The sequence below is a fragment of the uncultured Roseobacter sp. genome, from assembly GCF_947499265.1.
Taxonomy (GTDB): Bacteria; Pseudomonadota; Alphaproteobacteria; order Rhodobacterales; family Rhodobacteraceae; genus Roseobacter.
In genome coordinates this window covers 1-46153 of sequence record NZ_CANMNK010000015.1, presented here as the reverse complement: position 1 = coordinate 46153, position 46153 = coordinate 1, and the positions used below count along the sequence as shown (strand labels likewise).

Below are 46153 nucleotides of genomic sequence, written 5' to 3'. Positions count from 1 at the left end.
GCTGACACTGGACGAGATCAACCACGGGTTCGAGCTGATGCATGAGGGCAAGTCGATCAGGGCTGTGGTGGAGTTTTGAGCTGATATGGAGCTGGTCTCGGAAAACAGAAGTTTCGGCGGGAGCCAGAAGGTTTTCAAACACCCCTCCAATACCTGCGGGTGCGAGATGACATTTGCGGCCTACCTGCCCCCCCAGGCCGAGGTCGGTCCGGTGCCGGTGTTGTGGTATCTGAGTGGTCTGACCTGCACCCATGAAAACGCGATGACCAAGGGCGGGTTTCAGGAACACGCGGCCGAACACGGGCTGGCGGTGATCTTTCCCGACACCTCGCCGCGCGGCACCGGCGTGAGTGATGATGAGGCCTATGATCTGGGGCAGGGGGCGGGGTTCTATGTGAATGCCACGCGGAACCCGTGGAAAACCCACTATCGCATGTACGACTATATCGTCAGCGAATTGCGGTCGATTGTCATGGACAATCTGCCGGTGCAGGACCGTCACGGCATCACCGGCCATTCGATGGGCGGGCACGGGGCGATCACCATCGCCATCCGTAACGCCGGGCTCTTTGACTCGCTGTCGGCCTTTGCGCCGATTGCCAACCCCACCAAATCCGACTGGGGCCGCAAACAGCTGAGCGCCTATCTGGGCGATGATGAAAGCAGCTGGGCGGAACACGATGCGACGCTGCTGCTGCAGGAACATGGCTGGAAAGGCGATCTGCTGGTCGATCAGGGCTCGGGGGATCAATTCCTCGATCTGCTGAAGCCCGAGGCGCTGGCGGATATGATGGCACGCCGTCGGCAGCCCGGGCAGGTGCGGATGCAGGAGGGATATGACCACTCATATTTCTTCGTGAACAGCTTTGCGCGGGATCACGTCAGATGGCACGCCGCCCGATTGCATTGATGGCACACGACCCAGGTTCAACCCAAGGAAGGTAGAAAATGTTGAAGAAGTTTTTGGTAGCAACCCCATTGATGATGCTTCCCGCGGCGCTGTTCGCGGATGGTCATGTCACCGGAGATGCTGCGGCGGGCGAAAAGGTGTTCCGCAAGTGCAAGGCCTGCCATGCGGTGGGCGAAGGCGCTGAAAACAAGGTGGGTCCGGCGCTGAACGGTGTGGTCGACCGCGCCGTGGCCTCGGTTGAAGGGTTTTCCTATTCGGACGTTCTGGTGGGCCTGCGCGACGCGGGCACGACCTGGACGCCGGAGGAACTGGCGGCCTTTCTCGAAAAGCCACGGAACTACGCCAAGGGCACCAAGATGTCCTTTGCCGGTCTGCGCAAGGAGGACGACCGGGCAAACGTAATCGCATATCTTGCGACCTTCGCTGCTGAAGGCTCGTAAGACCAAGAATTTCCTGCTCAGCCGAGGGAGAGACCGGCCGCGCAGGGAAAACCTGATGCCAAGCCCGACCCGGGCCTGCGTGTCATTCTCGCGGCAATTCCGCCGCATACCAGGGAGGTACTTTGATGAAAAAGCTCAAGCTTTTCACGTCTGGGATCGCTCTTTGCGCCGCCAGTATGGCCTTTGCAAACGACGATCTCATAGCCCAGATGGACAACGCCAGCCAATGGGCGATCCAGACCGGCGACTACAAGAACCAGCGCTATTCCGCGCTTGACCAGATCAATGCGGAAAACGTCGGTGATCTGCAGGTTGCCTGGACGTTCTCGACCGGCGTTCTGCGCGGCCATGAAGGCTCGCCACTGGTGATCGGCGACACGATGTACGTGCACACGCCGTTCCCGAACATCGTCTACGCGCTCGATCTGGCCAATGAAGGCAAGATCATCTGGAAGTATGAGCCCAAGCAGGATCCGGACGTCATTCCGGTGATGTGCTGTGACACCGTCAACCGCGGTGTGGCTTATGCGGATGGCAAGATCTTCCTGCATCAGGCCGATACCAAGGTTGTCGCGTTGAACGCGGAAACCGGCGCGGTCGAATGGGAAGCGCAAAACGGCGATCCGGCCATCGGAGAGACCAACACGGCCACCGTGCTGCCGGTCAAGGACAAGATCATTGTCGGCATCTCGGGCGGTGAGTTTGGTGTGCGCGGTCACACGACGGCCTATGACATGGCCACCGGCGAGCAAGTCTGGCGCGCCTATTCCATGGGCCCTGACAGCGACATCCTCGTTGATCCCGAAAACACCACGCATCTGGGCAAACCAGTGGGGACGGACTCAGGCACCAATACCTGGGAAGGCGACCAGTGGATGATCGGGGGCGGCACCACCTGGGGCTGGTATTCGGCCGATATGGACGAAAACCTGTTCTACTATGGCACCGGTAACCCATCGACCTGGAACCCGGCACAGCGCCCGGGCGACAACCGTTGGTCCATGACGCTGATGGCGCGTGACATCGACACCGGTGTGGCCAAATGGTTCTACCAGATGACCCCGCATGACGAGTGGGATTATGACGGTGTGAACGAAAACATCCTGACCGAGCAGATGATCGACGGGGAAGAGCGCAAGCTGCTGACCCACTTTGATCGGAACGGTCTGGGGTACACACTGGACCGCGTGACCGGCGAACTGCTGGTTGCTGAAAAGTTCGATCCGGTTGTGAACTGGACCACGGGTGTGGACATGGACCCAGCCTCTGACACCTACGGGCGTCCGGCGGTTGTGGCGCAATACTCCACAGCGCAAAACGGTGAAGACGTCAACTCCACCGGCATCTGCCCGGCGGCTCTGGGTACGAAAGACCAGCAGCCAGCGGCCTATTCACCCAAAACGGAAATGTTCTATGTGCCGACAAACCACGTCTGCATGGACTATGAACCCTTCCGGGTGAGCTACACCGCAGGTCAGCCTTACGTGGGTGCGACCCTGTCGATGTATCCGGCGCCTGACAGCCATGGTGGCATGGGCAACTTCATCGCCTGGGATAACATCAATGGCGAAATCAAATGGTCCATCCCCGAGAAGTTCTCGGTCTGGTCCGGTGCTCTGGCCACGGCGGGCGATGTGGTGTTCTACGGCACGCTCGAAGGTCACCTGAAAGCGGTGAGCGCGGAAACCGGGGAGGAGCTCTATCGCTTCAAAACACCCTCGGGCATCATCGGTAACGTGATGACCTACGAATCCGCGGGCAAGCAATATGTCGGCATCCTGTCGGGTGTTGGCGGCTGGGCCGGGATCGGTCTTGCGGCTGGTCTGACAAATCCAAACGACGGCCTCGGGGCTGTTGGCGGATATGCAGCGCTCAGCGACTATACCGCGCTGGGGGGTCAGCTGACCGTCTTCGCTCTGCCGAACTGATCACGCTTTCGGTGATCTGAAAAAAGCTGGCGCGGCCCCGCGGGTCGCGCCAGCATCTGGACACAAGGGAGTGAACATGAGAACAGCAGCACGTCTTTTCGCAATTGGCCTGATGGCAGGATTTCCAATCGCAGCATCAGCCGACAATCTTGCGGTGTCCTACACAGAAGATGGGCGCTATTTTACAGATGACGATATTCCGACATTCAATGTGGCTGAAGATGGCACCGTAGACTGGCTGACGTTCAATGGTTTCCGGCGCTACCATGCCGAATGCCATGTGTGTCATGGTCCCGAGGGCGAAGGATCGACCTATGCGCCCGCGCTCAAGGCATCCGCCATCGACATGGATTACTATGAATTCGTCGATGTCGTCGTGAACGGCCGCAAACGTGTGGGTGCATCCGAGAATTCGGTCATGCCCGGCTTTGGCGACAACCGCAATGTCATGTGCTATCTCGACGATATCTATGTCTACCTCAAGGCACGGGGTGCCGAGGTGGTTCCCCGCGGACGCCCGGCCAAGAAAGAGGCCAAATCCGACGTAATCCGAGAGGATGAAGATGCCTGCATGGGCTGAGAATTTACGACACCTGGCTGTAACCCTCTTCCTGGGTTTCTCCCTCGCGGGATCTGCAGGTGCACAGACATCTGACCTGGTATCCAACAATGCCTTGCGTGTCTGTGCGGATCCCGCGAACTATCCAATGTCCGCCAAGGACGAGACCGGTTTTGAAAACAAGCTCGCGGAGCTTGTGGGCGCCAAACTGGAACTGCCGGTGCAATATACCTGGTATCCGATGGCCACTGGGTTCATCCGCAACACGCTGCGCGCCAAGCAATGCGATGTGGTGATGGGCTATGCGCAGGGCCATGAGCTGGTGTTGAACACCAATCACTATTTCACCTCCGTCTATACCCTGATCGTGCCGAAAGATAGCGATCTGGCGGCGGTGCAGTCGCTTGCGGACCCGGCGCTGGAAGGACAGCGGATTGGCATTATCGCGGGCACACCACCTGCGGCCCATCTGGCGCGCCACGGTCTGATTGGCAAATCCAAAGGGTATAATCTGGTGGTGGACCGCCGACATGAAAGCCCCGCAATCGACATGCTGAACGATCTGGGGTCGGGTGAGATCGACGCGGCGGTGCTCTGGGGGCCATTGGGGGGGCCGCTGGTGAAAACCGAATATGCCGATTTCAAGGTGATCCCCCTGATCAAGGAGGAATTGCCGCCGCGTCTGTTTTACCGCATCACCATGGGGGTGCGCATTGGCGAGAAGGTCTGGCAACGCAAGCTGAATTCGCTGATCCGGCGCAATCAGGATGAGATCAACGCCTTGCTGGCTGACGCGGGGGTGCCGCTGGTCACCGATCTTGGCACCGAGGTGATGGAGATTTCCAATTGATCCGAGGCCTGCTCGCGGCGGCGCTCATCGTGCTGCCGCTGGCGAGCTGGGGGCAAACGGTTCCTGAACCTGCCGATTATCGCATGGATCACTACCGAAACCCGGTGCCCGCGACGCTGGCCGGGGCGACAGTGGTTGGGCCTGAGGGCGCGCATGCGCTGTGGACTGAGGGCAAGGCGGGTTTCATCGACGTGCTGCCCCAACCGCCGAAACCCGCCAACCTGCCCGAGGGCACAATCTGGCGCGACAAGCCGCGCAACTCCATCCCCGGTGCGATCTGGCTGCCGAATGTGGGCTATGGCGCCATCGCGGACGTGACCGCTGAGTACTTTCGCGTGGGCCTTGAGAAGGTCACGCAGGGCGATGCGTCCCATCCGATTGTCATCTTCTGTCTGGAAGACTGCTGGATGAGTTGGAACGCCGCCAAACGCGCCCTCGAATGGGGCTATACGAATGTCTATTGGCTGCCCGAAGGCACCGATGGCTGGCAGCTGTGGGACTACCCGCTGGAACGCGTCACGCCCGAGGACGGCCAGCCCCAGACCAACTGACACCGCAGTTCAGAACCCGGCAAGGTCCTTGTGCACATGGCTGACTGCGCCACTGGTGTCTGTCATGGTGACATCGACCGAGCGTGTGCTCTGCGGCACGGCCAACCCGAGGCGGGGGTTTTCAGAGAGCGAAATCGACCCGGTCAGATCGACAAAGCCCGCGCCATCGAGATCAATCTCGACGTTCTCCACATAGCGCATCGGGATGAACAGCAGCGAGATCTGGTCCATTTGCATGCCCGAGTGCGAGGGGTGCGAGATGTCCACGTCCATGCGGCTGAGGCGGGAGGCGAGGCTGGTGAGCTTGCCCCCCTGCACGGTGCCCGCGACATCGATGTTCATCTGCCCAAGCGTCGCCAGCGCGATCTCCGGATCCGTGCCGGGAGGCGCGGCGCAGGCCCCCTGACCGGAGGTTTTCACGAAGGTCTCCGAGACAAACAGCCTGCCATCGGAGGTTTCGGCGACCACATGCATCGGCGTCGGGCCGTTCACCCGCATCGTGATGTCAAAATAGAACCCGGGCTGCGGCGTTTCGAGGTCAAACACGGCGGACACCGGCATCGGGTTTTCATCCAGCACCACGGTTACCTTAGCAATCTGCGCACCGGGCGGGGCCTTGATCTGGGCGGCCAGATCGGTGCGCGCGTCGTCGTAGGTGCGGTAGGGGGCGTCGATGGCGATGATGCCCTCGCCGCTCAGCATCGCGCGCTCGCCGTAGAGCTGTTCTTTGACCGAGTCCCAGGCCTCGTTGCTTGCCAGCGCCGGCAGGGCGGTGCAGCACAGGAAAGCTGCGGTTAATCCAAGGTGTTTCATTCGCTGTCTTCCAGAATAAACGCACCAAAGGCGCGCGGGCCGTCGCAGGTCTCTATCTCATCTACCATAGAAAGCGTCTCTGCGTTGAAAATTGTGACGGTATTATCGAACCAGTTGGCCACAAGGATGTGGCGGCCATCGCTGCTGGTGTAGATGCCTTCGGGGTATTCGCCGGTCTCGAGCTTGCCCATCGGTTCAAGTGTCTTGAGGTCGATGACGCTCACGGTGTCCTCATATTGGTTGGTGACAAAGGCGCGGCCCTGGGCGAAGGCAACGCCGTAAGGTCGTTCGCCCACCGGTACCGTTGCTGCGACCGCGCCGCTCTCCACATGGATCACCGTCACGTCATTGCTGCCGACATTGCCGACAAAGAGCCGACCATCGGGGCTAAAGCGCAGGCCAAAGGGACGGATGCCCACGTCAATCCGGGCGCGCAGGTCCAGCGTGGCCGCGTCGAAAATGGACACTTGATCGGCGTCACGATCTGCGGAGGCGACAAAACGACCGTCATCCGAAAGCGCAAGCCCGGCGGGGGCCGCGCCAACGGAAAGCTCTTTGAGCACGGACAGTTTCTGGTCGTCCAACATCCAGATCCGCGCGTTGTACCAATCGGACACAAACACCTGCCCGCGGGCCACATCATGAGCGATGCCGATGGGGCCACCGTCCAATTGGACGTGGGTCAGCACGCCGCCCGTTGCCGGGTCGTGTTTGCGCAGGGTCTTGCTGTCTGGGGCAACCGTGAACACCGCACCATGGGACGCGGCGACGCCCGCCGGTTTGCCGGGCACCGACCAACGCGCAATCTCCGCGCCTGCGTCAATGTCCAGCACACTGACACCATCGCCGTTCTGGCAGGTCACATAGGCCAGATCCCCCGCCGCAAGGGGTGTTGCGGCAAGGGTCAGCGCGAGGCTGAGATCAAGAACCGGGGGCACCAAATGTCGCCGTCAGCGCATCCAGCCCGGCCTGATACACGCCCGTGACAGCGGCAATGGCGGCGGCGTCATTCAGCTCTTCAGGTGGGTCGTTGTTCGGGTATCCGCGATAGAATGCGCCGCGCCACTCGATGATTGATCCGCCCGCGTCGCGGGGTTTCACCGTCAGATGCGAAGAGTAATTGGTGACCGGCAGCACTTCGACCGCCACCTCGGTGATCCGGTAGGAATAACTCATCTTCTCGTCGCTGAACTTATAGAGGATTTCGGAGATGGTCGGACCATCCGCAGCGCCCAGGGTCAGCACCCGTGTCGCGTCGATCTCATTACCGTTTTCACCGGTTGTCTCATGCACCGCCGGGTGCCAGGACATGTCCTGAAAGTTTCCAATGGCGGCCCAAACCTCTGCGGGATCGGCGGCCACCTCGGTCGTCAGTGTCACCTTTTGCCGGGTGGGACCATGCGCCATCACCACGCCCGGCAGAACCGTTGCAGCCAAGCAAACCCCTAAGAATGCACGTTTTTTCATTATTTCTCCTTCACGAAAAATCTGTTTTTCAGGATGTAGCGCATGCCGCGCTGCCAGCTTTCGTCGGTGTTGCCGCGGATGTCGACAACGCCGCCCTTGACCATCTCACCACTGTCGGCGGCCCGCAGTTGCAGGTTGATTGCAAGGATCAGGTCAGAGACTTTCTGCACCTCACCCACCAGCGAATAATCCGCGCCAAGCTGTGTGGCGATGCGCGTGTCACAGCCGTAGCATTTCGCGAGATTGACCACCCGGTCGATCTCTTTGCGGGCGGGCTCGATGTCGACCAGAACGTATCCTTCCTGCGTGAACCGATCAGTCACCATCGCCTCCAGCATCGCCAGCCGGTCAAGCTCTGCGGGGTCCTGACCAAGCGTGCTGGTCTGCAAGGAGGTGTCCAGCATGGTCATGCCGAAAAATGCCACACGCTCCTGCGCGTGAACAGCACTGGCTGCCAGCAAAGCAAACAAGATCAGTCGCATATGCCCGTTCTTAAAAAATAAGAATCGTGCTTTATCGTGCGGCTGCTAGGCTCATATTCACAACCCGGCCAAAAGTATCGGTTCACCTGATCGTATCGGCTGGGAACAAAAGGGAGGCCCGGCACACTACCCGGGTAAGGGAGGTTCACGTGCGTTTTTGGCACGCGTCGCTTTTGGCGGCCATTTCCAGTGTGATGACGGCCGGATCAGCCTTGGCCATTGATGTCAAAGCGGCTGTTTTGCGCATCGATTACCCCACGCTATTGCCGATCAGCCGCTATGATCTGCCCCCCGCCGATCTTGGCTTTGCCGGGGCTGCTCTGGCAGATGAAGACAATGGCACCACGGGTGGTTTTCTGGGGCATACCTATGAGACCACAACCGTCGCTGTGTCCCCCGAAGAGGCCGATGCAGCGATGGCGCAGATCCTGGCGGATGGGATCAAGCTTGTCGTCATTCTGTCCCGCACAGAGGATTTGCTGCGGTTGACCGATCAGGCGGCGGCGGCGGGTGCCCTGGTCTTCAATGCGCGCGCAGCGGATAATGCGCTGCGGGATGATGCCTGCCGTGGCAACTTGCTGCACACGGCACCCTCACACGGGATGATGGCCGATGCGGTCGCGCAATTTGCCGTTTGGAAAAAGTGGACGGATTGGTTCCTGATCTCCGGCTCTAACCCGCAGGACATCGCCCTGGCCGAGGCCTACCGCAAGGCGGCGCGTAAGTTCGGCGCCGAGATCGTCGAGGAGCGTTCGTTCGAAGACACCGGCGGCTCCCGGCGGACGGATTCCGGCCATGTGCTGGTGCAACGCCAATTGCCCGCCTTTACCCAAGAGGCCGAAGAGCATGACGTGGTGATTGCCGCCGATGAAACAGATTATTTTGCGCGATACCTCAGCTATCACCTCTGGACCCCGCGCCCGGTGATGGGGTCGGGCGGGCTGGTGCCCACCACCTTTCACGGCGCGCATGAAGCTTACGGGGCCACGCAATATCAGACCCGGTTTGAGGAACTGACCGGTCGTTATGCCAAGCCCGAAGACTATAACGTCTGGTTGGCGCTGCGCGTGGTGGGGGAGGCCGTCACGCGCGCCAATACGGCGGCGCCAGACGGGGTACGGGACTATGCGATTTCGGATGAATTTGAGCTCGCGGCCTTCAAAGGGCAGAAGGTCACCTTCCGGAATTGGAACGGGCAGCTGCGCCAGCCAGTCCTACTCTATGACGGCACGATCACCGTGAGCGTCAGCCCGCAGGACGGGTTCCTACACCAGACATCGCCGCTCGATACCATGGGGCTTGATCGTCCTGAATCCAGCTGCACCGCCTTTGAATAAGGGGAGATATACGATGAAGTCCTTTTTACTCTCAACCGCGCTGATCGCTCTGATCGCTGCCCCGGCCTATGCCGGCAAGGCGTTTATCTCCAACGAGCGCGGCAACACGATCACCGTGCTGAACACCGAGACCTGGGAGGTAGAAACCGAGTTCTTCGCAGGCAACCGCCCGCGCGGGATCACCGCCAGCCCGGATGGTAAGGTCATCTATGTCTGTGCCTCGGACGACAATCTGGTGCGGGTCTTCGATGCAAAAACCTATGAAGAGCTGCCCAGTCTGCCCTCCGGCCCGGACCCGGAGTTGTTCATTCTGGAGCCTTCGGGCAAGCGTCTCTATATCGCCAATGAGGACGACAACCTGGTGACGGTGACCGACACCGAAACCCGCACGATCCTGGCCGAGGTCCCTGTGGGCGTGGAGCCGGAAGGCATGGGGATGAGCCCGGATGCGAAATTCGTGGTCAACACCTCCGAGACCACCAATATGGCGCATTTCATCTCCACCGAAGATTACAAGATCAAACACAATATCCTGGTCGATCAGCGCCCGCGCTATGCGCATTACACGGCGGACGGCAAGCGCCTCTTTGTGACCTCCGAGATCGGCGGCACCGTGACCGTGATGGACATCGCAGAGGATGGTGCGCCGACGGTTGTGGGCAAGATCTCCTTTGAGGTGGCCGGGGTGCAGCCCGAGTGGCTGCAACCGGTGGGCGCGCGGGTGACCTCGGATGGCAAACGGCTGTTCGTCGCGCTTGGGCCTGCGAACCGGGTGGCCGTTGTTGATGCACAAAGCCTGGAGGTGCTGGACTACATCCTCGTGGGCCAACGGGTCTGGCAGCTGGACTTCACGCCCGACGAGCAGTTCCTACTAACGACCAATGGTAATTCCAACGACATCACTGTTATCGATGTGGCCAAGGAAAAGGCGATCAAGTCCGTTCAGGTCGGCCAGCAGCCCTGGGGCGTGGTGACCATTGAATGACCGAGATCAGCGAAACAGGGAGAGTAAAGACATGAAGAAACTTTTGATGGCCGCGGCCTTGGTCCTGATGGGTGGGCCTACGCTGGCTGCACCGCTCTGCGATGACCTTGGCTTTGCCGGTCTGCTGGCCAAATGCAACCGGGGTGAGGATATCCCACTAACCCTTGCGTCCGGGCAACCGCTGGGCGAGGACGTGACCCTGGAGTCGGGTGCCTACTACACGCTGGTTGTCACCGCTGATGGTTCGGCGGAACTGGCGATAGAAGGGGCAAGCTTCTTCCGCTCGATCTGGATGAACGAGATCGTCATCAACAAGATCGAAATCCGCCCGATGGCCATCGACAGTATCGAGTTTGACAAGGCGGGTGTGGTCGAGATGTCGTTCATCGCCATCAAGCCCGGCCGCCATGTGCTGCGCATTCCCGGATCCACCGGCGAAACCCAATCCATCACCATTTCGATTCAATGAACCAAGGAGCTAAATCTATGAAACACCTGTTTGTCCTTGCTGCTGCAACCCTGATTTCCGCGCCGGCTTTTGCCGATGGGCATCTGGATGCGGAAACCATTGAAAAGATCGAAGCCATGCTCGCTTCCATCGAATGTCAGATGGATCCAGATGACATCGAGGTTGAAGACGATGGCTATGATCTGGACGATGTGATCTGCAAAGGTGGCAATCAGTTTGACATCAAGCTCGACAAGGACCTCAATGAGGTGAGCCGACGCGCGGAGTGATCCGCGCCATGCGAGAGGAATGACCATGCGTTTGATCCATGTCCTGTCAGCGCTCTGTCTGGCGTTATCAGGTCCTGCATTTGCTGAGGAGCCGCCCACGATCCGGGCGGCGGTGCTGAAAATCGGCACCGTCAACTGGGAGCTGGCCACGATCACCGAAAACGGGCTCGACCGGGCCAATGACTTCGTGCTTGATGTGCAGCCCTATGCGGATAATGGCGCCACCCGGATCGCGGTGGAGGGTGGCGAGGCCGACATGGCCGTGGCCGATTGGATCTGGGTGGCGCGCCAGCGGGCAGCGGGCAAGGATTACGTCTTCATTCCCTATTCACGTGCAGTTGGCGGCGTGGTTGTGCCGGAGGAAAGCACAGCGCAAACCCTTGAGGATTTGAAGGGCGGCAAGATCGGGATTGCCGGTGGCCCGCTCGACAAATCCTGGCTGATCCTGCGCGCCTATGCGCAGCAGCAATACGGCATGGACCTCAAGGCGGATACCGAGCAGGTCTATGGCGCGCCGCCGCTGATCTTCAAATCGGCCATGGGCGATGAATACGCGGGCGCGATCAATTTCTGGCATTTTCTGGCGAAGAACAAAGCGGCGGGCATGCGCGAGCTGATCTCGGTCGAGACGGCGGGGCAGGCGTTGGGACTCGATACAGATACGCCGCTTTTGGGCTACTATATGAAAGAGAGCTTCCTGGCAGACCACCCCGGTCTGGCGCAGGCATTCTTTGAGGCCAGCCGCGCGGCCAAGGACAAGCTCGCCACCTCCGATGTCGCTTGGGAAGCGGTGCGTCCGCTTATGAATGTGCGATCGGATGCGCAGTTCGACCAGCTTAAATCCGACTGGATTGCCGGGATCCCCGCGCGGGGCCCGGTGAATGCGGCAGCGGCGGAAAAGATGCTGGTGCTGATGCGCGACCTGGGCGGTCCTGAACTGGTGGGCGAGGCCACATCGCTGCCCGATGGTCTTTTCGCCGATGTGAAATAGCCGCCGCCAGATGCAGGCTGCGCGGCTCATCCCGTTTCTGTCGCTGGCCGGGTTGCTTTTGCTCTGGGTGGTCGCCGCCATCCTTACCGACGACGCGCAAATCCTGCCGACGCCCTGGACGTTGGTGCCGCTTTTCAATCAGGAACTGGTATCGGGGGAATTACTGACCCATCTCGGGGCCACCATCATCCGAGTGATTTGGGCCTTTGCGCTGGCCATGACCCTTGGGACGGCATTGGGGCTGGTGATGGGGCGATCGGCGCGGGTCAACAGCTGGCTCGATCCCTGGCTGGTCATTTTCCTGAACCTGCCCGCGCTGGTGCTGATCGTGCTGTGCTATCTGTGGATCGGCCTGACGGAGGCCGCCGCGATCATCGCCGTGACCCTGAACAAGGTGCCCAATGTTGCGGTGGTCATCCGCGAAGGGGCGCGGGCGCTTGACCCGGATCTGGACGCCATGGCGCGGGTCTACCGGATGTCCTGGCTCACCCGGATGCGGCATGTGGTGTTCCCGCAGCTCGCCCCGTTCATTGCTGGCGCGGCGCGCTCCGGCGTCGCAGTGATTTGGAAAATCGTGCTGGTGGTTGAATTTCTGGGCCGGTCTTCGGGGATCGGGTTTCAGATCCACCTCTATTTCCAGCTCTTCGATGTGGCGATGGTGCTGGTCTATGCCTTCTCCTTCATCTGCGTGATGCTGTTGGTGGAATGGCTGATCCTGCAACCCTTCGAGCGCAGCACAAGACGGTGGCGCACCGCATGATCCGCGCCGACATCAAATCAAAAAGCTTTAACGGAACACCGGTGCTGGGCAGGGTGGCTTTTGAGATCGCACCGGGGGAAACCCTGGCACTGGTTGGCCCCTCAGGGATCGGCAAGTCGACATTGCTGCGCATCCTCGCCGGGATTGACGCGGATTTTGAAGGGTCCGTCGAACGCCCCGATGCGCTGGCCTTTGTGTTTCAGGAGCCAACGCTTTTGCCGTGGCGGTCGGTTCTGAAGAATCTCTTGCTGCCGCACCCGGATCTGACTCAGGATCAGGCGCGAGATATGCTGGTCCGCGTTGGGCTGGAGGGCAAAGAGGGGCTTTTCCCCGGCCAGCTTTCGCTGGGACAGCAACGGCGGTTGTCGCTGGCCCGCGCTTTTGCACAGGCGCCTGCGCTTTTGATCATGGATGAACCCTTTGTGTCACTTGACTCCGAGACGGCCGAAGTGATGCTGCGCCTGACGGAAAGCCTGATTGCCGATCACCGTCCGGCCACGCTCTTTGTGACCCATGACACGCGCGAGGCTGACCGGCTTGCGGATCGGACCCTGACGTTGCGCAGCCACCCCGGGGGGGCGGTCATCGACTGATTTCATTAACCTGAAAACGCTGGCAGCAGATCGTCGGCAATGCGGTTCAGCGTGGTTTCGATATCCGCATTATTATACCGCAGATTTAGCGCCACATGGTTCATGCCAAGGCCTTCCATCTCTTGCAGATAGTCCAGCAAGAAGGTCGTTCCCGCCTGAAACCCCAGACTGATCGGGCGGGTCGGCGCGCCCGCTTTTTCCATGACATCGACATAGAGCGATTGGACCACAGGTTTGTCGGTGCCCCCCACATCCGCGATACGCTGCCGGTACTCGGCGATCATCCGGGCCTGCACCGCCGCATTGCGCGGGTATGTGATCCAACCATCCCCGTTTGCAGCGCTCCATTCCTGCGTTTGCTGACTGCCCCCGGTGATCAGCATCGGAAATCGCCCGGAGACGGGTTTCGGCAGCATGTCCATATGCCCGTTCAGCTTGCCTTGAGCGCCTTCGAATTGTGGAAAGCTGTCGAAGGTGGCGCGGATATACGCCATGCTGTCCCGGAACCGCGCGCCGCGCTCGGGATAGTCCATGTTGAGCGCGGGATATTCTTCGGGCCGGTCACCCGAGGCCACCCCCAGCAAGACCCGCCCGCCGGACAGCGCATCAACCGAGGCCGCTGCCTTTGCCACATGGGCGGGATGGCGCAGCGGTAGGATCACACTGGCAACGCCGAGGCCGATCCGGTCGGTCTGCGCCGCCAGCGCACCCAGATAGACAAAGGGGTCGAAGATTTGCCCGACATCCCCGAAAGAGGGCACATTGAAGGGGACATCCCGCAGCCAGAGCGCGGAAAACCCCAGGGCCTCTGCCAGTTTGGCGCGCTCGATATGCCGCTCCAGGGTCGGAAGCTCTTCGACCTGATAGGCTTCGAGGGGCATCACCAGCCCGATGCTGAGGCGCCCCGGCGTGAAGGTCGCGTTATACGCGCGGTTGATCGGCGCAAATGTCGGGGGGTTTTTATTCAGCATGGTCTGGTCCTTTGCGGGCATCTGCCGACACATAGCGCATCACGGCGCGGGCTTCGATCTCTTTACGATGGATCTTGGTGGGCTAGTTTTGAGTTGCGCAAGCGGGGCGTCTATTTTTGCGACGCTACCGTTTGATGAACCAGGTTATCGCGTTCTCGTAGCCCGCAGAACGCAGTAGCGCGCCCTTCGATGGCCATGCCGCCGGGCAGATCACCAAAGCGGCTGCATCACCACGGACCTCCCGCGCTGCCTCTGCGGCCTGCAGCATTGCACGCGCAGAATGGCCCGCACCCGCCAGCGTATCGGGATCTTCGAAATCCGCGTGATAGAAGTCATCAATGATCCCGATCCGGCCGATGTCGTGGGGCGTTGGGAAGTGCAGAGGCGTCGCGGGCTGCGAGATGGCATAGCCCTCAAAAACACCTTCGGTTTCTGAGACAAACATATCGCGGTCATCCAGTGTGAGGCTGCGTGTCATCCAATTGCCAAACCGCGCATCCGCTTCTGCATGCGGTTTCCAGAATGTATTGATTGTGTGCAAATTCCGCCTGTGATCGGCGCTTGCGGCCACGATTGCAGGAATGTCCTTTTCTGTAGCTCTTCGGACACCGTCAAATGGCTTGTCTTTAGCAAGTCCGACCTTGGCGAAATAGAGCGTTAAGGGCTCGTAGCTTTGGGATGTATAGGTCGTCTCCAAGGCCCCGCCCGGAACGGAGGACGTAAGCAGGATTTGCGCGCCCGCTGCAATCAGGTCTGCTTCAGCCGCTTTGATGAGGTCCGCGCGCGTCCCCTCCGGCGCGTTTTCCACGACAAAGCAATCTTCCATGATCAATCCCGGCGGGCCGAACTCGCCCGCGTAGATCGGCGGCACGGGCAAAAGTATCGTATGGGTCACACCGACGACGTCACCATCACTCTCCGCCAGAAGCCATTGTTGACGGAAGGGCGGGTGGTCATCCTCCATCGCGCGCTTGAGGGTGGATCGCGTTTTCTGATGCGCGTTCGCGTCCAGCGGCCAAAGCCTTTGGTTTCCGGCATACCGCTGTTCGGCGTCCTGAATGAGCAGGTCAGCGACCATCTCAAGGTCTGATATTTCTGCGGGACGGATGCTGACGGTCATGCGTACTCCTCATGCACTGGTTTCCCAGTGATCATATATGGCTTTGACCATGGTTCAGAAAGTAGCGTGGCGATAACATGCTGGCCCGGTCTGGAGCGGACATCTGAGGGCAGGCATGGCCCTAGAGGGCAAAAAAGGTTCCGAAGAACCTAATGCGGTATGACCATCGCGGGGGCGAGAACCGCGGCAACAGATTTCTCAATATCCGCCGCAAGTTCGTCCTCTGGCATTCCCGCGCGCGCACGAAACACAAGACCCTGGCGCAGGTCAAAGAGCAGTTTTGCCTGATCTTTGGACGGGAAATCCGAGGGCAGGGTGCCGCGGGTTTTTTCCACGTCGAAACGTGCCGCGATGCGGGTGTCTGTAGCCGCAATCGCATCGCGCAGCAGCTTTGCCGTACCTTCGACATGACCCGCACTGGTGGAGACGCAAGACGCGAGGAAACATCCCTTGGCACCGCTTTGATGGTGGGTTGAGTAGTCAATCACCGCCTCAAGAAAGGCTTTTACGGCTTCCTTGATGTCTGCCTCTCGTTCCAGTGCAACCAATGGTTCGCAGGCGTCGTCGTTTGCGTAGCGCGCGATGGCCTCAAGATATAACCCGTGTTTGTCGCCAAATTCAGCGTAGAGGCTCGGGCTGTTGATGCCCATGGCGTCGGTAAGCTGCTTCATCGATGCCCCTTCGTAGCCCTTGCGCCAAAACACCCCGATGGCCCCGAGCAGCGCCTCTTCGCGATTGAACTTCTTGGGCCTGCCAACTTTTTTTGTGTCGTTCATTACAAAACTCTTGATCTTTGCTTTCCAATATATTTTATAACGATCAATACAAAACAGCAAGGATGCTCTGATGACAGCTCAAAAACTTCCCGCAGGATCGCAATTTCCCGACATCGTCGTTGCTCAGCTGGGTGGGGACAGGCTCACGCTTGGCGCGCCTGCGGAGGGTCGAGATTGGCAACTGGTCGTAGTCTATCGCGGCAAACATTGTCCAATGTGTACAAGCTACCTCACGGAGCTGAACGCGCTGTTGCCTGAGTACCATGCGCTTGGTGTCGATGTGGTGGCCGTCTCCGCGGACCCCGAAGACAAGGCGCAGGACCAGATCGCGCTGGTAACGCCCGACTTTCCGGTTGGCTATGATCTGAGCATCGGTCAGATGCATGCGCTGGGGCTTTATGTCTCCGAACCGCGCTCCGCGCCGGAGACCGACCGGCCCTTCGCCGAACCCGGTATTTTTGTTGTGAACGCGGAGGGCCGGGTGCAGGTCACGGATATCTCAAACGCGCCCTTTGCCCGGCCGGATCTCAAAACACTACTGGGCGGTCTGCGCTTCATCCGCAATCCGGATAACAACTATCCGATCCGGGGCACTTTGCATGCAGCTTAGCGCTTTTCTGACCACACCCTTGCCCGCATGGTCAAGCGACACGCATCCTCAAAAGGAACACACTGAAATGACACCCGAAAGCGCCGAGGTTCAACAGGTTCGCAAGGCCATCGATGACCTCATTCAGACCGCGACATCCTATGACGTGGAGGTCCTGGACCGCATCTATCATGACAGGTTGCACGTCGTGATGATCGACAATGATCACAATTTGAACACTGCTGATAAGGCCGCGTTCAAAGGCCTGTTCGCGTCAAAACGCGACGCCGGCGATCCGCCGATGAACACCTGGGCAAAATATCACAGCATCGATGTGAATGAGGATACCGCCCATGTGCTTTTGTCGCGCAAGAATGATCTCAGCGGGGTCGATATGGACCTGACGCTCAGCATTGATCTGATTTTCGAAGACGACCGTTGGCAGGTGACGCGCGAAGTGATTTTCCTGCGCCCCGACGGCACCTGAACCCGCATTCCCCGTCCAAAACCCAATCTCTTCTGAAAGGACAAGACCATGCGCTTGCTCTCCTCTTTGTCGGGCTTTGCCTTTGCGGCCCTGATGTCCCTGCCTGCTGCCGCCACCGAACCCCTGGATCTGCAGCAGGAATTCACCGCATACAACGAGCGCTACAATGAAATCATCGCGACCTATGATCTCGAAGCTTTCATCGACCTTTACGATGACGCGCCGCTTTGGATTGCACCGGATAAAGAGCCGGTTGCAGGTCTCGATGTGCCACGCGGGACCTTCGGTTTCATCATCGAAAACGAAGGCAGGCTGACCCATAGTTTTGATGAGCTGATCGTATCAGACGACGGGACACAGGCCGTGATGATCGGCCGCTATGAGGCTGATATCGAGAAGGTCGGCGTAAAGGCGCAAGGCACCTATCTATTCGTTCTCGAACGCGATGGTGAAGCTTGGAACATTGTCGTCGACATGTTCAACCAGCACGCGGCTGATGGAGGGTCCTAGGACGCGCCGCGCGCATTCGCGGGTGGAGAGGTCGGGGTTATCCTCGACCACCCCAACCTCGGGTTCGCGACGACGACCCGTCAGGATATGCCTTTGGCCACTTTCTCCAGGTATTCTTCTTCTGTGATCGTGCCGCCTTCCTGTGCTGCTTTGCCCTGATCGTCTGGATGCAAGAAGGGCTGGATCGGATCGATCCGTTTCCAGGCGGGGTAGGGCTGCTTGCCGTCGGCATCCGGCACGTAGGGTGAGCTCTCAACCCGCGTGTGCTTGTGGATATAACGGGCGCAATTCTGAAACACGACATCCACCGCCACGTCGACAACCATGTTGCTGCCGGGGAATTGCGCAATCATATCCGCATCGCGGCTGAGTTTGGCCGTGCCTTGCACGCGGATGCGCCAGGGGGTGACCATATCCATGAACAGCATACCGATCTTGGCGGCCTCGTCGATATTGCCCATGGACAGCCACATGCCGTTCCCATCGTAATTGGGAAAGATCAGGCGATTGGACGACAGCACTTTGACAAACCCCACTTCACCGCCCTTATAGGAAACGGTTGGCTCGCCTTTGCCATTTACCGTTGACAGAAAGAAGTAGTCGCGGCTGCTGATATACTCGGTGTGGATCTCTTCCAATTCATCGCGCACGATGGCGTGCACCACCACTTCTGACAAGCCTTCGTGCTTGCCCTCTTTCTGCAGGGCGCGCTGGGACTTCGTATAGAATGCATCGGGTGTTGGCATGCTGCCCTCCGGATTGTGCAAAAGACCCCACGCGGCACGGGGTCAGGGGGTGCGTTTATTCCGCCGCCGAAGCGATTTCGACCACATCGGCCTCCGCAGCGGCGCCTTCTGCCGCCTCCATCGCCAGCCCTGCTGTCTCATCGAAGGCCATAACCGGACGCTGTGGTTTGCTGTTGAGCATCAAACGCGTGACATCAGGGCGCGAATAATGGCCCGCAGGGTCTGCCGCCGCCTTGGCATATGCGATCATGCTGAGATCGATATCAGCCATGACCAACCCCTCTTCGGTATCCGCCAAATCCGCGCCAATGGATTGACCATCGGGCGCGTAGATGCGGGTGTATCCGCCACCCACCGGGCACAGCGCCTCTTTCTGGGGGTCGCCTTCGCACAGGATGTCCTGCTGCTCCTTACTGACCAGCGCGCAGGCGGCAATCACGAAACAACCGCCCTCCACCGCATAGAGCATTGAGGCAGCATTATTCACCTGATGGCCAAGCGCATATGCACCACCCTCATAAAGCTTGAGGTTGGGCCAGGCGGCGCAGTGAATTTGTTCGTCCTGCGCATACATCGCATATTTCGACAGCGGCTGCAGATGTTCCCAGCACGACAGCTGCCCGATCCGCCCGATGGCGGTGTCCTTCACCACAAGGTCAGAGCCGTCGCCCTCACCAAAAACGGTCCGTTCCACATGGGTGGGCTTGAGCTTGCGGCGGCGTTTGATCAACTCCCCGGTCTCGTCGTAATGCCATTGCGCGATGTATAGGCTGCCACCCGCCCGCTCCGACAGGCCGAGCGACACCTGGATACTATTGTCCCGCGCGGCTTTGGCGATGGCCTTGTCATGGACATCACCGGCCTCGATGGAATTCTCAAAGTAACGCCCCACAAACTGCATTTGCCAAGCAACGGGGCCGAGCCAGATATGGTTTGGGTACCCCGGCAGCCAGGTCTCGGGAAAAACCACGAGCTTTGCACCCTTTTGGGCGGCTTCTTCGATGAAGGCGACCGCGCGGGTGATACCAGCGGCAACATCCAGGAACGATGGCGCGGCCTGAACCGCGGCAACTTTGAATTGTGACATGTTTTACCTCCTTGTTTTTAAGGCAGCAGCCTGCACGTGAGGTGCACATGCGTCTTTTGATTTTGGGCGGAAAAACTTGTTTTTTTGGGCATTGCGGGCCAAACAAGAGGGTGAGGATTTCACAAATTGGATATGCAAACCCGCTATGACACCGAAGAGGTAGACGCCCGGGATCGGTTCTCGTTCTGGCGTGATGCGATGTGCGACAGCTATGTGCAGCTGGGATGTGAGACCGACAACCGTCAGAACTTCAGGGGGTTGATCGACATCTCCCGGCATTCTGCGCTGTCGATCTCGCGGGTCTCGGGACTGGCGCATAGAGTGGAACGGCGCAAGCGCGACATCAACGCGTCCACCGATTCTTACTTTCTGCTCAGTTTGCAGACCGACAAGACATCGCGGATCACGCAGTTTGGCAATGCTGCCCTTTTGCGCGCAGGTGATATGGCGCTTTATTCCAGCACCGATCCATATGCGCTCGATCTGGCGGAGAATTTCAGCCAGACCGTTGTACAGCTCTCGGCTGACAAGCTTTTGGACCGTCTGCCCAATGCGCGGGTGCTGACCGCCCGCCGGATCGATGGAACGCAGGGTCTGGGCAAGCTGGTGCGCCAGAATATTCTGGCCTTTGCGGAGCATCTGAATTCTGAGAACACGACCCAGCAGGAGCTGGTTCAGGAGACGCTGATCGATCTGATCGCCACCGGGCTTGCCGCTGAAAGCCAGGCCGCGGTGGAACTTTCCTCACCGGAGCAGCACGTGCTTTTGCGCGCAAAGGCGATGATCAGTGATAATCTGTCCAACCCCGATCTGAACCGTGATCTGGTCGCACGCGCAATCGGGATGTCGGTGCGCCGCCTGAACAGTATTTTCGCCAAGGAAGGCACATCAATCGCTGGTTTCATCAGGCAAAAGCGTCTTGATGGGGTCGCGCGTGACCTGAGCGACCCGCGCTATGATGCGCAATCCATCAGCGAGATCGCGTTTCGCTATGGTTTCTCCAATTTGCAAAGCTTCTCAACGCAGTTTCGCAAGCATTTTGATCGAAGCCCGAGAGCATTCAGAACAAAGGTTTAGCCCTGTCGCGATTTTTGCGCCACCGCGTTGTCCGGTCAAAACCGGTGGATTACACCAAGCCCGATGCCATAGCTGCTATCCCTTCCAACCAGCGGGCTGTCCCGGATTTCCTGGCTGAGCAGCGAATATTCGAAACCGCCGGTCAGTGACGTTTTCTCCGAGAGTGGCATTGTGATCGACACACTCAGAAATGGCTCAATCGTGCTGCCCGCATCATAGGCGGCGCGGTTTGCATTTGCTTCGGCAGCGGCAACACCGATCAGGAAATTGCTCAGCTTGGCGTCGCGGTACCGTGCGCCGATGCCTGCATCGATGGTGAAGGGATCGGTTTGGACAACGGCGCCGATCTTTGTCTCGATCTGGTAGCCCTCATGCTCGGACGAGATATCGTGCAGTGCTGTGCCAGACAGATAAAATCTGTCGAATGAATATGAGATGGTACCGCCGACATCGATGGCAGTGCCACGATCCAGCCCTGCGAAGATCGGGTTGTCATCAGGAAAATCCGGTGACGCGCCGGGTGCCACGACCAGCGCCACCTTGAAGGCGTCGCTTTGATAGGCCCGGTAGGTTATTCCCTCAAACCCGATGCTCAGGCGGCCTGTGCTGTAGGAGAGATAGGGAGCGCCGCTGAGTTTGCCGCCCTCACCCTCATAGATGTCGCGTGAATAGCCCAAGAGGGCGCCAGCGACCCACTGACCATTTGCCTGCGGGCCGTCCGCGAATGCTGATGTGGGCGCAAGGATTGCGAGCGTGCAAAGCGCGCCGACGGTTTGGTTCGATGTCATGATACGCGTTCCTGAGAATTGCCTGATTGTCAGGACGCTTTGAACGATCCGGACCGCCGCGTCGTCTCTCTGTGTGTGGGAGGACCTTTGGCGGTCGCGCGCCGCATGAAGACACAGAGGTATATCCAACGCTGCCCGGCCCTCATTGCGCGAAAATGTGCTTTCCTGACGGGAAAGACACTCTTTTCAACCCGCTTGTCTTGTCGCGCTTGGGCAGGCGCCGGTATGACCGGGCGACGCATTTGGTCAGGTGGAGCAGGGTTCGGGTAATGACAGAGGCAGAGGTTTTCATGCTCGGGTCGGCGGCCTTCCTGCTTGGCCTGTCGCTGATCTGTGCAAACCTGCTGCTTCTGCGCAAGACACACAGGCGGGTTTACCTGCCCCTCGCTCTGTTCTTTGTGGCGGAAGCGCTGAACTGCTGTTTGACCATTTTCAGTGCCGCCAACGGTCCGGAGACCGCGCCCGTACTCGTCAAGCTGGCCAATGCAATCACGGTTCCGATCGCCATGACACAAGCGCCGCTGTTTTGGCTTTATGTCCGCGCTTTGACCTCTGAGGATGATGAAGAGAGGGTGCGCTACAAGATGCTGCACCTGTTGCCGTTTTTTGCGGCCACGGTTTTTGTGTGGCTCTATCTGAACTTGCCGATGGCGCTGATCGAAGGGGCGGGCATCGACATAATCACACCCTGGATCCAGTTTTTGATTCTCAGCGTCTATGCCGTGCTTGTCCTGTTCTATGTGCAGGTCGCGACCTATCTCGTCATCACGATCCGGCTGCTGGTCACCTACAATTCCCGTCTCAAAGACCTCTTCGCCAGCACCGAAAGCCGCGAGCTGAACTGGGTCTGGTGGATCGCGCTCGTCGGCGCCGCGTTCTGGGTTTTCAACGTGGCCGTGCTGCTGTTGAAATTGGTTGGGTTGTGGGATTGGGCCACCCCCGCGATCAATCCTGAAGTTGTCAATCAGGTGATCAGCGGCAGCCTCATATGGGTGATCGCGCTTTGGGGGCTGCGTCAGAACCCGGGTCTGCTCCGCGAGATCGATGAAAGCGACCACGCCGAATTACAGGCGTCCAAAGAGACCGCGAAATACAAGAACTCCGCGCTTACGTCGGATCACGCAAAGCGCATCGCTGCAAAAATTGAAAGGGCGATGATGCGGGATCTTCTCTATCGCGACCCCAATTTATCGCTCTGGGACTTGGCCAAGCACATCGGTGCCACCTCCAACTACGTGTCACAGACGCTAAACGAGACGCTGGGCGAGAGCTTTTTCGACTACGTCAATCGCTGGCGCATCAAGGATGCTGTGCAGCAAATGGATACATCTGATGAGACCGTTCTGGTGCTGGCCTATGATGTCGGGTTCAATTCGCGTTCGTCCTTTTACAAGGCCTTCAGGCGCGAAACCGGCATGACGCCCTCGCAGTTCCGGCGGCACCCGACGCGCAGCACAGGCGCCAGCGGGTCCGCAGAAATCCATGACTTCTCACCGCGCAGACCCGTCGTGCATGAGTAGGCGAGGTGGTCGCTCCGCTGCGCGCGTTGTTCCTCCGGCGGCGGCTATTGGGACAAGCCACATCTTTCTTGAACGTAAAAGTCCACGTTCTCAAGTGTTTCAAACGGGGCAATCTCGCTTGCGACGGTCAATAGTTCCGCGACTGAACCGTTCGGAACGGCACATAGATTATCGTCCCCGGAAAACCATTTCTCGTCCAGAATATCCAACCACAAATCCCAGGCCTGCGGGTTGTCGGGGGCATCATTTACCCACAGCTTTGCGCCTGCCAATGCTTCGTCGAGACTTTGATCTGTTGCGTAGTAATGAACGAGAAACAGATCATCCGGTGCCAGGTTTCTTGCGACCTCAAAACTCTCTTCGGCTTCGATTGATTTATCCGCCGCGAGCAGGGCCCGGCCCAGCTCGCCCCAGGCGTAGGGATCCAGTTTATCCATTTTGGCCGCGGCCTGGTGGAGCTCTACCGCCGCGTCGTAATCACCCAGATCCTCCAGGGTCCGTGCCTGTGCTGTACGGATAAAACCATAGTCAGGAGCAAGGGTCCCGGCCTCCGCAAGGACGTCAAGCGCCTGCTCCTGCATCTCAGTATCCCCGAGGATGAAACCCTTTTCCGAGAGGGCCTGACCCTGCAAAAGGAGAGATTGGGCTCTGATCGCCTCGTGATTTTCGCCGCTGCGGGACCAAAAACGCTGTTGGCTGCGCACGTCGTCCCCGATCCAGATCGCTTCTTCACTGCGCGCAATTGCCTTGTCGTATTCCTGTTCATCCATCGCGACGCGACCCAGCAGCGTTGCGGCTTCTTCTGCGTTTTTCCCGCGCTTCAGCAAAAGCTCCGTGGAGATCCTGGTCGTATCCGCCTGCCAGTTTTCGGACTTGTTGAAATAGAAATACCGGGCAGCAACGAGCGGGTCTATCTCCTGCTCCAATAGGCGCAGGGCGGTGTCGTGGAAATAATCCTCCATCGTGCGGCCATCCATCGGCCCATCGGTGATGATGCGTGTGCCGTCACCCGAAAAGATCCGTATCCTCAAGGCCATTTCATCGTGGGTGCAGGCGCTGGCCAGACAGACGAATTCTCCGGCGATGCGCGTCTGCGGCAGATTGAAAAGCGACCGCAAGACACGGGTGATCCGCTGCAACGACAAACCCGAGCCGGGCTCGACAACATCAAGCTGGCGCGACGCGGTCTGGATGCGGACGTTCTTTTTTCGGTCCCCGGTGAAGGTTCTGATGTCTTCGATGGCATCCCAGAGCATGTTTGATGTCACAAGGCCTGAATACCCCTGCTTGCTCAAGGCCTCCGTCACCCCGATTTCTTCCAGAACGACCGGTGCACGGGTCAAATCCCGAACCGCGACGACAAGCACCGCGATCACGGCAAGCACCGCGAAACTGCTCAACAGCGCGGACCGCAGAAAGACCAGTTCATTCAGGAGCCGTTCCTTGCGGGAGGGTCGGTTGGCCGTCTCAGGGCGCGTTGTCTTTCCAGAGGATGTTTCGGTGTCTTCAGTTGGCATTGCAAAGTCCTGAGATTCGGTGGTCGCCAGCAATTCTTACATGGGTTGCAAGATTTCCTATGGGTTTTCTCCCTTCCACACGAACGCAGCACGGTATTATGCGGTGTTCGCATCGCCAGAGGCCAGCGTATTCAGGGCGCGGTTTTTGAAATTGCGTCAGACCCACATTGCGCTGCCCGCGCACGCCTTGCCCGCCCGCTATTTACCGTATTTCAGCCAGTTGGCATGTTCGGGGTCCGGCAGCAGCTCACACAGGCGCGCCTCAAATTGATCAACCTCTTCATCGCTCAACTGACCTTGCCATTTTCGAGCGCCCCCGCTGTCAAAAAAGGCGGCATCCTTGTGCCAGAAGCCTTTGCCGCCTTCGGGTGCAAATGTGCCCGCATCCGCGCGCATTGCGCCGATGTCAGTGGCCTTGGTCACCGCGTCAATCAGCGCATCATCATGGTCGATTTCAAGGGCCCTTGCGAGCCGCGCAACAGTACCGCGATGATCCGCGACCATATTCGCATAGTGCAGCAGGGTCAGATTGGTCTGATGCGGTCGATTGAGCGTGCGCAGGTAGTGATAGACAAGCGTTACCAGATAATCCCGATCAATGTTTTCAATGTCATAGGCGCCATTCAGATAATACGTCAGCGCCTCTGGCACCGGACCACATAGATCAGGGTTGTCGACCCCTTTCATGTTCATCACGTGTTTTCGGATCGACAGGAATACGTCCAATGGATGCCGATAGACAGCCACCAGATGCACCCCATGCCAAATGGGAAACCCGTCAGAAGGCGTGTGCGTTTTGATCGCGCGACGACCGGACGGGCTGATGGGCGTTGGCGTGCCCGGATCGGCATCCCCCAATGCGGAATCGAGCCAGGGCGACAGCGCCGATATCCGGTCGGGCAATTCCGCCCTGCCATAGAGCAGCATCTTGACAATCGCCTGCGTCCAGGTGGTGCCGCATTTTGCCGGCGTACAGATGATGATGTCGCCTTCGTTTGGCTGCCACGCGCCCCACCGCTCAGGCCGGGTCAGGGTGCCTCTATATTCGACCTCTGCCTTATGAAGCTGCCGCGCATTTTTCGGCATTGCAGCCTCCGGTCCATCCCAATTGGGAAGAGATTAAGCAGCGCATTGCGCGAAAGTCAAAGCGCAGGAATCATATGACTTGCTGCGTTCATGGGTGGGAAAACTAAGGCTAGGCCGTCTCCCGATGGGCCGCCAGAATCTCGGCGATCAACAGATCAATGTCAGCCCGATCGGTGGCGTGTTTGATCACGGACACGCGGATGATCTGCCGCCCGCGCCAGACACCATGGCTGGGGTAAACTTTACCATTCTCCTGTACGCGCTGCAGAACTTGTGAAGTGATCTCATCGCTCTCGCAGGCAATCGCGACCTGGTTAGAAACAACCTCGTTCAGTATTTCGAAGCCCGGTTTGGCAGAAAGTGTCTCGGCCAGATAACTCGCCAGTGCACAATGGCGTGAAATCATTGCGCGGACTCCGGAGGCGCCAAGATGTTTCAGGATCGCATAGCTCGGGACCCCACGGGCACGGCGGCTTAGCTCCAGGGTGGAATCGCTGGGTTCCCATGTTTCGCCAAGTTCCGGCAAATAGGCCCCGCGCGCCGTCATCGCCCTCAGCAGCGCGGCCCTGTCCCGCACGATGCAAAGACCGGCGTCATAGGGGGCATTCAGCCATTTGTGCAGATCTACCGCCCAACTGTCGGCAGCGTTGACCCCTGAAAGCCGGTCCTGCAGTTCCGGTACCGCATGGACCCAAAGACCAAAGGCGCCGTCCACATGCGCCCACCCGCCCGTTTGCTGGATCATCGGGATCGCTTGTGCAAACGGATCGAAGGCGCCGGTGTTGATTTGTCCGGCTTGCAAAATCACAAGCGGCGGGTGCGCACACTCCGCAAGTGCTGCCTCCAACGCGTCCAGTCGGATACGGCCCTGATCATCCGTTTCAAGTCGCTTCGCCCGACCAACGCCCAGCCCCGCATACCGCAAACTGGCCATGGGCGCCGAATGTGCGTCGGCGCCGATCAGAACGGGGATTTCAGGCGCGCCAAAAAGACCGTTTTCTTCGACAGGCCACCCTTGCCGGGCAAGCAGGGCATCACGTGCTGCAATAATGCATTGCGTATTGGCCACCGTGGCGCCCGAAACGATCCCCACACCGCACGCCGCTGGCAATCGCAGCAGATCGAGGCTCCAGCGGCAAACCGTTTGTTCGATCAGCGCCACGGACGGGCTTTCCCAGGAGGACGCCGCGTTCTGACCCCAGGCGGTCACGAGAAAATCGGCAGCTGCGCCCACAGGCATGGAGCCACCGCAGACATACCCAAAGAATCGCGGCGACGTGTGCGGATGGATGCCGTCGGCTGCATCATGCACAAGCTGTTCGATCACCGAATGCGCCTCTTCGCCGGTTTCGGGCAGGGAGTGCTCAAAGCGGTCGGCCATCTCTGCAGGCCGCATATGCGGTTTTGCAGGCTGATCGGCGAGGCGGGCGCGATAGGCGATGGCGTGATCTGCGGCGATCTGCATCGCGCGACGGCTATCCGCGTCAAGCGGTAAAATCTCCGCGCTTTCAAACGGACCCGACGGCGCTTTTGTCATTTCCGACGCGATGGGGCGCTTGCCCCTCCAGATACCCGCTTTGCGTCCGCGGGCGCGTTCCAAGCCCGTGAAGCTTCTTGAAAATTCATATAATACCCCTTGGCCAAATATTATCTCGCAGCCTAAACAGCATTTTCCGGGAGCGTCGAGTGCTGAACGCCAGGGCACTGAAGCACAGCCGCCTAAAATAGTTACTGACTTCCTCAAATTGAAAAAGGACCAGCTACAGATAGCGGGGATTGGTCATGCAAAAGTAGACGATTAAAGTAGACGATTGAGGATGGTCAAGAACTAGAATCAACGTACCAAATGTCACCAATCATTCGATGATTTTCAGTTGCCAAGAGCTGCCCTTGGGCGACCCATCTTCCCCACGCGAGCATCAACCGTCGGTGCCGTATTTTTAAAAGTTAGTGAGGGCAGTTAACGGGCTGGTTAAGCACGATCCAACCGAACCGCAGCCCATCGCATCAAAATATGCTAGTCATAGGTTCTGAATTTCGGAAGCTCATGACATGACCCCTACGAGACACCTTTTTGTCAGCCTTTTGGTTGTTTCGATGGCCAGCGCAGCAACTGCGCAAACTGCCGTAGAACCTCCGCGCTTCAATGGCAGCCGTACCACCGCCTCTTCGGAAGCCGCCAGTGTGCCATCCGATGCCCAAGGCGCAGCTGGCCAGCAGGGTAGATTGCCCACCAATGCCCTGATCGGCGCCGCAATGCTCGAAGCCGCACGTGAAAAAGGTCGCTATTTCGTAGAAGAGCGCAGATCGGAGACGGCTGAAGCAGGGGACGACTGAGAGGCCAACGCCGTCTCAACTGGAACGGCCCCAACCGGGCGCGACAGACAGCTAGGTTTTCTACCCTTCAATCGTTCCACTTTTCTTTAAAAAAGTTGGCACGTTGTCGTGGTTTAACCGTTCCTAATCGTTTGGGTGCCATAGGGGTGCGGAACCATGTAGGCCCTACACGTGATACCTGCTCAGATATTCAATCAAATCAATGACAAGTGCACCGAAGGCCTCGCACTTGCTCTGGCATCGAATGATGACGGAGCGGTCATGGAATTTCAGTGGTGCAACAAAGCTTTCACCAAAATCATCGGCTATGAAGCCGCCGAGGTCGTGGGGCAACGTGGAACCATCCTGGTCGGCCCGGATCTGGAGCAGGGCATTCACCTGTACATCATTGAAAAACTGATGAATTGGGAGAATTTTTCGACCAAGGCGCTGAATAATCGCAAGAATGGCGAAGTCTATTGGCAGCGGATGAGCTGGGTACACCTATCCGATCCCGACACGGGAAATCGCTGGTGGCTCTGCTCAATCGTCGAACTGGAGCAGGGGAGCGCCGAGCCTGCCAAACGCGCGATGAAAGATCCCGCGATATCAGATCAGGAAAGCTATGCGCGGGTCGTCGAGAAAGTCCACCGCTTGGAGAAAGAGAACACGCGGCTGCACCAACTTGCAAAGTCGGTGGCCAAGGATGCGAACGAGGACGCACTGACCGGCCTGTCAAACCGGCGGCACTTCGAGGTCGAGCTGAAGACCTGGATTGAGAACCTGAAGCAACACGGCACGGAATTTGCCGTGCTCTATATCGACCTGGACCGCTTCAAATTCGTGAACGACACGCTTGGCCATGATGCAGGAGACCAGCTGCTGGTTTCCGTCGCCAAAATGCTGCGGGATCTGACCGATGCATCTGATCTGGTCGCGCGTCTTGGCGGTGACGAATTCGTCATTTTGAGGCCGCTCGGCAAGAGCGCCCTTAACTTAAGCAATCTTGCCGACGAGATCGTTCAAAGGATGCAGGTGCCCTTCACATGCGACGGTAAATCGACCGCCTGCAGTGCGAGTGTCGGGGTGGCAATTGCCAATGCGAATATGAAAGATCCAGAACAGGTCGTCGCGGATTCCGATGCGGCGCTATATCACGCAAAATCGCAAGGAAAGGGTCGGTGGTCATTCTTTACCGAAGAGATGCACGCCAATTCCATTGCAACGAAGCAATTGGCCTCGGACCTCTTGCTTGCATGCGAAAGGCGTGAGTTCATCCCGTACTTTCACCCCTTGATTGATGCGGCAACCGGAAGAATTGCCTGCGCCGAGATGCTGGTCAGGTGGTCCACTCCGAACAAGGGCATTCTCGCGCCAGCGGAGTTTCTCGATACCGCGGCAAACATGGGGATCCTCAAGAGAATTGATGAGATCGTCTTTGCCAGCCTAAATGGGGCTTTGTACCATTTTGATGAAACAGGTGTCGACCTTCCCCGCGTTGCGGTGAATGTCTCCGCGGCGCGGTTGGCCGATCCGACCTTCATCCATGACATCAAGAGCTCCGGCATCAACCCGGCAAGACTGACGGTCGAAATTCTTGAGTCGGTTTATCTCGATCGCATGGGTGACGTGGTGCGGTGGACCATCGATGAGCTTGATGAGCTTGGTGTAACGGTCGCCATCGACGACTTTGGAACGGGGCATGCTTCGGTGCGGGGACTGCTGGAAATCAGACCGGCGATCCTGAAGATTGATCGCCAATTCATCCAACCTGTTGTCGCGGATGCAAGCGTCAGGCCGCTGGTCGCATCAATCATCGGCATCGGGAAGAGCCTCGGCATGCGCGTGGTGGCTGAAGGTGTCGAATCCGAAGAGCACGCGCGGATCGTGAGCGAGATGGGTTGCGATTATCTGCAAGGCTTCTATTTCGGAAAACCGATGAGTGAGGAAGATCTGCGCAACAAGCTCATTGAAACAGGGGGCAAGTTTTGGTCCCGTGGGCCGTGTGCTGGAGACAGGGTGCGCGGGGTCGGGCGCGCAGTTTGACGTTTCACCCGATATTAAACACGTGGTGAAACGAAGCTTTTCGACTACAGCAGGTCGTTTTCATTCATCGCACCCTATATTCTGACATCCTCTCGCGAAGAGCTCAGAGGAGTTCTGATAACTGACCGGGATCACGTCTAAGCATGATATTGCGGGTGAGCCGGGCGACCGCGTGTCAATACCGGTTCAGGCGATGGCCGCAACGGCGGGTACTCGTGCCAATTTTAGCGTGCCCGGCGTCCATTGTCGCACATCCGTACGGGCAACCGCATCCCGCATCGTTTTCATCCGTCGTCGCCGCTCTGCCTCGGGCATTTCAAGGGCGCTGACCAGTGTCAGGTCCATCGCGCGGTTTGAGAACGGGTTCGTCAGCACCGCGTCTGCCAATTCGACAGCGGCACCGGCAAATTCAGACAGGACAAGTACGCCATCGCCGTCAAAGCGTGAGGCAATGAATTCTTTGGCGACGAGGTTCATGCCATCCGCCAGCGGCGTAATCCATGCCACGTCTGCCGCCTGATAATAGGAGATCAGTTGCGTGAACGGGATCGCCCGTGAGATTAAGGTAACGGGCTGCCATTCCAATGTGCCGAAGCGACCATTGATCCGCCCTGCGATCTGTTCAATCTCGCTTTGGATTTCTTCATAGACAGCCATGTTGCGGTTTGCCGCCACCGACACATGCACAAGCCTGATCTGACCCCGCAGGTCGGCATTATATTCCAGCACGCGTTCAAAACTGGACAGCTGTTCGATGCCGCCTTTGGTGTAATCCGTCCGACCCACCGAAAGGATCATTTTGACATCTTCGGTTTCCTTGCGGATTTCATGTGTTTGCGCTGCGGTTTCGTCTGATCGTGCGACATCATCGATATAGCCGGTATCGACACCGACCGGGGTGACACTCACGGCCACATCGTGACCCTCATAACTTAGCTTATCCGTCCAGCTGCGTTCCGTCAGAGCCGTGCCTTCGAATATCCATTTGTCCGGCACCTGCCGGCGCGATGTGACGTCCACATCAAAAAGGCTGCGCACCACCGATACGAAGTTGCCCGCATACCGTGGGATATGAAAACCGATGTCATCGCAGGCCAAAAGGCTTTTGATAATCTCCCTGCGCCAAGGCAGCATGTTGAAGATGTCAGCAGACGGAAAGGGCGTGTGATGGAAAAACGCGATGCGTACATCTGGCCGAAGCTCGCGCAAGTAGCCCGGCACAAGCCATAAATTGTAGTCATGGACCCACACCAATGCGCCATCGGCAGCTTCATCCGCAGCGGCCAGGGCAAAGCTGCGGTTTACGGCCTGAAAATTCGCCCAGTCAACGGGATCATAATTGTAACGTTCCTTGAACCCATGCAGAATCGGCCAAAAGGCTTCCTTCGACGTGACGTGATAAAATTCGCGCACCTGATCCTCTGACAGGGCCAGACGTGAAACCGTATATGTGCCGTAGTCGTCATCCACCTCAATCCGCTGCTCAAAGCCGGGGTTTTCGGGATCGTCGGCCAGCTTCCACGCGATCCATGCCCCATGATCAACTTTACCAAAAAAGCTTTTCAGTGTCGGCACGATGCCGTTTGGGCTTTTGTTTTCGCGCAGAACGATTTCGCCGTTTTCCTCGACCTCTTCGTAGGGTTGGCGGTGATAGACGATGACCATCTCTGATGACATGCTATGCCCCTTCAGGTGTTCTGAAAAGCTTGTGGTGCAAGATCGCTTCGGCAATACCGGCAGCGCCCTCGGCCTCCGCAGCGTAGACAGTGTCGATGTCTGTGACGGCGGCGATCAAGGCGGGTTCTGATCCGCCAACCGCAACAGCGGGCAAACCCGTCTCCAACATCGACAGGTCGTTCAGCGTGTCACCGGCCACCAACACGCGCTCCTTCGCGATCCCTAAGTGATCCATCAGGCGTAACAGCGACGGCCCCTTGCTGACACCTTTCGGCAGTACATCAAAAAATCTGTTGTCCGAAATGATGGCATCAAGGCCCAAAGCCTCGATCTTGTCTACGGCGGCAGGGTCAAAGCGCGCGGGATCCATGTCATAGCTCAGCCTGTAGCGGAACAGCGTGGATTGCAGCGTAAGACCCGGCATGCCGTTCAGCGCGAATTGTGCCTGTGGTCCGGCATCGGCCCATGCGCTTGCAATATGTTCTTCAAGTGTTTGGATAGGGGTGACATGCTGCTTGTCGTCCATCACGGCAATGGTCGTGCCTACATCGCCGATGACATAATCAGGCTGTGGCACGCCTTGGCTGCGCACCAAATCGTGAATAAACCCCGGATCACGGCCCGTGACGAAGATCAGACCGATGGCCCGCCGGTGCTGTTCAATCCAGTCATAGAGCCCCTTGCGCTGGTCAGCGGAGCCACCCAGAAACGTGCCATCCAGATCGGTGGCAAGAACCATGGTTTTTTTGGAAATATCTGACACGTCGAAGGTTGCGTGGCGGGTCATGAGATCCTTTCTGCGAGTGTTGCAATATCTTGATCGGTTGCAGGGTGGTCAAAAGACAGGTCCATCGTGCGCGGCTCCGCCTCAATCGGGCGGGCCCAGAGGCTGGCAAAGGCCGTACCCAATTCCGCCCCTTCATGCAGGATTGCCCGGACAGTTTCACAAATCGGCATGGCGACATTCAGGCTGCGGGCCAGGTCGGTGACGGATTTCGCATTCATTTCGCCCTCCACCACGACCGGTTTGCCCTCAAAGCAATCCGCGCGGGCACGCCCCTGTCCCAATTGTTGCCCCAACGCCATGTTGCGGGAGGTCGGGCTCGCGCAGGTCAGCGCCAGATCGCCAATCCCGGACAAACCCGTGACCGTTTCGCGGCGCCCGCCCAGGGCGACAGCGAGTGCTTTCATTTCATCAAGACCGCGCGTGATCAGAGCGGCGCGGGTATTTTCGGCAAAGCCTGCACCCGTCATCAGGCCGCAGGCAATTGCGATGATGTTCTTCACCGCGCCGCCAATTTCGACCCCTACCAAATCATCTGAGACATACGCCCGGAAACTTTCTGTCGTCAGCGACACGGCAAGACGCACGGCCGGGCTCTCATGTGGCTTGAGCCGATCCGAATAAGTGAACGGGAAAGCCACGGTCGCTGCAGTTGGATGCCCCATGGCCGTCTCAAGCGCAAAAGTCGGGCCAGACACGCAGCCCACGGGATGATCGCCCAGCTCCTCTTCGGTGACCTGTGTCATCAAGAGGCCGGTTTCGGGTTCAATGCCTTTGGCGCAAACAGCGATGGGCGTGCCTTTTGGCACATGCGCGGCGACCTGCCGTGCGACATTGCGCACACTGCGAGAGGGCACAACAATCAGCACCGCCTCAGAACGTTCCAGCGCAAAGGCCATATCCTTCACCCCAAAGAGGCCTTTGGGCAGTGTGACGCCTGGCAGAAACCTTTGTGTCGTCGCATTGCTGTTGATCTCATCGATCACAACCGGGTCGCGACCGTAGATCATGGTTTTACACCCCGCTTGCGCCAACGTGACGGCCAGCGCCGTGCCCCATGATCCCGCACCGATCACAGCGACACGGGAATAAGGGCGGACTTTATGAGAGATCGGAGAACCTGAGACAGGGCTGTGTTTCATGAAATAGATCCTTGGGAAAACAAAGACGTCGCGCCAGCAGGGCCGTGCGGCGCGTAAGGAAAGCTGAAAATGAAGAGCTTACGTTTTGTCCATGCCCTTAAAACTGTGATCGCACCGCCAGAAGTCAATGCTGCGGGAGCGAAGGATGCACCGAGGCAGTTTCGAAAACCCAAGATTCACTGTATTTGCACCAGCGTTGGGCATATCGATGAGATTATGATCAATTTAAAAACCCAAAAGCGACATATAGCATGTCGTTTTTAGATCTTTTCTGCAACTGCATCATGAGCTTCTATGGCGGCGCTTCCGACCTCAATCGTCCTGACTGGCAAAGATACAGCATATTTTACCTTCGCCCCCAAACCACTGGTAATCGTTCTTATGTAAATAAATCCGTCGGCCTTGGAGACTATCGTTCCGCCACTTTGCGACAAGCGGCTGGCTCGATCCCAATCTACCGGTTTCCCGCATCGCGCTGAACGGTCGCTCTTGAGAGGTCGAGGACCGATCACTGCGCAGCGTCCGCGTAAGCAAAACCGCCCTAAGTCTCTTATTAGTATGATTTTCCTTTCTATATACGAAAATTCTGCCTTCTTGTGTAATCATACTGATTTTCTAGATTGCCTTGGAATGCGCGGCGACTGAACAGAGTTCTGCTCTCCCCGCGATCTTCTGGATTTCAATAGAAAGAGGTCAATCATGTTACTTACTGGAAAGAACGCGCTGGTTTTCGGCGCTGGTGGCTATTTGGGACAGAGCATCGCGAAAAGGTTTGAGCAGGACGGGGCGACAGTCTTTAGCTCCTCACGCCGGGCAAGAGCCGATCAACCGACGCTAGCGGTCGTCGACGCAACAGATGAAAACGCAGTTGACGCATACATTGACCAGATCGCGGATGAGACCGGATCAATTGATATCGTGGTCAACATGTCAGGTGTCGAACCTCGGCGCTACGACCATGGGAAACCGGCCAGTGACGTGACCTTGAAACAATTCCTGGCTCCGCTCTCTGTCGACACCGCCGCACAGTTCATTACCGCAAAATCTGCATTTCGCCACATGGCGAAACAGGAAAGCGGTGTGATCATTCTGAACACATCAACCTTGGCCAAGGTTGGCGCGCCCTGGGCGCCAGCATTAACCGCCTCTCATGCGGCGACAGAAGGACTGATGCGCTCGCTTGCGCATGAATACGGGCCAGCCGGTGTACGCGTTCTTGGCGTGCGGTCTGAGGCCATGCCGGGCTCGCCCACGATCGACTACACATTCTCGACCATGGGCGCGAATATGGGAATGAGCTTTGCGGAGATGAAAGATTTCATCGAGCAAAACAAGACGGCGCTCAAGAAGCTGCCCACAGCCAAGGATACTGCGGCTGTCTTTGCATTCGCTGCGTCTGATATGGCCGCGTTCATGGCGGGCACGATGCTGAACAACTCAGCCGGTCATATCGTCGATTAGGGGCGCGGGCGCGCGGCTCTACCCGTCTGCCCGGAGCCACCAATTGTGCATCGCGTGAAACATCTCCTGAAGGTCCAGCGCGCGCTGCGTGGCGGTGTATTCCACCTTTGGCGGGACTTCGGCGTAGACTTTGCGTGTCACCAGCCCGTCACTCTCTAGCGCTCTCAACTGATTGGTCAGCATCGTCTGGGTGACACCGGGGATCATACGCCTGAGTTCGTTGAACCGTTTGGTGCCTTTGAAAATCAGGATTTGCAGAATGATGAGCTTCCACTTGCCACCGATCAGCTTGGCAATATCGGGCATTGGGCACAGATCAGCCAATTCAGGATGTTGTTCAAGCGCCTCGGCTTCGGATTTGGTCGCCATTTCCGGACCTTTCAATCATGGTATCATTTTCAGCACTATACTTGAAAATTCTGCCTTCTTGCAATGGCATACTGTTTTTGATCTCTGGTGATAGCTGATCGCGAAAGCATCGCAATCTAACACTTCCCGAGGATATCAAATGACAAAACCGCAAATACTGGCCTTTGCCGGCGCTTTCCTGATCACAGCCTGCCTTGCAGTCTTTTGGCACGTTGTCCTTTTCGAACAGCAATTCCTCCGCCTGGGTGTTTTTAGCCGCATGGACGACCCGCTTTACCTCTATGGGGTGAGTGCCTGGGTGTTGGAGTCCCTGGCAATCGTGCTGATTTACTTCCGTACGGACTGGCGGAATGCAGCGTGGCTGGACGCGCTGAAGGTCGCCTGGCTGATGGGCGTGTTCACCGCGGCCTCCGCCCTCTTCGGTATCGCAGCGAAAGTCAGGATCGATGACCTCATGCTTTGGTTCTTGCTGACGGGCGGATTCATCGCTTTGCATACAACGCTCTTGGGGCTCTGGTTAGGCCTTGTTTCAAAGAGAGCGAAATACGCCTAAAAGACGACATGTAACGGGACCGATCCGTTGCATGTCTTTTGCATGCGCCACGTCGGTCAAACGATTGCAAACACATGCTGCTGTGGCGCCCCTATCCAGGACGGAACGAAGGTGAAATGACCAAAGAAACCAATGTTCTGATCATCGGAACCGGTGGGACCATCTCGTGCCTGGCAGCCGATCGCTTCGACTTTCTTGATTATCCCGTTGCCGGAACGCGGCTCTCCCCCCGGGAATTGCTGGATACGCTTTCGATCACACCGTCTGACATCACGCTCCGGACTTCCGGGTTTGAACCTGTTTCCAGCACGGAACTTGGCCCCGAATTCTGGTGGTCGCTGCGCGCTGAGATATCGGCAGCAATCGAGGCCAACCAAAACCTGTCCGGCATTGTGGTTACGCATGGTACCGCCACGCTGGAAGAAAGCGCCTTTGCCCTGGACGTCTTGCTTGGCACCGATGTGCCCATTGTCTTTACCGGATCACAGCGACCGGCCAATGCCATCTCTTCCGATGCGGCTCACAATCTTTGGGGCGCCCTGAGGGTTGCATCCTCCCCGAAGGCGCGGGGTCGCGGCGTCCTGGTTGTGATGAACGGCGAAATTCATGCAGCAGCAGACGTTACCAAAAGCTCAAACTTCGCGCTCGATGCTTTTGAGTCCCCAAATTCCGGACCGCTTGGCACCATTGAGGGTACCTCGGTCTCATTTCGAACCCATCCTCAGTTGCGCAGTCCGTCGCTGGCTTGGCGCAGACCCAAGGACTGGCCCCGCGTAGATGTTGTGGCCAGCTATGCCGGGGCGGACGGCACACATATTGATGCATCTGTCGCGGCCGGAGCAAAGGGTATCGTCGTCGCGGGGCTTGCACCAGGATACGCGACACCTGATCAGCGACGCGCGCTACGCGAGGCGCATATGCAGGGTGTTGTCGCGGTTATGTCCTCGCGTGCATCTGCGGGCTCAACGGTTTGTCTCAGGCAAAATGGCTTGGCGGAGCTCATTGGTGCGCGGAGATTGTCGCCTCAGAAAGCACGCATTCTGCTTTCAATTGCACTTATGCAAACTGCCGACATCGAAGAAATCGACAACCTATTCGCGCAGTTCTCATAGCCGGGGGGTGTTGAGTGTCAGCGATGCAGCCTGACGTAAACTCAGCGACCTAACCCATGAAGCCTCATAGCAAGAAAGATCGTTTCAAGAGCCAGCCGTAGGCCAGATGTTAAGTCCCCGCGATGAGCACCTTTTGCAGGGCACAGGCCGCCGTGCGATGCGTGAAAGCCGCCCGGTAGGTTGCGTCCTGATAGAGATCCAGAAAGGCCTGGCGATTTGGATACGCGCCGATGGCGACAAGATCCCAATCCTCATCTTCGCCGATCAGCGATGCCTCAAAAGGCGCGACAAGCAGGAACGCTCCACCAACACGTTTCATCGTTGGAATGCTCACAGCGGCATATGCGTCGAACGCCTCACTACCCGACACATGCGCTCCCCTGTCCTTATAGTCTGCCTCTTCACGGAACTTGAAAAAATTGATCAAAGTGATCGCTTGACCCGGCGCACGATGCAGTATCCGCGCCCATTGTTCGGGGCGTGGGACAGCCCCGTTTGAACCATCGCCATACCATTCGACAAGCTGCTTCTGGAGTGTTTCGGTATTCATCGCGCTTTCTCCGCTCTTGGGACGCCCTGGATCCGCCGGTGTGTGCCTTGTGCCAATCTCACACATGCGGCTTGCCGGTCCCGGTATCGAGATAAGCTTTGAGGCTATCCACAAAGAACATGTCCCAGCCCGCTTCGCAGATATCGAAACACAGCAGATCGGGCGTCAGGCCATCGTGCACAAAATGAATTTCGGTGCCGCCAACGGTCTCATCTATGTCCCAGATCGCACGTGTTCCAAGCCATTCGGTCTCGATCTCTTTTGGTTGCCCTTCATGGAGGTGCAGCGCCTCAACGCATTCCAGTTCAACACGATTTGGTTCAAGAGACGTCGCCTTGAACTTCCAATAGCCTAGCTTCCCGCTAAAACCGAATTTGGCAACATCTCCGGGCTTTTCGAATGTGCCAGCGTCGCTGGTCCACCACTGCGTGAATCCCGTCGTCAGCGCAGCATATGCTTCTGATCTGCTGGCGGTTGTCCTTATGGTTCTTTCATAGTTTTTTTGGGCCATTGTGTTTCCTTCTCTCGATGTCATTCAGTCCAGTGCGGTGGCACTGTCTTGGAGTAGCCCGGCAAGGCCGTGATGCGGTCGCGCCAACGGGCGATCTTCGGAAAGTCCAGATCGAAATCACCGAAGCCCAAGTCAGACATTGATGCAGGTTTGGTTTCTATTGCGCGCATAACCCGCCCAATTTCCGGAAAGGCGACGGCGTCAGCGGCACTTGGGGCGCCTCCACACAGGAAGGCGCTCTCGGATAGGCTTTGTTCCAGCTCGCTCAGCTCAGTCTTCAGAAGCGAAGACGCTGGCTCAATCGCGGGTTCGTTTCCCCCCGGTGCCTTTGGCGCACCGTCAGATCCGTTAAACACCGGAAACACGACCTGACTTGTGGCTTTCAAAAGATAGTCACTGTACCTTGCGGCATGTATCCAAGTGGCGCTGATCTTTGCTGGCGTTTGGCCAAAAAGGGGGCGTGTGGGGTACTGCTCATCCAACCAGCCAAGGATCGATAGCGACTCGCGCCGATAGATGCCGCCATATTCCAGAACCGGTACTTTCCCATGAGGGTTCATCTGCAAGAACGGATCCTGCTGATGTTCTTTGTCCGATCCGCTGAGGTACACCACCTCGTAGTCGAGCCCCTTGAAGGCAAGCCCCAGCAGGACCCGCCAGCCCATCGGTGAGCCGCTGATATTGTACACTGTGATGGTCATTGGGATACTCCCCGGTCCAAAGACTGGCCCGCCGGCTCCCAACCCATCCCGATTGTCCCACCTGTAGTAGGTGCGGTTTTGTCCGTCAGTTTGCCCATGTCGAAGATCCAATTCGTCCAGAAATCGTTGTGTTGAAAACCGAAATAAGTCAGGCAGTATTCTTCGGCAAGAAGGCAGAATTTTTGGGAATAGTATGAATTTTGATACTGCTCCGGCGCGTCTCACCAGATACGAAATTACGTACTATCTTCAGACATTCTGCCTTCTTGCGCGGGCAACTCCGGTGGCTAAACCTTCTGAAACAGAAGGAGAAACCGATGACGCTCACACTCACAACAATCAGCGGATCACCACGTGGATGGCGCGTTCTGTTGGGGCTTGCCTTCAAACGGCTGACCACTGAGATCAAGGAACTAAAGCTGTCCGAGAACGAGCATAAGACCGAGCCCTTTATCTCGCTCAACCCGCGCGGGACAGTTCCCGTTATGGAAAGCGACGGCACGGTGCTGCGCGATTCAATGGCTATTTTGGCATGGCTGGATCGAAAGTTCCCGGAGCATCCATTGTTCGGATCAACGGATCAGGAAGCCGCCGAGATATGGCAAACAACCATGGAGTGCCGACAATATCTGCGTCAAGCGGCGGCAGATTTCCTGACGCCGGTGTTTTTCGGCGGGGCGTCGCTGGATGACAAAAACACACCCAAATGGGAAAGTTTAACATCTGCCGCTGAAACGATGCAGTCCGAGATGACGCTGCTTGACAGCAAACTCAGTGATGGACGTTTGTTTCTGGCTGGAACGAAGCCTTCAGCCGCAGATGCCGTGTCCTGGCCAGAAGTCAGGCTCGTACAGCGCGCTTCAGAAACGAAACCGGACCTCATGGCAGAACTGGGGTTTGCCGAGCTTGCAAATACGCTTGACCATCTGGGGGCTTGGAAACAGCGTGTGTTCGACTGCCCAGGCGTTGAAGCTACGATGCCTGGGCACTGGTGACCTGTCACGCCTAGGTGAATCTCTAACAGCGTCTCCGGACCCTACCCCTCCAATCTGATTTCTTCTGTTGACCTCGGCAATTTGATCTGAAATATAGCCACATGGCTATTAGTTATCACGAACCACTCGACCGCACGTTTCATGCCCTGGGCGACGGCACGCGTCGCCAAATCGTGGCTTTGCTTGCAACTCAGGGATCCTGCTCTGCATCCGAGCTCCAAAAACCTTTTGCCGTGGCGCAACCCACCATCTCGAAGCATTTGAAGGTTCTTGAAAGCGCCGGGCTTGTGAAACGTGAGATTGACGGGCGTGTGCATCGGTTCCGTCTGGAAACCGGGCCGCTGAATGATGCCAGTGGCTGGATCGAACGACACAAGGCCTTCTGGGAAGCCACTCTGTCGCGGCTCGATGATTTTGTGACCACCCTCGAAACACCGGAGGACAACACGTGACGGCAATCTTGCATTCCACGACCGTGCGACGTCTCATTCATGCCAAACGTGATTGGGTTTTCCACGCTTTCACAAGAGCCGAAGCGCTGGAGCAATGGTTCTCGCCCAGTCCGGAAATTACCTTGGACGTTCTGCAATTCGATTTCCGCGCAGGCGGTCAGTATCGATTTCGCTACGCCATGACGGATGGATCAAACCCCGTACTTGGCGGGCATTTTGAGTGTATTGACCCGCCGTCTCTGCTCTCCTTTACCTGGATCTGGGAGGAGCCTGACCCTCATGCAGGCATTCCCACCAGGGTGCGCGTTGAATTTCACGAGGACGGGTCCTCTACCGACGTCATCCTGACCCATTCCCAAATACCCGCACAGGAGATTGCAGACCGCCACGCAGCTGGCTGGGAAGCGACGCTCGACCGATTGGAGGACCTGGCGAAATGAAACTTTACGACGCAATGTCTGCAAATACCAAACGCGTGCGCATCTTTATTGCAGAGAAGGAAATTGAGCTCCCAAAAGTCACCTTGGAACTGGGGAAAGACACGCGCACATCCGATTTTCGCAAGATCAACCCCTTGGGTGAAGTGCCTGCACTGGAGTTGGACGACGGCACCGTGATCACTGAAAGCCTGGCGGTCTGCCGCTACTTGGAAGCAGCCTTTCCTGATCGACCCCTCATGGGTGTCTCGGCCACAGATCAAGGCCGCATCGCGACCTGGAGTGAGCGGATCCATAGCCAATTGTTCATGACCTATGGGCTGATGGCGCGCCATTCGCTCCCCCTTTTCGCGGATGTACTGGAACAGGTTCCAGCGTTTGCAGATGCGATGCGACGGGCGATACCAGAGAAATGGAGGCTGTTGGAAAGTGCGATGGCTGAAGACACCGACTTCATTGTCGGAGATCAATTCAGCTTTGCGGACGTCGAAGGCATGACGGTGCTCACCATGGCGGATGCGTTTGATCTGGGCATCCCGAAGACATGTCGTCGGATGCTCAGATGGGCCGATGCCATGCATGATCGCCCGAGTCTGCAGGCATGACCATCGGCCAACTTCCGGTCACCTCATCGCTCGCGGGCGGGTTGCTGATCCTATTGGTGGCACTCAGCGCGCTGGTAACCGAACGGCGCGCCCGGTTGGGGGGCATTCAGTTCGGGGATGCTAACGATCAGGCGCTGCGTGCGCGGATCAGAGCCCATGCCAATCTTATCGAGAGTGCGCCGATGGTCCTGATCGGGCTGGCCCTCATGGAACTAGCAGATGCGCCAGACACCATGCTATGGGCCTTTGCCGGGGTCTTCCTTGTGGGACGCCTTTTGCATGCCGCACGCATGTATATCGGCAACCCCTTCATCGGCCTGTTTTCCATCATTTCGCAGCACGTAATCTGCCTTTGGGCCGGAGCGTGGCTGCTCTACCACTTTCTGATCCACCCCATGTCAGGAGCCTTACCATGACAGCTTCCCTCAGCGTTGAACGACAAGAGACACTCAAAGCTTTCTATCACGGTGCGACGGTCAAAGATGCTGCTCAAATCCGCGCCGCGTTGACAGATGATTTCACGTTTGATGGTCCAATCGGGTCACATGACAACCCCGAAACCTTCGTGCAATCACTGCTGGACTTCGATGGTTCGGTGACCGCCTCAAAAATTATTGCCGAAGGGGACAGCCTGGTTCACACTTACATACTGGACATCGGCATAAAAATTCCGATGTGCGACGTCATCGAATTTCGCGGAAACAAGTTGGCCTCTATGGTGCTTTACACGGACTCCAAGCTGTTTGATCCGAACTCAAGACATTAGAGGAGCACGACTGGTGAAACAGGTGATTGCCATCAACGCGACACGCAACATGCCGACCGGCAACCCTGAAGCGCAGAGCGCACTGGCTTCAGTCACAGCCATGCAACCTGAAAACCGTTTGGGGAATGAACTTAAGTTTGAAACAGGAGTGTGCAGTGTTCTTTGAATCGATTTTACCGGTCGCCCTGGCCTTTTTGGTCGTCACAGCCTCCCCCGGCCCGGCCATCATCGCGGTGTCTCTGGTCACCCTGCAACGGGGTCGCAAAGATGGCCTGTTGTTTGGATTGGGCCTTGCCGTCGGGCTTGGCTTTTGGGGGTTGATCGCGGCGACGGGCCTGGGCGTGTTGCTGCAAAGCTCCGCTCAGGCGTTGATCGCCCTGAAAATCATTGGCGGGCTCTATTTGCTTTGGTTGGCGTGGCAGTCCCTTCGCTCTTCAATGAACCCGCGTCAAACAGCGGTAAAGCTCTCCTCCAAAGGGCGTTGGTTGTGGAAAGGATTACTGCTTAACCTGTCCAACCCAAAAGCGGTTTTTGCCTGGATGGCGGCGCTTTCCATGGGGCTGGGGAACGATGCCAGCGGCGCGCTTATCGCGATCTCCACAACCCTTTGCATCGCGATCGGCCTGCTGACCTACGGTCTCTATGCGCTGGCCTTTTCGCTGCCGGGCATCATGCAAGGGTATCGACGCCTTCGCAGATCGGTCGATGCCGTTGTGGCGGGTCTTTTTGCGGTTGCAGGCTTGGGCCTGATCCGGTCCGCGGTATCCCGATGACCACTTCAACGCCGCGCAACACCGCCGAGAAAACAGAGCGACAGAAGATGGAGGCCGGTGACTGGTACACCTGTCTTGATGATGAGCTTGAGCAGTTGCGCGCGACCGCCCGCGCGGCGGTGCATGAACACAATGTCCTGCATCCAGACAAACGCGGCGCCATCGGCCCGAGGCTTGCCAGACTGATAGATGCACCGCAAGCCATCATTGAGGCACCGTTTCATTGCGCCTATGGCATCAACATACGATTGGGCCAGGATGTGTTTCTGAATGCGGGATGCACGATCCTGGATTGCGCCACCGTGACCATCGAGGACCAATGCCAACTCGGGCCCAATGTTCAGATCTACTGCGCCGAACACCATAAGGACCCGGTCAAGCGCAGCGTCGAAGGGTTGGAACTGGCAAAGCCGGTTCACATCGGAAAACGCGTTTGGATCGGCGGAAATGCGGTCATCCTCCCAGGTGTTCGCATCGGGGATGGCGCGGTCATTGGCGCAGGCAGCGTTGTCACCAAGGATGTCACGGCAGGGCAGATTGTCGTAGGCAACCCTGCACGCCCGATCAAGGGACAGGTTTGACTCTGGGGAATTGGGCGACCGCTGGTTTGGCTATAAGAAAGTAACACGACCATGATCAGACCATATCGACCAAACGACACCGATCAGTTGGTGTCCGTTTGGCAAAAGGCCAACGCCCATTCACATCCGTTTCTTCAGGAGGTGTTCGTTGCAAAAGTCGCACAAGACATGCGTGACATTTACCTGCCAAATGCTGAAACCTGGGTTCTTTTGCAAGAAATGACGCCGATTGGCTTTATCGCCCTTATTGGCAATGAAATTGGCGGGCTGTTTCTGGATCCCGCCTTTCACGGACGCGGGCACGGTAGGGCGCTGACCGATCATGCGGTTTTGCTGCATGGGCCGCTCAGCGTCGAAGTCTTCGCGAAAAACGATATCGGGCGGCGTTTCTATGACCGCTACGGCTTTGTCGAAACAGAACGCTATCTGCATGAGCCGTCCGGCGAAGTGACGCTCAAGATGGCAATCCCAGCTTGAAGAATGGGTACTGCAAGGTACGGATTCGCGCTTGCCACCCCACTCAAAGGTGATCGATGACCGAAACCATTGCATGTATCGCTGGTCCGTATCTGTTTCTAACGGGACTCGGATTTCTGATCTCGAACGGGTTTTACCGCCAGATGATTGCTGGTCAGACCGGGGCTGATCCAATCTTGCTCAACCTTTCTGGCGCGGCGCATTTCGTTGTGGGCGCAACCATATTGGCCAATCATTTCCTGTGGTCCACGACGGCTGAAATCGCGGTTTCGCTCACAGGAAGTGCCGCCGCGATCAAAGGCGCCGGTCTGATCGTCCTGCCCGAAGTGATGGCGCAGCGGTCCCCTCAGATGGGAAAGCGCGGCGCGCAAGCGACCGGAATCCTCTTCATTGCCGTTGGATCATATCTTATCTCGGTTGGATTTCTGTGAGCTTGCATGGCGACCGTGCTCCAATTTTCGGGCCACTGGGTCAGCTGTAATGGCATGAACACCCACAGGTATTCGGCAACACAAGCTAGATCACGGCCAGACGCCCGACGATCGGCCAGGTTACCTTTTGCTGGCCTTCCGGTTCTGTCCAAAGCAAGCCCAGATCGCGTATGAGTTTATCCACGATATCGCCCCTGCCCGCTTTCAGTGCGCGGCGGGATGCCGACCAGGTGCAAATGTAAGCAATCAAATTGGCAAGCGACCAGTTTCGACTAATCGAAAGATCCGGAAGCCATAACTCTTCGAAGGGGAAATCAAGCGATCTGTAGCCGTCTTCAACGTGTTGACGGCCTTCGGGCCAATACTGGTGAACGTCCTGCCAATAGAATTGCTGGAAACGCGTCCCAATTTCTCCGTCCAAGACCGGCACACCATAGGAGATCAGGGCCAGAACAGCACGCGGTTTCGCCACACGTCGAACCTCTCGGTAAAAGGCATCTAGATCGAACCAGTGTGCAGCTTGCGCGGCTGTGATCAGATCAACCGAATTGGCTTCAATACCAATTCGCTCTGCCGGATCTGCACGATATGTAACTGACGGATGTCGTGCGGCAGATTGCAGCTGGGTCTCGCTCGGATCGGTTGCGGTAACCTTGTCAAATCGCGCCGACAGCAACGTCGAGAGTTGACCGTTGCCGCACCCGACATCCAGGGCATGAGTTGTCTCGGAGCACCACTTCGCCAGCGCATCCACGAGCGCTGGCGGGTAGCTTGGCCGACTGGATGCATAAGACGCACCACCTGAAAGAAAGTGATTGTTTGCAAGGCCCAGATGCTGACCTGCCTGTTTCATGTATCTGTGTCCGATTGCATCCGGGCCAGGCGCTCCGCGAAGCCATCCCGTTCCAATGCCTGAACAGCATTTTCCAATATCAAGCGCAGCGGCGCGCCGATCTCCGCTTCCAGGTCAGAAGTAGCAGCGAGGCGAAGTTCCCATTGCGCGGCCAACCGCGACTGCAAGGCGCTTCCTTCCGGCGTAAGTGCAACGGCGCGAGACCGACTATCATCCGTGGAAACGCGCTTTATCAGGCCGTCTTGTTCCATGAGCTTGATCGTTTGGCTGACCGCGCCTTGCGTGATTCTCATGCGCCCACATAGGTCAGTGACTGACATGGCCTCGCCCTCGAGTGCACGCATAATTGGTGTGTATCGCGGTCGATAAGACAAACCCGCGTTGCGATACGCATCTTGCGACCCCCTGTCGAGTAAGTCGGTTAAATGGCGGAGCAGCTCGCCTAAGCCTGTATTTTTTGTCTGGGTCATTTTTTTGCAAATACATTAGCGCTAATATATATACAAGTGAAAGCACACCCTAGGCCTAAATCAACCCGCCTTAACGGTCTTTGTCTCCGCCTACATGTTTGCTCTTATAGGCCGACATTTATTGGCCTGAACGTACGATCATCGATCTTGCGGAGTTTGCAAAGCGGGCCTGGCTCATGTCACCACACCATTCCGTCACGGCGTGCGGCGACACCCGAACCACAGCTTTGAAGACAACGTCAAAAGACTGCGGGGAGCGAGGTCTTCAACTAAAGCCGTATCGCAAGCTTGCTCCCTGACATCTGGTTGCGGCACCGGCTATGCGTCTCGCTCTCCGAACATATCTGCGGTGATGCCCGCGTACCAGCCTTCGGATTCCTCGTAGGTCGCGCGGCGTATGGCGGCGCTTTCGC

General features: G+C 57.7%; 57 protein-coding genes. 34 read left to right on the top strand and 23 right to left on the bottom strand.

The window, feature by feature from the left end; all coding sequences use genetic code 11:
• The first annotated feature begins 85 nt into the window (after positions 1-85).
• The 6 genes from fghA (at position 86) to Q1A63_RS24815 (ending at position 5238) form a co-directional block, all read left to right on the top strand.
• On the top strand, positions 86-910 hold the full coding sequence (fghA, locus tag Q1A63_RS24840) for an S-formylglutathione hydrolase (RefSeq protein WP_298976725.1): 825 nt from the start codon (positions 86-88) through the stop codon (positions 908-910).
• Between the two features lie 38 nt (positions 911-948).
• Complete coding sequence (locus tag Q1A63_RS24835) at positions 949-1350, top strand: cytochrome c family protein (RefSeq protein ID WP_298976724.1); 402 nt, start codon at positions 949-951, stop codon at positions 1348-1350.
• 125 nt (positions 1351-1475) lie between these two features.
• On the top strand, positions 1476-3278 hold the full coding sequence (locus Q1A63_RS24830; RefSeq protein ID WP_298976722.1) for a methanol/ethanol family PQQ-dependent dehydrogenase: 1803 nt from the start codon (positions 1476-1478) through the stop codon (positions 3276-3278).
• A 112-nt stretch (positions 3279-3390) separates the two neighbouring features.
• A complete protein-coding gene (locus tag Q1A63_RS24825; protein WP_298976720.1) occupies positions 3391-3858 on the top strand; it encodes a c-type cytochrome, methanol metabolism-related in 468 nt (155 codons plus the stop codon).
• Positions 3842-4687 carry a substrate-binding domain-containing protein gene (locus tag Q1A63_RS24820; RefSeq protein WP_298976718.1) on the top strand — a complete coding sequence of 282 codons (846 nt, stop codon included), beginning with the start codon at positions 3842-3844 and terminating at the stop codon, positions 4685-4687. The genes Q1A63_RS24825 and Q1A63_RS24820 overlap by 17 nt, the downstream gene beginning before the upstream one ends.
• Entirely contained in the window at positions 4684-5238 is a 555-nt protein-coding gene (locus Q1A63_RS24815; protein ID WP_298976716.1) for a PQQ-dependent catabolism-associated CXXCW motif protein, read from the top strand. Before Q1A63_RS24820 ends, Q1A63_RS24815 begins: the two co-directional genes overlap by 4 nt.
• Positions 5239-5247: 9 nt before the next feature.
• Here Q1A63_RS24815 and Q1A63_RS24810 read toward each other — a convergent pair whose 3' ends face one another.
• The 4 genes from Q1A63_RS24810 to Q1A63_RS24795 are packed head-to-tail and all read right to left on the bottom strand — an operon-like array spanning position 5248 to position 8000.
• The gene (locus tag Q1A63_RS24810; RefSeq protein WP_298976715.1) at positions 5248-6051 is read right to left on the bottom strand and encodes a quinoprotein dehydrogenase-associated SoxYZ-like carrier; all 804 of its coding nucleotides are present in this window, start codon (positions 6049-6051) and stop codon (positions 5248-5250) included.
• Entirely contained in the window at positions 6048-6989 is a 942-nt protein-coding gene (locus Q1A63_RS24805) for a cytochrome D1 domain-containing protein (RefSeq protein WP_299632674.1), read from the bottom strand. The genes Q1A63_RS24810 and Q1A63_RS24805 overlap by 4 nt, the downstream gene beginning before the upstream one ends.
• A complete protein-coding gene (locus Q1A63_RS24800; RefSeq protein ID WP_298976712.1) occupies positions 6973-7518 on the bottom strand; it encodes an SRPBCC family protein in 546 nt (181 codons plus the stop codon). The genes Q1A63_RS24805 and Q1A63_RS24800 overlap by 17 nt, the downstream gene beginning before the upstream one ends.
• Positions 7518-8000 (bottom strand): DUF3280 domain-containing protein, encoded by a 483-nt coding sequence (locus Q1A63_RS24795; RefSeq protein ID WP_298976710.1) that lies wholly within the window; start codon positions 7998-8000, stop codon positions 7518-7520. Before Q1A63_RS24795 ends, Q1A63_RS24800 begins: the two co-directional genes overlap by 1 nt.
• 194 nt (positions 8001-8194) lie before the next feature.
• Between Q1A63_RS24795 and Q1A63_RS24790 the strand changes: the two genes are divergently transcribed.
• Genes Q1A63_RS24790 through Q1A63_RS24760 form a run of 7 tightly spaced genes read left to right on the top strand, consistent with a single transcriptional unit; the run spans position 8195 to position 13404 of the window.
• Positions 8195-9337 carry an ABC transporter substrate-binding protein gene (locus Q1A63_RS24790; RefSeq protein WP_299632676.1) on the top strand — a complete coding sequence of 381 codons (1143 nt, stop codon included), beginning with the start codon at positions 8195-8197 and terminating at the stop codon, positions 9335-9337.
• 13 nt (positions 9338-9350) lie between these two features.
• On the top strand, positions 9351-10322 hold the full coding sequence (locus tag Q1A63_RS24785) for a YVTN family beta-propeller repeat protein (protein ID WP_298976709.1): 972 nt from the start codon (positions 9351-9353) through the stop codon (positions 10320-10322).
• Positions 10323-10353: 31 nt separating this feature from the next.
• The gene (locus Q1A63_RS24780; protein ID WP_298976707.1) at positions 10354-10791 is read left to right on the top strand and encodes a hypothetical protein; all 438 of its coding nucleotides are present in this window, start codon (positions 10354-10356) and stop codon (positions 10789-10791) included.
• Between the two features lie 17 nt (positions 10792-10808).
• Positions 10809-11060: a PepSY domain-containing protein gene (locus Q1A63_RS24775; RefSeq protein WP_298976706.1), complete on the top strand. Its 252-nt coding sequence runs from the start codon at positions 10809-10811 to the stop codon at positions 11058-11060.
• Positions 11061-11085: 25 nt separating this feature from the next.
• Positions 11086-12051, top strand: a complete 966-nt coding sequence (locus Q1A63_RS24770; RefSeq protein WP_298976705.1) for an ABC transporter substrate-binding protein — start codon at positions 11086-11088, stop codon at positions 12049-12051.
• A gap of 10 nt (positions 12052-12061) precedes the next feature.
• A complete protein-coding gene (locus Q1A63_RS24765) occupies positions 12062-12811 on the top strand; it encodes an ABC transporter permease (RefSeq protein WP_298976703.1) in 750 nt (249 codons plus the stop codon).
• On the top strand, positions 12808-13404 hold the full coding sequence (locus Q1A63_RS24760; RefSeq protein ID WP_298976702.1) for an ABC transporter ATP-binding protein: 597 nt from the start codon (positions 12808-12810) through the stop codon (positions 13402-13404). The genes Q1A63_RS24765 and Q1A63_RS24760 overlap by 4 nt, the downstream gene beginning before the upstream one ends.
• Before the next feature lie 5 nt (positions 13405-13409).
• Here Q1A63_RS24760 and Q1A63_RS24755 read toward each other — a convergent pair whose 3' ends face one another.
• The 3 genes from Q1A63_RS24755 to Q1A63_RS24745 all read right to left on the bottom strand — a co-directional run bounded on the left by Q1A63_RS24755 (position 13410) and on the right by Q1A63_RS24745 (position 16271).
• Positions 13410-14375, bottom strand: a complete 966-nt coding sequence (locus tag Q1A63_RS24755) for an LLM class oxidoreductase (RefSeq protein WP_298976700.1) — start codon at positions 14373-14375, stop codon at positions 13410-13412.
• 124 nt (positions 14376-14499) lie between these two features.
• Complete coding sequence (locus tag Q1A63_RS24750; RefSeq protein ID WP_298976698.1) at positions 14500-15495, bottom strand: hypothetical protein; 996 nt, start codon at positions 15493-15495, stop codon at positions 14500-14502.
• A gap of 149 nt (positions 15496-15644) precedes the next feature.
• Positions 15645-16271: a TetR/AcrR family transcriptional regulator gene (locus tag Q1A63_RS24745; RefSeq protein ID WP_298976696.1), complete on the bottom strand. Its 627-nt coding sequence runs from the start codon at positions 16269-16271 to the stop codon at positions 15645-15647.
• A gap of 70 nt (positions 16272-16341) precedes the next feature.
• Between Q1A63_RS24745 and Q1A63_RS24740 the strand changes: the two genes are divergently transcribed.
• The 3 genes from Q1A63_RS24740 (at position 16342) to Q1A63_RS24730 (ending at position 17857) form a co-directional block, all read left to right on the top strand.
• Positions 16342-16881: a peroxiredoxin-like family protein gene (locus Q1A63_RS24740; protein WP_299632672.1), complete on the top strand. Its 540-nt coding sequence runs from the start codon at positions 16342-16344 to the stop codon at positions 16879-16881.
• Between the two features lie 67 nt (positions 16882-16948).
• Positions 16949-17347 (top strand): nuclear transport factor 2 family protein, encoded by a 399-nt coding sequence (locus Q1A63_RS24735; protein WP_299632670.1) that lies wholly within the window; start codon positions 16949-16951, stop codon positions 17345-17347.
• A gap of 48 nt (positions 17348-17395) precedes the next feature.
• Positions 17396-17857, top strand: coding sequence for a nuclear transport factor 2 family protein (locus Q1A63_RS24730; protein ID WP_299632669.1), 462 nt, complete (start codon positions 17396-17398; stop codon positions 17855-17857).
• An 80-nt stretch (positions 17858-17937) separates the two neighbouring features.
• Here the strand turns inward: Q1A63_RS24730 and Q1A63_RS24725 are convergent, their stop codons facing one another.
• Together Q1A63_RS24725 and Q1A63_RS24720 are read right to left on the bottom strand one after the other, a co-directional pair.
• Positions 17938-18603, bottom strand: coding sequence for a pyridoxamine 5'-phosphate oxidase family protein (locus Q1A63_RS24725; protein ID WP_299632668.1), 666 nt, complete (start codon positions 18601-18603; stop codon positions 17938-17940).
• A gap of 55 nt (positions 18604-18658) precedes the next feature.
• The gene (locus Q1A63_RS24720) at positions 18659-19690 is read right to left on the bottom strand and encodes a carbon-nitrogen hydrolase family protein (protein ID WP_299632667.1); all 1032 of its coding nucleotides are present in this window, start codon (positions 19688-19690) and stop codon (positions 18659-18661) included.
• 132 nt (positions 19691-19822) lie between these two features.
• Here Q1A63_RS24720 and Q1A63_RS24715 point away from each other — a divergent pair, with 132 nt between their 5' ends.
• Complete coding sequence (locus Q1A63_RS24715) at positions 19823-20767, top strand: helix-turn-helix domain-containing protein (protein ID WP_299632675.1); 945 nt, start codon at positions 19823-19825, stop codon at positions 20765-20767.
• Between the two features lie 35 nt (positions 20768-20802).
• Here the strand turns inward: Q1A63_RS24715 and Q1A63_RS24710 are convergent, their stop codons facing one another.
• Positions 20803-21555 carry a MipA/OmpV family protein gene (locus Q1A63_RS24710; protein WP_298976688.1) on the bottom strand — a complete coding sequence of 251 codons (753 nt, stop codon included), beginning with the start codon at positions 21553-21555 and terminating at the stop codon, positions 20803-20805.
• Between the two features lie 269 nt (positions 21556-21824).
• On the opposite strand from Q1A63_RS24710, the gene Q1A63_RS24705 reads away from it, so the two are divergent.
• Positions 21825-23075 carry a helix-turn-helix transcriptional regulator gene (locus Q1A63_RS24705; RefSeq protein WP_298976687.1) on the top strand — a complete coding sequence of 417 codons (1251 nt, stop codon included), beginning with the start codon at positions 21825-21827 and terminating at the stop codon, positions 23073-23075.
• Positions 23076-23119: 44 nt separating this feature from the next.
• Here Q1A63_RS24705 and Q1A63_RS24700 read toward each other — a convergent pair whose 3' ends face one another.
• From Q1A63_RS24700 to Q1A63_RS24690, 3 genes are all read right to left on the bottom strand, one after another.
• A complete protein-coding gene (locus Q1A63_RS24700; protein WP_298976685.1) occupies positions 23120-24592 on the bottom strand; it encodes a tetratricopeptide repeat protein in 1473 nt (490 codons plus the stop codon).
• A gap of 198 nt (positions 24593-24790) precedes the next feature.
• Positions 24791-25678: a sulfotransferase domain-containing protein gene (locus tag Q1A63_RS24695; RefSeq protein ID WP_298976684.1), complete on the bottom strand. Its 888-nt coding sequence runs from the start codon at positions 25676-25678 to the stop codon at positions 24791-24793.
• 109 nt (positions 25679-25787) lie between these two features.
• A complete protein-coding gene (locus tag Q1A63_RS24690) occupies positions 25788-27215 on the bottom strand; it encodes an aminotransferase class V-fold PLP-dependent enzyme (RefSeq protein ID WP_299632666.1) in 1428 nt (475 codons plus the stop codon).
• Positions 27216-27730: 515 nt separating this feature from the next.
• Between Q1A63_RS24690 and Q1A63_RS24685 the strand changes: the two genes are divergently transcribed.
• Positions 27731-28015 carry a hypothetical protein gene (locus Q1A63_RS24685; RefSeq protein WP_298976681.1) on the top strand — a complete coding sequence of 95 codons (285 nt, stop codon included), beginning with the start codon at positions 27731-27733 and terminating at the stop codon, positions 28013-28015.
• A gap of 171 nt (positions 28016-28186) precedes the next feature.
• The gene (locus Q1A63_RS24680; RefSeq protein WP_298976679.1) at positions 28187-30040 is read left to right on the top strand and encodes an EAL domain-containing protein; all 1854 of its coding nucleotides are present in this window, start codon (positions 28187-28189) and stop codon (positions 30038-30040) included.
• A 186-nt stretch (positions 30041-30226) separates the two neighbouring features.
• Here the strand turns inward: Q1A63_RS24680 and ggpS are convergent, their stop codons facing one another.
• Genes ggpS through Q1A63_RS24665 form a run of 3 tightly spaced genes read right to left on the bottom strand, consistent with a single transcriptional unit; the run spans position 30227 to position 33643 of the window.
• A complete protein-coding gene (gene ggpS, locus Q1A63_RS24675) occupies positions 30227-31717 on the bottom strand; it encodes a glucosylglycerol-phosphate synthase (protein ID WP_298976677.1) in 1491 nt (496 codons plus the stop codon).
• Between the two features lies 1 nt (position 31718).
• Positions 31719-32504 (bottom strand): HAD-IIB family hydrolase, encoded by a 786-nt coding sequence (locus tag Q1A63_RS24670; RefSeq protein WP_299632665.1) that lies wholly within the window; start codon positions 32502-32504, stop codon positions 31719-31721.
• On the bottom strand, positions 32501-33643 hold the full coding sequence (locus tag Q1A63_RS24665; protein ID WP_299632664.1) for an NAD(P)H-dependent glycerol-3-phosphate dehydrogenase: 1143 nt from the start codon (positions 33641-33643) through the stop codon (positions 32501-32503). Before Q1A63_RS24665 ends, Q1A63_RS24670 begins: the two co-directional genes overlap by 4 nt.
• 699 nt (positions 33644-34342) lie before the next feature.
• Here Q1A63_RS24665 and Q1A63_RS24660 point away from each other — a divergent pair.
• A complete protein-coding gene (locus Q1A63_RS24660; RefSeq protein WP_298976671.1) occupies positions 34343-35104 on the top strand; it encodes an SDR family oxidoreductase in 762 nt (253 codons plus the stop codon).
• 18 nt (positions 35105-35122) lie between these two features.
• On the opposite strand, the gene Q1A63_RS24655 is transcribed toward Q1A63_RS24660, so the two are convergent.
• Entirely contained in the window at positions 35123-35473 is a 351-nt protein-coding gene (locus Q1A63_RS24655) for a helix-turn-helix domain-containing protein (RefSeq protein WP_298976669.1), read from the bottom strand.
• Positions 35474-35612: 139 nt separating this feature from the next.
• Here Q1A63_RS24655 and Q1A63_RS24650 point away from each other — a divergent pair, with 139 nt between their 5' ends.
• The gene (locus Q1A63_RS24650) at positions 35613-36026 is read left to right on the top strand and encodes a hypothetical protein (RefSeq protein ID WP_298976667.1); all 414 of its coding nucleotides are present in this window, start codon (positions 35613-35615) and stop codon (positions 36024-36026) included.
• 74 nt (positions 36027-36100) lie between these two features.
• Positions 36101-37138 (top strand): asparaginase, encoded by a 1038-nt coding sequence (locus Q1A63_RS24645; protein ID WP_298976665.1) that lies wholly within the window; start codon positions 36101-36103, stop codon positions 37136-37138.
• A 109-nt stretch (positions 37139-37247) separates the two neighbouring features.
• On the opposite strand, the gene Q1A63_RS24640 is transcribed toward Q1A63_RS24645, so the two are convergent.
• The 3 genes from Q1A63_RS24640 to Q1A63_RS24630 are packed head-to-tail and all read right to left on the bottom strand — an operon-like array spanning position 37248 to position 38900.
• A complete protein-coding gene (locus Q1A63_RS24640; RefSeq protein ID WP_298976663.1) occupies positions 37248-37688 on the bottom strand; it encodes a DUF1330 domain-containing protein in 441 nt (146 codons plus the stop codon).
• A 58-nt stretch (positions 37689-37746) separates the two neighbouring features.
• Positions 37747-38199 (bottom strand): SRPBCC domain-containing protein, encoded by a 453-nt coding sequence (locus Q1A63_RS24635; RefSeq protein WP_298976662.1) that lies wholly within the window; start codon positions 38197-38199, stop codon positions 37747-37749.
• Positions 38200-38219: 20 nt separating this feature from the next.
• Positions 38220-38900: a glutathione S-transferase family protein gene (locus tag Q1A63_RS24630; protein WP_298976661.1), complete on the bottom strand. Its 681-nt coding sequence runs from the start codon at positions 38898-38900 to the stop codon at positions 38220-38222.
• A gap of 317 nt (positions 38901-39217) precedes the next feature.
• Here Q1A63_RS24630 and Q1A63_RS24625 point away from each other — a divergent pair, with 317 nt between their 5' ends.
• From Q1A63_RS24625 to Q1A63_RS24575, 11 genes are all read left to right on the top strand, one after another.
• Positions 39218-39895, top strand: a complete 678-nt coding sequence (locus Q1A63_RS24625) for a glutathione S-transferase family protein (protein WP_298976659.1) — start codon at positions 39218-39220, stop codon at positions 39893-39895.
• Between the two features lie 101 nt (positions 39896-39996).
• Positions 39997-40347, top strand: coding sequence for a metalloregulator ArsR/SmtB family transcription factor (locus Q1A63_RS24620; RefSeq protein WP_298976658.1), 351 nt, complete (start codon positions 39997-39999; stop codon positions 40345-40347).
• A complete protein-coding gene (locus tag Q1A63_RS24615; RefSeq protein ID WP_298976656.1) occupies positions 40344-40787 on the top strand; it encodes an SRPBCC family protein in 444 nt (147 codons plus the stop codon). The genes Q1A63_RS24620 and Q1A63_RS24615 overlap by 4 nt, the downstream gene beginning before the upstream one ends.
• Positions 40784-41389, top strand: coding sequence for a glutathione S-transferase family protein (locus tag Q1A63_RS24610; protein WP_298976655.1), 606 nt, complete (start codon positions 40784-40786; stop codon positions 41387-41389). The genes Q1A63_RS24615 and Q1A63_RS24610 overlap by 4 nt, the downstream gene beginning before the upstream one ends.
• Positions 41386-41805 (top strand): MAPEG family protein, encoded by a 420-nt coding sequence (locus Q1A63_RS24605; protein WP_298976654.1) that lies wholly within the window; start codon positions 41386-41388, stop codon positions 41803-41805. Before Q1A63_RS24610 ends, Q1A63_RS24605 begins: the two co-directional genes overlap by 4 nt.
• Positions 41802-42155 (top strand): nuclear transport factor 2 family protein, encoded by a 354-nt coding sequence (locus tag Q1A63_RS24600; protein ID WP_298976652.1) that lies wholly within the window; start codon positions 41802-41804, stop codon positions 42153-42155. Before Q1A63_RS24605 ends, Q1A63_RS24600 begins: the two co-directional genes overlap by 4 nt.
• Before the next feature lie 13 nt (positions 42156-42168).
• On the top strand, positions 42169-42321 hold the full coding sequence (locus Q1A63_RS24595; protein WP_298976650.1) for a hypothetical protein: 153 nt from the start codon (positions 42169-42171) through the stop codon (positions 42319-42321).
• Complete coding sequence (locus Q1A63_RS24590) at positions 42311-42928, top strand: LysE family transporter (protein WP_298976649.1); 618 nt, start codon at positions 42311-42313, stop codon at positions 42926-42928. Before Q1A63_RS24595 ends, Q1A63_RS24590 begins: the two co-directional genes overlap by 11 nt.
• Positions 42925-43509 carry a sugar O-acetyltransferase gene (locus tag Q1A63_RS24585; protein ID WP_298976647.1) on the top strand — a complete coding sequence of 195 codons (585 nt, stop codon included), beginning with the start codon at positions 42925-42927 and terminating at the stop codon, positions 43507-43509. Before Q1A63_RS24590 ends, Q1A63_RS24585 begins: the two co-directional genes overlap by 4 nt.
• Positions 43510-43677: 168 nt before the next feature.
• On the top strand, positions 43678-43986 hold the full coding sequence (locus Q1A63_RS24580) for a GNAT family N-acetyltransferase (protein ID WP_298976646.1): 309 nt from the start codon (positions 43678-43680) through the stop codon (positions 43984-43986).
• Positions 43987-44042: 56 nt separating this feature from the next.
• Positions 44043-44417, top strand: a complete 375-nt coding sequence (locus tag Q1A63_RS24575) for a hypothetical protein (protein ID WP_298976644.1) — start codon at positions 44043-44045, stop codon at positions 44415-44417.
• An 85-nt stretch (positions 44418-44502) separates the two neighbouring features.
• On the opposite strand, the gene Q1A63_RS24570 is transcribed toward Q1A63_RS24575, so the two are convergent.
• The 3 genes from Q1A63_RS24570 to Q1A63_RS24560 form a co-directional block, all read right to left on the bottom strand.
• A complete protein-coding gene (locus tag Q1A63_RS24570; protein ID WP_298976642.1) occupies positions 44503-45270 on the bottom strand; it encodes a class I SAM-dependent methyltransferase in 768 nt (255 codons plus the stop codon).
• Positions 45267-45740, bottom strand: coding sequence for a MarR family transcriptional regulator (locus Q1A63_RS24565; RefSeq protein ID WP_298976641.1), 474 nt, complete (start codon positions 45738-45740; stop codon positions 45267-45269). Before Q1A63_RS24565 ends, Q1A63_RS24570 begins: the two co-directional genes overlap by 4 nt.
• Positions 45741-46058: 318 nt before the next feature.
• Positions 46059-46153 (bottom strand): FCSD flavin-binding domain-containing protein (locus tag Q1A63_RS24560; RefSeq protein WP_298976726.1); only part of this gene is annotated, 95 nt, incomplete at its 5' end.

What these genes read in the sequence shown, in the direction of transcription:
- fghA (WP_298976725.1), top strand. Translation starts at nt 86, where the DNA reads ATGGAGCTGGTCTCGGAAAACAGAAGTTTCGGCGGGAGCCAGAAGGTT.
- Q1A63_RS24835 (WP_298976724.1), top strand. Translation starts at nt 949, where the DNA reads ATGTTGAAGAAGTTTTTGGTAGCAACCCCATTGATGATGCTTCCCGCG.
- Q1A63_RS24830 (WP_298976722.1), top strand. Translation starts at nt 1,476, where the DNA reads ATGAAAAAGCTCAAGCTTTTCACGTCTGGGATCGCTCTTTGCGCCGCC.
- Q1A63_RS24825 (WP_298976720.1), top strand. Translation starts at nt 3,391, where the DNA reads ATGGCAGGATTTCCAATCGCAGCATCAGCCGACAATCTTGCGGTGTCC.
- Q1A63_RS24820 (WP_298976718.1), top strand. Translation starts at nt 3,842, where the DNA reads ATGCCTGCATGGGCTGAGAATTTACGACACCTGGCTGTAACCCTCTTC.
- Q1A63_RS24810 (WP_298976715.1), bottom strand. Translation starts at nt 6,051, where the DNA reads ATGAAACACCTTGGATTAACCGCAGCTTTCCTGTGCTGCACCGCCCTG.
- Q1A63_RS24800 (WP_298976712.1), bottom strand. Translation starts at nt 7,518, where the DNA reads ATGAAAAAACGTGCATTCTTAGGGGTTTGCTTGGCTGCAACGGTTCTG.
- Q1A63_RS24795 (WP_298976710.1), bottom strand. Translation starts at nt 8,000, where the DNA reads ATGCGACTGATCTTGTTTGCTTTGCTGGCAGCCAGTGCTGTTCACGCG.
- Q1A63_RS24790 (WP_299632676.1), top strand. Translation starts at nt 8,195, where the DNA reads ATGACGGCCGGATCAGCCTTGGCCATTGATGTCAAAGCGGCTGTTTTG.
- Q1A63_RS24785 (WP_298976709.1), top strand. Translation starts at nt 9,351, where the DNA reads ATGAAGTCCTTTTTACTCTCAACCGCGCTGATCGCTCTGATCGCTGCC.
- Q1A63_RS24780 (WP_298976707.1), top strand. Translation starts at nt 10,354, where the DNA reads ATGAAGAAACTTTTGATGGCCGCGGCCTTGGTCCTGATGGGTGGGCCT.
- Q1A63_RS24775 (WP_298976706.1), top strand. Translation starts at nt 10,809, where the DNA reads ATGAAACACCTGTTTGTCCTTGCTGCTGCAACCCTGATTTCCGCGCCG.
- Q1A63_RS24770 (WP_298976705.1), top strand. Translation starts at nt 11,086, where the DNA reads ATGCGTTTGATCCATGTCCTGTCAGCGCTCTGTCTGGCGTTATCAGGT.
- Q1A63_RS24765 (WP_298976703.1), top strand. Translation starts at nt 12,062, where the DNA reads ATGCAGGCTGCGCGGCTCATCCCGTTTCTGTCGCTGGCCGGGTTGCTT.
- Q1A63_RS24760 (WP_298976702.1), top strand. Translation starts at nt 12,808, where the DNA reads ATGATCCGCGCCGACATCAAATCAAAAAGCTTTAACGGAACACCGGTG.
- Q1A63_RS24755 (WP_298976700.1), bottom strand. Translation starts at nt 14,375, where the DNA reads ATGCTGAATAAAAACCCCCCGACATTTGCGCCGATCAACCGCGCGTAT.
- Q1A63_RS24750 (WP_298976698.1), bottom strand. Translation starts at nt 15,495, where the DNA reads ATGACCGTCAGCATCCGTCCCGCAGAAATATCAGACCTTGAGATGGTC.
- Q1A63_RS24745 (WP_298976696.1), bottom strand. Translation starts at nt 16,271, where the DNA reads ATGAACGACACAAAAAAAGTTGGCAGGCCCAAGAAGTTCAATCGCGAA.
- Q1A63_RS24740 (WP_299632672.1), top strand. Translation starts at nt 16,342, where the DNA reads ATGACAGCTCAAAAACTTCCCGCAGGATCGCAATTTCCCGACATCGTC.
- Q1A63_RS24735 (WP_299632670.1), top strand. Translation starts at nt 16,949, where the DNA reads ATGACACCCGAAAGCGCCGAGGTTCAACAGGTTCGCAAGGCCATCGAT.
- Q1A63_RS24730 (WP_299632669.1), top strand. Translation starts at nt 17,396, where the DNA reads ATGCGCTTGCTCTCCTCTTTGTCGGGCTTTGCCTTTGCGGCCCTGATG.
- Q1A63_RS24725 (WP_299632668.1), bottom strand. Translation starts at nt 18,603, where the DNA reads ATGCCAACACCCGATGCATTCTATACGAAGTCCCAGCGCGCCCTGCAG.
- Q1A63_RS24720 (WP_299632667.1), bottom strand. Translation starts at nt 19,690, where the DNA reads ATGTCACAATTCAAAGTTGCCGCGGTTCAGGCCGCGCCATCGTTCCTG.
- Q1A63_RS24715 (WP_299632675.1), top strand. Translation starts at nt 19,823, where the DNA reads ATGCAAACCCGCTATGACACCGAAGAGGTAGACGCCCGGGATCGGTTC.
- Q1A63_RS24710 (WP_298976688.1), bottom strand. Translation starts at nt 21,555, where the DNA reads ATGACATCGAACCAAACCGTCGGCGCGCTTTGCACGCTCGCAATCCTT.
- Q1A63_RS24705 (WP_298976687.1), top strand. Translation starts at nt 21,825, where the DNA reads ATGACAGAGGCAGAGGTTTTCATGCTCGGGTCGGCGGCCTTCCTGCTT.
- Q1A63_RS24700 (WP_298976685.1), bottom strand. Translation starts at nt 24,592, where the DNA reads ATGCCAACTGAAGACACCGAAACATCCTCTGGAAAGACAACGCGCCCT.
- Q1A63_RS24695 (WP_298976684.1), bottom strand. Translation starts at nt 25,678, where the DNA reads ATGCCGAAAAATGCGCGGCAGCTTCATAAGGCAGAGGTCGAATATAGA.
- Q1A63_RS24690 (WP_299632666.1), bottom strand. Translation starts at nt 27,215, where the DNA reads ATGACAAAAGCGCCGTCGGGTCCGTTTGAAAGCGCGGAGATTTTACCG.
- Q1A63_RS24685 (WP_298976681.1), top strand. Translation starts at nt 27,731, where the DNA reads ATGACCCCTACGAGACACCTTTTTGTCAGCCTTTTGGTTGTTTCGATG.
- ggpS (WP_298976677.1), bottom strand. Translation starts at nt 31,717, where the DNA reads ATGTCATCAGAGATGGTCATCGTCTATCACCGCCAACCCTACGAAGAG.
- Q1A63_RS24670 (WP_299632665.1), bottom strand. Translation starts at nt 32,504, where the DNA reads ATGACCCGCCACGCAACCTTCGACGTGTCAGATATTTCCAAAAAAACC.
- Q1A63_RS24665 (WP_299632664.1), bottom strand. Translation starts at nt 33,643, where the DNA reads ATGAAACACAGCCCTGTCTCAGGTTCTCCGATCTCTCATAAAGTCCGC.
- Q1A63_RS24660 (WP_298976671.1), top strand. Translation starts at nt 34,343, where the DNA reads ATGTTACTTACTGGAAAGAACGCGCTGGTTTTCGGCGCTGGTGGCTAT.
- Q1A63_RS24655 (WP_298976669.1), bottom strand. Translation starts at nt 35,473, where the DNA reads ATGGCGACCAAATCCGAAGCCGAGGCGCTTGAACAACATCCTGAATTG.
- Q1A63_RS24650 (WP_298976667.1), top strand. Translation starts at nt 35,613, where the DNA reads ATGACAAAACCGCAAATACTGGCCTTTGCCGGCGCTTTCCTGATCACA.
- Q1A63_RS24645 (WP_298976665.1), top strand. Translation starts at nt 36,101, where the DNA reads ATGCTGCTGTGGCGCCCCTATCCAGGACGGAACGAAGGTGAAATGACC.
- Q1A63_RS24640 (WP_298976663.1), bottom strand. Translation starts at nt 37,688, where the DNA reads ATGAATACCGAAACACTCCAGAAGCAGCTTGTCGAATGGTATGGCGAT.
- Q1A63_RS24635 (WP_298976662.1), bottom strand. Translation starts at nt 38,199, where the DNA reads ATGGCCCAAAAAAACTATGAAAGAACCATAAGGACAACCGCCAGCAGA.
- Q1A63_RS24630 (WP_298976661.1), bottom strand. Translation starts at nt 38,900, where the DNA reads ATGACCATCACAGTGTACAATATCAGCGGCTCACCGATGGGCTGGCGG.
- Q1A63_RS24625 (WP_298976659.1), top strand. Translation starts at nt 39,218, where the DNA reads ATGACGCTCACACTCACAACAATCAGCGGATCACCACGTGGATGGCGC.
- Q1A63_RS24620 (WP_298976658.1), top strand. Translation starts at nt 39,997, where the DNA reads ATGGCTATTAGTTATCACGAACCACTCGACCGCACGTTTCATGCCCTG.
- Q1A63_RS24610 (WP_298976655.1), top strand. Translation starts at nt 40,784, where the DNA reads ATGAAACTTTACGACGCAATGTCTGCAAATACCAAACGCGTGCGCATC.
- Q1A63_RS24605 (WP_298976654.1), top strand. Translation starts at nt 41,386, where the DNA reads ATGACCATCGGCCAACTTCCGGTCACCTCATCGCTCGCGGGCGGGTTG.
- Q1A63_RS24600 (WP_298976652.1), top strand. Translation starts at nt 41,802, where the DNA reads ATGACAGCTTCCCTCAGCGTTGAACGACAAGAGACACTCAAAGCTTTC.
- Q1A63_RS24585 (WP_298976647.1), top strand. Translation starts at nt 42,925, where the DNA reads ATGACCACTTCAACGCCGCGCAACACCGCCGAGAAAACAGAGCGACAG.
- Q1A63_RS24580 (WP_298976646.1), top strand. Translation starts at nt 43,678, where the DNA reads ATGCGTGACATTTACCTGCCAAATGCTGAAACCTGGGTTCTTTTGCAA.
- Q1A63_RS24575 (WP_298976644.1), top strand. Translation starts at nt 44,043, where the DNA reads ATGACCGAAACCATTGCATGTATCGCTGGTCCGTATCTGTTTCTAACG.
- Q1A63_RS24570 (WP_298976642.1), bottom strand. Translation starts at nt 45,270, where the DNA reads ATGAAACAGGCAGGTCAGCATCTGGGCCTTGCAAACAATCACTTTCTT.
- Q1A63_RS24565 (WP_298976641.1), bottom strand. Translation starts at nt 45,740, where the DNA reads ATGACCCAGACAAAAAATACAGGCTTAGGCGAGCTGCTCCGCCATTTA.